Source organism: Maribacter sp. (assembly GCF_039974175.1).
Lineage (GTDB): Bacteria > Bacteroidota > Bacteroidia > Flavobacteriales > Flavobacteriaceae > Maribacter_C.
The window spans coordinates 576,714-634,384 of record NZ_JBDWJN010000003.1 but is presented as its reverse complement, the minus strand read 5'-3'; the positions used below and the strand labels follow the sequence as shown (position 1 = coordinate 634,384).

Below are 57,671 nucleotides of genomic sequence, written 5' to 3'. Positions count from 1 at the left end.
GGAATCACAGTACAACACCGAAAGGGAAAAGATGAAAAGTACAGCATGTACGTTTTCGGAACCGATTTAAAAAAGCAGATTGAATACGACTTTACGGCCCAATCACAAGAAAAGAATTACGCTTTCGAGAATATTGAGGTTTCAAAAGACTTGAAGACAGTGTACTTTATGGGAAAAGCCTTTTTCAAGAAAAAACGTTTTGAGGCGAAAGACCGGCGTTTTCAATATGAGTTGGTTAAAGTAACGAATCAAGGGCATGAAATTCAAGAATTTGCCGATCCGGGTAGGTATCCTGAATCGCTAAAGCCACTGCTATTGGGGAGTGATTTAGTGGTCGTTGGGTTTTATGCAGACAGAAAAGACCAACGCTACAATGGTTTGGTCTATTTCAAGTTGCATCCACAAAGCTTATCCATAGCTTCTAGAAAATACAATCCGTTTTCCAGTCAGTTTATGGAAGACAAGTTTGGACGTGAGGTAGATGCTCAAGTCAAAAACTTGATTTTTAAAGATGTGCATATTACGCCAAAGAACAACATCATTTTTAGTGCAGAGGAATACTTTGTTACCAAAGGCGAAGAGTTTGACGGCAATGGCAGACGCATGATCGAGAAGTTTCATTACAATGATATTGTCTGCGCAAAGTTGACGGCAAACGGTGAAATGGAATGGGCCAGAAACATTAATAAAACAGAAGTCACTAAGGGCGATGCCTCCTATGCCTCGTATTCAATGTATGGCAACGGCGAGGAGATGTATTTCTTTATTAATTCAGGAGAGCACCCTCAGAAGCTGAGTAAGGAGCGTATAATGTTTAAACAAGGGTTTAGTAGAAACCCAAATTTGTTTGTCATCAAGATGGATGCTTCGGGAAACCTATCGCATAAAAAACTGATCGATGACAAAGAGGTTCGCTTGCCCATAATGGTTTCTAGACCCCTCCTTGATATCAAAAATGAGAGCCTTTTGTTTTATGCCAAACGTGGCACCAAAAAACAGTTAGTGCGCGTTTCTGTGGGTGGCGCTGCGAGCACGCCTTCCAAGTAGGCTTTAAACCAGTTGGTATTTCGTAATCTGAGTTTTGATTTAAGCAAATGAATAGATACCGTGAATAGTGCTACACTCACCTATGGGTGAACACCTACTTTTTGTTGAAGGGAATATAATTTTCCCACTCCCAAGGGGTGTATACATCACCAATAGTAATTTCTAACAATTCCTTGAAAATACTTTCTGCGTTGTCGCTATTAGACATGAGCAACACACCCATATGTTTTTCAGGAAACAAAATAGAATAATGCTGAAACCCTTCTCCATGCCCCTCCTTGAAAACTCCTTTGCCAACAGGCGTTTTAAGCAACCCCCAACCCAGTCCATAATTCAAGCCTATTTTTTTGTTTTCGCTTGTAGTTTCTAAGGCTTGTGGTCCAAATTGTTTCTTTGATTTAATTTCAATATTTGGCGAGAACATCAGCTGGGTTATGGGCGAATCTTGAGAGGTTAAAGAGAGTATATGTTCTAAGAATTTTGAATAATCTATTGCCGTTGTTTCCATAGATCCTGCAGCACCTGCCTCATCTTCTGTGTCTTTTTCTATTGTTTCTTGATCTATGGTATGGCCCAAACAGTAGTTGTTTTCAAAACGTTGTTGCCACACATAACTGGTCATATCCATTGCTAGGGGGTGAAAAACAATTTCTTTGGCCATTTCCTCAAGGCCCCTGCCTGTAATTTTTTCAATCACGATTTGAAGCAAGCGAATTCCTTCACCAGAATAACTGTAAACGGTTCCAGGGTCGGAGAAAATTTGAATTTTGCCCTCTGGCTTAAATTCTCCTATTCTACTTATCCATCTCCAGTTTTGAAACCCTGTAGTATGTGATAGGCACATTCTAGCGGTTATTTGTTCGTATCGCTTGTCGTCTTTGAGGTTCTTAAAACTCCTCCATTCTTTTTCAAAATAGAGTTCTGGTATGGGTTTGTCTAAATAGTCTTGTAATGGCTTGTCCAGGTCGATCAATCCATCCTTTACAAGATGTGCAACCAAATATCCGAATAAAGACTTGCTCAAGGAGGCTCCGTAAAAAACCTCATCTATTTTCAGAAGATCTTTTTGGCCGTAATCTGAGTATCCAAAGGCTTTTTGATAGGCTAGGGTGTCTTGATTAAAAATGGATACGGTAAGCCCAGTGACCTTTGCAGTATCAACAAGTTTTTGAATTTTTTGATTTAGTTCTTCTACCGAGATTTTTGACCCATCGAGCCTTGTTACTTGTTCAATTTTTGATTTTGAGCAACTTGTAAAAACGACACTACCAACTAGTAGCGCAAGGAATATGCTTAGGGTACCACTGGGTTTTGTGGAGCTCGCTTTTATAAATGGGAATGCCAAGGGGTAAAAGCATTTATGCGTTTTAATTACCTTAATTATGTTGTACAGCATTATTAATATGCTAAAGGGGATGAGGGCGATAAAAAGAAAAAACCCCCATTTTTCTATAGTTAACAATGCTATAAAGGAAAGTATATAGAGTAGCGACATACTTATCTGAAAATTAATCACTTTGGCACCATGGAGGTCATAGAGCCTATTGTCTTCCCTTTTATGAATCCATAAGAATAGGGGTAGTAGGATATTGGCCAATGGAATAATAAAACCCAAGAACGGGATGCTATGCAACAGCAAAAGCCATTTTTTTTGGATGTTTTCTTCTTTGGGGTTTTCCAAAGGGATAAGGTCACTGACATCGACTTCCAAAGCAGAAGCTAATAATTTTATAGTTTGAAGATGCGGGCTCACATCACCTTTCTCGATGCGCTGAATGGTGCGTACGGTCACCGTCGTTCTTTCTGATAGTTCCTCCTGAGTATATCCTTTTAGCTTACGATGATATAAAAGGTTCTTTGCGATAGATTGAGTTTCCATAATTTTATTTTGGTTGGTACAAAGCTATCGCATAATGCCATTCTTTGTAGCGACATTTGGGTGTCATGTTACTGTCATTTGCCCATTTTACGTACTTTCTACTTTATGGAATTTTCATTTAAACTAAAAGTAAGGTTTTTTAGATAGGAATGCTTCTGCTAGTGATATCTGAAGAAATATGACGTAAAAGAAAGTTCATTTTATACCTTTAGTTGAGCTGCGAATCATAATCCGAAATTACGTTGGAACGCTATTGTTCTTATTTGAACAATCTAAGATAATTAACATCTAAGTGCAATTATAAATAGGAAATATTCCATAAATTTGGAATAAATCCACTAATTGAAACACAAAGACTATATCAAGGGGAGAGGAGCCCAGCAAAATACAGCCAACAAATTCTTTAAGTACAGCTACGAAACCCGAGATGATTTCCTAGAATTCTGTCGTATTGAAGGAGAGGAAGCAGACAATAACAAGACGCAATACCTCCCTATTTTTCCAAAGACGATTGTCAACAAAGTAACGAGTCCTGATTTGGGGATGCAATATTCTATGAACCCCTACCAAGGCTGTGAACACGGTTGTATTTATTGTTATGCCCGAAATACACATGAGTTTTGGGGCTATAGTGCGGGGCTTGATTTTGAACGTAAAATATTGATCAAGAAAGACGCCCCAAAACTACTTGAGGCTAAATTAAAAAGTAAAAAATGGCAGGCCTGTACTATTGTTTTATCAGGAAATACAGACTGTTATCAACCTGCAGAAAAAAAGTTCAAGATTACCCGTGCCTGTTTGGAGGTGTTCTTAAAATATAGACATCCCGTAGGAGTCATTACTAAAAATGCCTTGATTTTAAGAGATTTGGACATTCTAAAAGAATTGGCAGAACATCAATTGGTGGGGGTCAATGTTTCGGTTACTTCACTTTCGGAAAAAACCCGCAGAATTTTGGAACCACGAACGGCCACGATAAAAAAACGCTTGGAAACCATACGGGTATTATCTGAAAATAGCATTCCCGTAAATGCGATGTTAGCACCTATAATTCCTGGCATCAATAGTCATGAAATCATGAACATGGCCAAAGCGGTTTCCGATAACGGAGCCTTGTCTTTTGCTTTTACGGTTGTCAGATTGAATGGTGCTATTGGGCAAATCTTTACCGATTGGATTCACAAAACGCTACCCGACCGGGCGGAAAAGGTATTGCATCAAATTGAGGCATGCCATGGAGGCAACCTAAACGATAGTCGTTTTGGAATACGCGGAAGGGGTGAGGGTAAAATAGCTAAGCAAATACACGATTTGGCGCGTTTGGCTCGGCATATGTATTTTAAAGACAAGGTTTTTCCTAAATTGAATGTAGCGATGCATGATCAGTACAAAACAGGGCAATGGCGATTGTTTTGAAATAATTATCAGGTAGTGTCCATTTTGCTTTTGGTTGTGCGTCTTTAGCTTGTATGAACATTTAAAACAAAATATCATGAGTAATTTTTTATTTCTATTTAGAGGAGGAGACGCTAGGCGACTAGAGCAATCACCTGAGGAGATGCAAGCCCATATGCAAAAGTGGGGTGCATGGATGGGTGGATTAAAGGAAAAAGGACAATTGGTAGATGGTTTACCATTGGCCAAAGAAGGAAAGGTGGTTGAGCAAGCCGGTGATGTGATTACAGATGGCCCATTCGCAGAAGGTGCTGAGGTCGTTGGAGGATATCTAATTGTTTCCGCAGATGATCAAAACGGAGCCGTTGAGATAGCTAAGGGGTGTCCTATTTTTGAGCATGGGGGTAATGTTGAGGTGCGTGAAATAATGTCAATGGACATGTAATTAAGAATTGGAAATGGTTTAGAAGTCCGATGAAAGTATCGGACTTCTTTATATTTATACTATGGAGACAATGGGAAGAGAGCATTTGGTAGAGCACATATTCAGGCATGAATATGGTAAAATAATTGCTTTTTTGACCTATAAATTCGGCCCATCGCATCTTGAAACCATAGAAGATGCTGTTCAAGAAGCGCTTATTAAAGCAATGCAAATATGGGGTTTTAACGAACCGCCAACAAACCCAACAGCCTGGTTGTTACGCGTTGCAAAAAACAAGGTTATTGATTCCTTGAGAAAGCAGAAAAAGATGGTTGATGATGCATCAGTTTCAGACCATGCTCTCTCTAGTTCGGTTCAAGAAGAGGTACGATTGAACACTAGTATTAGTGATAGCCAGTTAAAAATGATTTTTGCATGTTGCCATCCGTCCTTATCTCAAGAATATCAGATTATACTAAGTCTTAAATTGATAGCTGGTTTTGGAAACAAGGAAATTGCCAAGGCTCTTCTTAAAAAGAATGAAACCGTAGCCAAGTCCTTTACCAGGGCCAAGCAACGCTTTAAATCCAATGTAAAAACACTAAATATTCCGGTAGAGTTAGGTTTGAAATCAAGGTTGAACATTGTTCTTAAAGTTATCTATTTGCTTTTTTCAGAAGGATATGCGTCTAGTTCTGGGGAGGTTTTGATAAAAAAGGATATTTGTATTGAAGCCATTCGTTTGGCTACACTGTTGACCAATAACAAATATTGCAATCAACCCGAAGTACATGCGCTTATTGCTTTGATGAACTTTCACGCTTCACGTTTTGATGCGCGAATTGATGAAAATGGTGAGATTGTGGATCTCGAAAATCAGAATAGAACCTTATACGATAGTGAAATGATCAAAAGCGGTATTCAGCACTTGGAACTTTCAAGGGTAAAAATGAATCCTTCTCACTATCATCTGCAGGCGGCCATATCATTTTTCCATTGTAGTGCAAAACGTTTTGAAGAGACAGACTGGGAGAGTATTCTGCAACTGTACGATTTGCAATTAGCCCGACAATATTCGCCGATTATTCAATTAAATAGACTAGTTCCATTTCATAAGGTTCATGGCGCAGAAAAGGCAATGATAGAACTTCAGCACTTTGAGAAAAGTGCTTATTTCATCGACAATGCTTTATTCAATGCCATCAAAGCACAACTTATGCTTGAAATGAAGAATTTTAGCGGTTCAAAAAAAGCACTAAAAAAAGCTATTGAACTTACCCAAAATGCATTGGAACGCAAGCATTTTTATAAAAAACTTGAAGCGCTTCATGCGCAATAAAACCTGGGAGCAATTAGTTGTTTACCCCAACTCCCAGCCTTTGCGATAAGCACCTTTTACCCACTCATTGGCCAAATCCCAATTGGTAACCTTCATGTTGGCACCGTCCCATAAAATTTTACGTCTACCTGGGTATTCAAAAGGATCCCAGTCTCCCGCTTTTTTGCCAGCTTTGAATTTCTTGTATTGGAAGGCCTTGATGGCCAAATTACCCATCAGTACAGCTTCCGTTAATGGACCAGAACGTTTGAAGTCAGAAGAGGTCTCCGTACCATTCAAACAACCTTCAACAAAGTTGTTTTGGTGGCCGTCAGTATCTCCTTCGATTCTTTTTAAATAGGGTTTAGGAGGGTTTAACAATTTCATGGTTTCAGAAGGTAGTAAACGTGCATTTCTAGAATAGACATCACACACCAAAATTCCTCTTGTACCATAGAAAACTGAACCACCGCCACCGGCGCCAATGGTCTCGCCATCTTTAAGTTCGTCTGGTAAATCGGGCATGATACCCCCATCGTACCAGTTTAAGGCAATATCACCGTGTTCCTTTGTATTGAATTTAAGTCGTACTATGGAAGATGACGGGCAAGAAGCGCTATAGTCGGCTTCCACAAAATCACCCACCCAATTCGTGGTGCAGCTAGCTTCTGCCTCAGTAGGATAACCAAGGTCTAAAACACCAAAAGGGGTTTCCATAATGTGGCATCCCATGTCACCAAGAGCCCCTGTTCCGAAATCCCAGAAACCTCTCCATTTAAAAGGCAAATAGGCGGCATTATAATCTCGCATTTCGGCTTTACCAAGCCATAAATCCCAATCCAATCCTTTGGGTACAGGCTGCTTTTCTGTTGGCAACGGAACTCCCTGTGGCCAAACAGGTCTATTTGTCCAACAATCTACTTTATATACCTTTCCGATAACTCCAGATTGTATCCATTCTTTCGCTTCGCGACTTCCATCACTTGACGCCCCTTGATTTCCCATTTGGGTTACGATACCATTTTCTTTGGCAACCTGGGTCATTAAACGGGCTTCATTAATATTATGGGTCAACGGCTTTTCAACATAGGCATGCTTTTTTGCACGCATAAAAGGTAATGCAATGGGGGCGTGCATATGGTCTGGTGTTGCAACCATTATGGCATCAATCTCCTTTAAGTGATTGTCATACACCTTTCTAAAATCTTTATATCTCTTGGCTTTGGGATATTTTTTATAGGCACCCTCGGCCCTTCGGTCATCGACATCACATAGGGTGACATATTTGACTTTTTTGGTAGCATCCATTCCACGCATAACTCCGCCGCCACGTCCTCCAACTCCAAAAGCACCTACATAGAGGGTATCACTTGGCGCTATATGGTCTTTGCCCATTACAAAACTTGGAACAATAGAAAAGGCAGCCGATGCGGCTGCTGACTTTTTGATAAATTTTCTTCTTTGCATGTTGTATAAGGATTGAAATTAGCAGCTAGGAAGATACGGAAAAAACGGAAAAAATAGGCCGACTATTAAGGATGATTCACTACAACGTTTTCGTAAATCTAGCTACGAAAGTCCCTTCCATTCACGGTCAAATTGAGCCAAATAGTCCAACATATAGCGATGTCTATTTTCCGCCAATTTTTTACCTGTTTCTGTATTCATCCGCTCTTTAAGGAGCAGTAGTTTCTCATAAAAATGATTAATGGTGGGAGCGGTTGATTTTTTATACTCGGCTTTGGTCATATTCAATTTTGGAGGTATGTCAGGGTTGTGAAGCTCCCGATTTTTAAATCCCCCATAATTAAAAGCGCGTGCAATTCCGATAGCACCAATAGCATCAAGTCGATCAGCATCTTGAACTACTTGAAGTTCTCGAGAATTAAAGGCTTGTCCTTTTTTTTCTAAACTAGATTTGAATGAAATATTCTCGATAATTTGGACCACATGGTCAATTACATGTTGTTCTATGGCAACCGAAGTCATAAAATCAGCTGCCATTCGAGGACCTACAGTTTCGTCTCCATCGTAAAATTTGGCGTCGGCAATATCATGTAATAAAGCACCCAAGCTGACCACTAGGTCATCTACTTCTTCGTCTTTTGCAATCGATAAAGTATTGTTGAACACCCGTTGTATGTGGAACCAATCATGCCCCCCTTCGGCACCTTCCAAAGTTTTTTTTACAAAGGTTACGGTTGCTGCTATGATTTCTTGGTTGCTCATTTGAATACGGTTACACCAGATGTTACGGCGGCTTCAGTTTTTGCGATAAGATCATCGAGATTTCCTTCTACAGGAAAGGGTTTATGAACTTCAAAAGTGATATGGTTGCCAATACCGTTAGGAAATTTCCCGTATTTCAGCATTTTCCAAGAATTGTTGATGCTAATTGGAATGATTAGGGCCGATGGCGAATGCTTCATTAGAAGTTTAAGTCCTGTTGGTTTAAACGGTTTGGGATGACCGGTTCTGCTTCGGGTACCTTCAGGAAAAATAACAGCCCCGCGTTGATGCTTTTCAATATACTTGCCCAGTTTAGAAATTTCAACAAGAGCCTGTTTGCTATCTTTTCGGTCAATAAGAACAGAACCGCCATGTCTCAAATTATAAGATACACTAGGAATACCCTTACCCAATTCTTTCTTGCTTACAAATTTTGGCTCCTGCTTGCGCATATACCAGATTATTGGCGGTATATCATGCATACTCTGATGATTGGGAACAAGTATCGTTGGTCTATCCGTAGGGATATCATGTGGGTTGTTGAAGGTATACGTAGTGCCTAGAAAATGGGTGCATCGCATCAAACAGAGATTCAATAGGGCCACGCTTGCACGATGCGCATTGTATCCGAAGACATTTAGGCAAACCCATTGAATGGGATGAAAAACCAGCAAGGTCAACCCGAAAAAAATCAGATACAAAACAGACAATGGATAGGCCAACAATTTCTGCATGATGTAAAAATAAGACTTCGAAGAAAAAAGACATAGAACCTAAGACTAAAAAAACCGCTCTTAAGAGCGGTTTAGCTGTTTTTATAGTTCCACCTCCTTTAGAGGTGCTTCGTGGCTTAACAAAATTCGTTGTAGGCCTCGGTCAAGTTTTCTGCAATCAATTCGGCGGGCCGACCTTCAATGTGATGGCGTTCGATCATATGAACCAACTCCCCATCTTTGAACAAGGCCATACTTGGCGAAGAAGGAGGAAAAGGAATCATTAGATTACGAGCGGCATCGACGGCTTCAGTGTCGACACCCGCGAAAACCGTTACCGTTTGATCGGGCTTCTTTTCATTTTGCAAACTCATTTTGGCCGCTGGGCGTGCATTGGCCGCGGCACAGCCACAAACTGAATTTACCACAACAAGGGTGGTACCTTCTTGATTAATGGCGTTGGTGACAGCTTCTGCCGTATATAACTCTTCAAACCCGGCATTTGCCAAGTCATCTCTCATTGGTTTTACTAATTCTGCGGGATACATATGCTAATTTTTTTAATTCAGACTTCAAAGATACGTGTTTTGTCGCATTCTGTTGACTGACCTTAACTTTTCGTTTTAGATCTTAGGAAGAGTCAACACCTTAAACAAGTTGCATTTAGCATGGTAATTAAGCAATCGCTCTTTAGAAAAAAGGCCAAGCAATGCCTTGCCAATGTTGATACTATTCTGGTAAATCTTTGGTCTGCTGCCCTCGGTCTTCCGTCTTTTAATATCTTTGAAAAAAATCAGATTTCAGATGTTTAAATGGGTGGCCGCGGTCATAGGCTTTTATTTGTTTAGATACCCCGGCGCAATTTTAGGCTTTCTGGTAGGTAGTTTTATCGATAGTTCTGCAAAACCTGGCGGCGGAAATGCTAGACGAGTCTTTGGTGATATGACGCGTCAAAAAGTATCACCCGCTGACTTTGAACTAAATCTACTCTCATTATGCTCCATAGTTATAAAGGCCGACGGTACGGTAAGTCAAACCGAAATGGACTATGTACGACAGTATTTTGTGCAAACCTATGGTAAGGAAAAGGCCAACGCAATTTTTAGAACGTTCAATGAAGTCAACAAAAAACACGAGATTTCAGCACAACGCATTTGTGCTTTCTTAAATCAACGAACGCGATATGAAGTCCGGCTGCAGTTGTTACACTTTTTATTTGGAATAGCGCAAGCAGATGGCTCGGTGCGTACTTCCGAAACCAACAAAATTCAAGAGATAGCCGGGTATTTGCGAGTTTCTTTTCGCGATTTTGAAAGTATCAAAGCGATGTTTGTAAAAACCGCAGATACGGCATACAAGATTTTGGAAATTGAAAAGACGGCTACCAACGATCAAATAAAAAAAGCGTATCGTACCATGGCCAAGAAGTATCACCCTGATCGCGTGAATACAGAAAATGAGGCCATAAAAAAGGGTGCTGAGGAAAAATTTAAAGAAGTGCAAAAGGCCTACGAAACAATTCAGAGAGAAAGAGGGCTATAAGCAGTTGCAGGTGTACGGTAGGCGTTGATCTGTTAGACGTTTGCAGCGAGAGCGGTTAAGAGAATAGCTGCTAAAACAGTCGCATGAGCGCCTTGTTGTATTCGGCAGATGCGAATAAGCGATGGGTATGAACCACCAACTGAACACATACGAATAAATGCAAGATTTTTATTTCTACATCAAACTTGGTCTCAACCATGTTCTTGATTTTGGCGCCTATGACCATATTCTCTTTTTGATGGCATTGGCGCTTCCGTTTTCTTTTAAAAGTTGGAAAAAAGTAGTGCTATTAGCTACACTGTTTACAATTGCTCATTGTCTGTCGTTGTTTCTCTCTGTCTATGGAATTTTGGTAATGGATGTTGCCTTGATCGAGTTTTTGATTCCTGTTACCATTCTAGGTACGGCATTGTTCAATCTCATCTATGTAAAATCCGCTGTAGAGAACAGAAGCTTGGGCTTGCATATACTAGCCACAACCTTTTTTGGGTTGATTCATGGTTTCGGTTTTAGCAACTATTTCAATATGCTTATGGCCGAAGAAGAAGAAAAACTAGGAGCCTTGTTGGGTTTCGCAAGCGGAATAGAAATTGCACAGGTCTTGATTGTTTTTGGGGTATTGGGTCTTTCCTATCTAGTGCTTTCCATTTTAAAGGTCAAAGCGCAATTATTTGTAACAATTGCTTCCATTTTAATCTTGCTCATCACAATACCCATGTTGATTGCTACGTTCCCATGGTAAGCTTATGTTAAATTTAACCTATTAAGGTTGTAGGAATTTGGTAAAGCAGGTATCTTAGACCCCTGTTATTCCGTTATATACATGCAGAAAACCAAGCAAGAGAAGTATGATAAGGCCTATCTAAGAATGGCAGAGGAATGGGGCAAATTGTCTTATTGTGAACGCAAACAAGTAGGTGCAATCATCGTAAAGGACCGTATGATCATTTCTGATGGATATAATGGAACCCCAACGGGCTTTGAAAACTTTTGTGAAGATGATGAAGGGTATACGAAATGGTACGTTTTGCACGCAGAGGCAAATGCCATTTCGAAGGTGGCCTCCTCTACACAATCGTGTCAAGGCTCAACCTTATATATAACATTATCGCCTTGTAGAGAGTGCAGTAAATTAATACACCAATCTGGCATAAAACGTGTTGTGTATAAAGAAGCGTACAAAGATGAGTCAGGGTTAGATTTTCTTCGGAAAGCTGGTGTTGAATTAAAACATTTGCCCTGTATTGAAAGTGCTTGACGAATTATATCGGTAAAGATGCAGAAAAAAAACAATTACTTATGGCCTACAATCCTAGCTGCTGCCTTGGCTTTAGGTGTCTTTGTAGGGGGTAAATTCAACTTTAACGACACCCCTGAAAAGCTTTTTACCACCAATTCTAAAAAAGACAAACTCAATCGGCTTATCGATTATATCGACTATGAGTATGTTGACGAAATCAATACCGATAGTATTGTTGATGTTACCGTAAACAACATCCTCGACAAACTCGATCCCCATTCGGTATATATTCCCAAGGAAGAGATGACCCAGGTTTCGGAGAGCATGAAGGGTGATTTTGTGGGAATAGGAATCAATTTTTACCCCTACCGAGATACGATATCCGTTATTCGTACCATCAAGGATGGCCCTAGTTTTTTGAAGGGAATTGAGCCTGGAGACCGCATATTAATGGCGGACAAAGATACCTTGTACGGTAGAAAGTTGCCAAACGAGGTAATTGTTGAAAAACTAAAAGGAAAAGAAGGTACCTCGGTAAAACTAAAGGTGTATCGTAAAAAAGAAGACCGAACCTTCACCGTAAATGTGAAGCGTGATATCGTACCCATCAAGAGTGTACAGTCGTACTTTATGATGACTGACGATATGGGCTACATTAAGGTTAATCGTTTCGCCGAATCTACATTTAGAGAGTTCAAAACGGCCCTTAGTGAACTTCAAACACAAGGAGCAAGAAAGTTAACGCTTGATTTAAGAGATAATCCTGGCGGGTATTTGGGCATTGCAGAACAAATGGCCGATGAGTTTTTAAAGGATGGAAAATTAATTCTTTTCACCAAAAACAAAAAAGGCAAAATCAATAACGTGTATGCCACAGAAAAGGGAAGCTTTGAAGACAAAGAGGTTTATGTGTTGATCAACGAGCGTTCTGCTTCGGCAAGTGAGATTATTGCTGGGGCGCTTCAAGACAATGATTTAGGAACTATTGTAGGTCGACGTTCTTTTGGTAAGGGACTTGTACAGCGTGAAATGGAATTGGGCGATGGTTCGGCCGTTCGCCTAACAGTATCAAGATATTACACCCCCACGGGGCGTAGTATTCAACGTACCTATAAAAATGGTAACAAAGACTACTACCAAAAGTTCACTGATCGGTTTCATACAGGAGAACTTACTTCGGTCGATAGTATAAAAGTCGCTGATTCGCTAAAATTTAAAACACCAAAAGGCAAAGTGGTTTATGGCGGCGGTGGAATCATCCCCGATGTGTTTGTACCTATTGGCACAAACGAAGAGGAAGCACTAGAAAGCCTAGATAGTTCCGGCTGGATTTCCTATTTTGTTTTTGAGCATCTTGATGACGATAGAAATCGCTATGACGACTACAATCAGGCTACGTTTATGGCAGATTTTACAGTAGATGATATTCTTTTTGAACAATTTCTTGATTTTTTGATCAATAGAAAGTTGAGAATGAATTATTATGACTTTGAAGCTGAAATAAAACTGTATTTAAAGGCCGCTTTGGCAGAGCAATTGTTCGGAGCAAACGTACATGCTAAAATCAAAAGTCAAGCCGATGCTATGTTACATCAGGTTTTGGAACTCGATAGTCCGCTAATACAACAAGAAGATGCCGAGGCGATTGAATCTAGAAATTAGATTGCTAATCTTTATTCACCCTGTCTTGTATTTTTTTTGAAGTCATAAAAATCAACAACAAGACAACAGCACATAAAGAAGCTACGATGCCGATAAGTGCTATAATGCTATTACCCTCAAGCGGATTGTCAAAATTTACCAAAGTCACATTATAGGCAATTAGCGCTACGGCAAGCACTATCAGAATTATGCTCAATGTTTTGTTCATTTGAATGACGTTTTAATATGCTAAAAAAGTTGATTGATATTAGTGGCGAATAGCTTTACGGCAATGGCCAATAGAATCACTCCAAATACTTTTCTGATGATTCCTATACCATTGGCGCCTAACACTTTTTCAATTCGACTTGACGACTTTAGCACAAGATATACAAAGATAATATTCACAATAATAGCTACGATAATATTTTCCACTTCATATTCAGCGCGTAGTGATAGTAATGAAGTCATCGTACCTGCCCCTGCAATCATTGGAAATGCCAATGGTACTATCGAAGCGGTCTCGGCGGCATCGTCTTTATAAAGTTGTACCCCTAAGATCATTTCGATGGCCAAAAAGAATATGATAAATGCCCCTGCCACCGCAAAAGAGTTTACATCAATACCAATTAGGTTCAATATTTCCTCTCCAACAAAAAGAAAGGCCACCATCATAATGGCGGCGACAATCGATGCTTTTTCCGATTGAATATGGCCTACTTTGTTGCGTAACCCTATTATTATGGGAATACTTCCCACAATATCGATTACTGCAAAAAGTATCATGCTCGAGGTAGCAATTTGTCTAAGATCAAAATTTAGGTCGAATGACATTCCTTTCAAATTTGCGGCAAATTTACGTTTTAAAGCATAGTTCCAATAGCCATGAACGAAATAAATTGTAGCAGCTGACATCGCTTTAAGATGTATCTTAGTAGGCTTAAAGTAAACCTATGTTTCAGCTTGGAAAAACTATAGTATCTGAAGAAATTATAGAGCATGACTTTGTTTGCAATCTGAACGCCTGCAAAGGCCAATGTTGTATTGATGGTGATGCCGGAGCTCCTTTAGAAGATGCGGAAACCGAAATTTTGGTAGATATTTATGCAGATGTGAAACCCTTTTTACGCGCAGAGGGAATTGCCGCTATTGAAGAACAGGGTGTTTTTGTAAAGGGAGAAGATGGTGAATGGGAGACTCCGCTCATAAACGGAAGCGAATGTGCCTATGTCGTTTTTTCAGAAAATCAGACTGCAAAATGCGGTTTGGAAGAAGCGTATAACCAAGGAGTAACGACTTGGAAGAAACCTGTTTCCTGTCATTTGTATCCTGTTCGAGTAAAAGAGTATACCGAACTTACTGCAGTCAATTACCACAAATGGGAAATATGTGATCCTGCATGCTCGCTTGGTGCCGAACTGAAAGTGCCTATTTATAAATTTGTAAAGGAGGCGTTAATTCGCAAGTTTGGAAACGCATGGTACGAAGAATTAGAACAAGCAGCTGCAGATCATCTTAAACCATAGGAATATGCAACAGTACTTTGGTTCCTTCAGGCGTACCATCGTCTTTGTATAGGTCGAGAATTTGAAGGTTAAAGGAATTCAAATAATCTCTAGAGAAATTCGTCAGACGTTCTTTGGTAATATCTATTCCTACAGATTTTCGCTTGAGTACCTTACTTTGTTTAATTTCTTCAGATGCGATTCGACCTATTCCATTGTCCGTTATACTAATATGTATGTAGTTTTCATCTGAAGCTCTACGTACGTTCAAAAGTATTTTTTTCTCCCCTGTTTTAGAAGAGAGTCCGTGCCAGAGTGCGTTTTCCAAAAAAGGTTGTAAAATCAATGAGGGTATTTTCACGGTATGTGGGTCGATATCATCACTGATTTTTATCTCAAAATCAATTTCATTTGAAAAGCGAATATTTTCAATATTCATATAGAGTTCTACCGTCTCTAGTTCTTCTGCCAGCGGTATTTCTCGTAGCGATGAAGCTTCCAATATTTTTCGCACCAGTTTGGAGAACTTATTGAGATAATGAACCGCATTTTTTTGCTCATTATTAATGATATAGAGTTTGATGGAATTTAGCGAATTGAATAAAAAATGAGGATTCATTTGACTGCGCAACATACTTTGTTCAAGTGTGAGCACCTTCTTTTCATTTTTGAGTTGGTATTGGCGATACAGAATGTAAAAAATGCCCGCCAGCAAGGCCAAAACAATGGCGCTGATAAGCAAGGTTGTATTTTTCTTGCGAAGGTTGAGCCGAACTATTTCGTTTTGCTTGGCTAAAACCTGTATCTCATTGCTCTTTTTTTGAGAATCATAACGGAAAATGACATCGTTTACATAACGTACCGTGCTGGCATTCAATATCTGCTCTTCTAGTTCTCTTGCCTTTGACGTATAGTTAAGTGCTTTTTCATAATTACCGCGTTCGGTGTTTAATTGGGCGAGTAAATTATTCGCCTGTGAAGCTTCCAACTTTAAATTTTTTTTCTCGGCCGTTTTCAGACCTTGTAGCATGTTTTGTTCAGCTTCATCATATTGTTTTAACAAAAATTTTGCCCACCCTAGTTTATTGAATACAGAAGCAATAAGAAATGGATCATCTAGCTTCTGAGCTTTTGGCAATGCATATTCAAGAAGTTCTATGGCTTCAAGCGGTTTATCTTCTTTGATATAGATTTGAGCAATGGCGTTATTGCACAAAACCCGCCCCATATCATTATCTATTTTTTCATTGAAGGCAAGTGAAGTTCGATAATCTTCCAAAGCACCGGTCCAATCTCCTAGTTCCTCTTTGCATTCTCCAATATTCTGATGATTTATTGCCTGCCCAAGCTCATTGCCCAATTCTGTCTCTAGGCGAAGCGATGTTTCAAAATATTCTATGGCTCTGTCATACTGGTTTAACATTTGGTAGAGATTACCAATACAGTTAACCGATACGTTGATCATTCTTTTTATACTACGGGAAGGATTTTCAACCGATTCTGCCAATTCAAGAGCCTTTTGATTATAATCCATTGCAGTACGAATGGAGGAGGTTCTGCGATAGACCACGCCCAAATAGTTGAGACTGGTAACCTTAAATTCAAGGTTATCATTGGCTTCAGCAATTTCCAATGCTTTTTGATGTAGCTTGATGGCTTCTTTAAACAGGGAATGATTTCTATAGTCTCTTCCCAATTCGTTCAAGGCATAAGCTTGCCCGTCAGCGTAATTACCTTCGGTAGAGGCATCGGCAAAATAACGCATTAAAACCGTATCGCGTCGACTACTTCCTAAAACCGAATGTATTTTTGCACGCCCTTCAGGAGCGGCACTGACTAAGCTATCCACGGTCTTTTTGAAAGAGTCGGGAATATCTTGTGAGAACCCCTGAAAATAGAGGCATAGGACTGCGATAATTAAACTACGTTTCATACAAAAAGTAAGTGGCAAGCGCAGGTCAGATTCACTAGTGTCAATTCGGGGATTCATAAAGAAATTTACAACATATCTAGAAAATCTGATTTCTTTTGCCTAGAAACGGGTATTTTGTGATTGGGTTTCAAGATGACGTACCCGTCGGTCTTAAGAAATTCCTTTATTTTGGTAAGGTTGATGATATAGGAATTATGAATTCTAAAGAATGAATCGTCTGGTAAAAGTTCGTTTACTTCCTTTAATTTTTTAGTGAGTACAATTTTTTGACCGTCTGTGAGGTAAATGGTACTGTAATTCCCATCAGATTCGGCATATAAAATTTCATCGCTCTCTAAGAAAACTAGCTTTCCATCTGTATTGAATGTTATTTTCTTGTGAACGGAACTTGAATTGAAGTTCAACAGGATTTTTTCTAATCTATCGGCGGTAAAATTCTTGGCGTTGAATTTCTTTATTTTAGAGATAGTATCTTTTAGATCATCGGTATCGATAGGTTTTAAAAGATAGTCGATAGCCTCATTTTTTAACGCTTTGATGGCGTATTGATTGTAAGCTGTGGTAATGACCACAGGAAAATCCTTGTTTTTCAATTTTTGAATGAATTGAAAACCATCCATAGTGGGCATTTCAATATCTAAAAAAAGACAATCTGGAGTGTTTTTTTCAAGGTGATCTAAGGCTTCCAAGGGGTCTGTAAATGAAGCTGAAACATTAATTTCATCACTAAAATTTGTTAATTCCCAAGATAAACTCTGTAGCGCCTTGATCTCATCATCTACTATTATCGCTTCAATCATAATCAATTCAATTCTAAGTATAGAAAGTTAGTCAAAAATATAGTGAAGCTGTTGGTAATTCAAAAAAGATGTATCAATGGACGCTATTTGAGTATAGTTGGTAAAAAAACACCTAAAAACCGCTTTTACTACGAATTTGAATCTTTTTTCTTACAAAATTGACGATAGATTATCGTTATTTTTCCTTCTAAGCATCTACAAATTATAGCACATTGCAATTTATACACAAAATAGTACCATTGATACATTACCTCTTTTGGTGCTCGCAGACCTACTATACTTTAGACCCTAAGTTTATGACTTTGATTTGGTTTCCTCCGAAAGTTGTTGAGATGCATATAAAGTAATAAATCTAAGGGAAATGAAAAGATGTTTTGTAATGTTCGCTTTTTTTGTTTTGATGCTGTTACTGGCGGCTCTGACCGACAATTCTCGTGAGGTAGTACTGAATGATACAATTGTGCAGAGTGAACTTGCAACAGATAATCAATTGACAAATGAAATAGTATTGGATCACAGCCTAAAAAATTGATTTCGTACCAATAACCAAAATAACAAGCAAATACCACCATGTCACAGATCTTCTCGAAAATAGCTAAGATTGGTCTTTGGGTCCTTGTGCCCACACTGTTTATATCTGGTACGAAACTAGATAATCAGCCTGTGTCATCAATGCTGAACGACGGTGACTATACGATGCAGATTACGGGCAACCTGAATAATCAACTTAGTGGTGAAGTTAATTTTGAGACCGCTATTGAAACCACCTCGAAAGGAATTTCGTTTTCCACCTTGAAATTAAAATTAGATAATAAAGAGCAGGTTTTACCCCATTCTATGGAGTTTTTGATTTCCAAGGAAAATATAACTGCAATATTACCCACAGGAACCTATGAAGTTGCTGAAAATCAAGAAGGCTTTCTGAATTACTTCGATGGAGTGTTTGGTTTCGCCAATATCAATGCGCTTGGAGAATTACCTCTTTTTGCGAAAAGTGGCAAAGTTCAGATTGACTATTTAGATAATACCACGGTTAAAGGAACGCTTAATGTAACTATGAGTAATACGATTGGAAATTCTGTTCAAATACGCGGAAATTTTGTAGCAACAAAATAAGAGCATATTTGTCAGCATGGTAGAATTATATTATAGAATAACATCAGAAATTTTCAATGTAGATATGTGAAATTACCTTGGTTTTATTAGGGTTTTGGCGCGAAATTTCGTATTTTTACTTTCGTTCCCTATCTGACCAACTATTTAATTTTCAACTATTTGCTAAGTTTTAAGCGAGCTTCTTAAGGTAATAATATGAAATAGAAGTTCGAGACAATTTTATGAAACTGCCAATCCATAAGGTACGGTTCTAGGGAATGCGTTCTAAGAAAAAGCGTATTACTCTGTTCTAGTAACAGACCCGTCTAATGAATTGTTGCATACTGGACACCTAACCAACTTGTTGGCTTAAGGTGATTTGCTCGATTATAGGTTTCGGGGGAACTACCTAAATCAGCGCCATTGTAACAAGTATTGATTTAAATACATTGGAAGGGCCGTACGGTTTGGCGGTATCATTTTAAAAAAGAAAATTTATAAAACCCAGAAGATACACTTCTGGGTTTCTTGTTGTTACTCCCCTATTGATTTTGTGTACTTGTAGTTGTCATAGAATATGGCTTTTGAATTACAAAAAATACCATATCAACATATTTCCTTCAGCCCCTTGCATAAAATACGTTCCTGGGGTTTCCCAATCTTTCTTAGCGTATGGTTTTGCGATCTTGTTACATATCGTACATGCCTTGTTACATATGTGGCATCCTACCGCGGTATGCCTATCTACTTTTGTCTTAAGATAAGATGCGTCCTCTTAAAGGCGACAAGAACACTAAGACCTTAGATAATGGAAACAAAAAAAATTGACGGAGCCCATTTGGTATTTGCTGCCATGATAGTTATTGCATTGATTATGATAATTGTTGCTGCCGCCTAAATTTCTTGAAAATTGGAATATTCAAATAGTTAAAATGGTAGTTAGCTGTGTGATTCAATACAATATATACAAGATTCAAAACCAACCTTACAATTTCGTATAGTTGGCTAAGCCTGTTGGTTACCTTTACTTCAATCATTGGCCAACACTTCTCTAAATTTTCCTCCCCTCCCCTTATTAAATTCTCCCGTTAGAAGCAATTTCGAACAAGAAATGTTCTTGGCGCGTTAACCTTCTGTTCTCCATAGTTATGAAGTAGTAATAAATAATAAATATAACTGTAAAACAGAAACCATGAAGACATCAATGATTATTATAACAGCACTTCTATTGAACACCACTTTGTTGGTTGCAGAACCCTTATCCACTTTTGTGAAAGGTATAAGTCCATTCATACTTTTGGCAGTGGAGGCCTTATTAATTTTGGGTTATTTCACCAATGAATGGTTGAGAGATCTGAGCAAAGCCTGTACTATAGATTTCGGTTACCTAGACATCTTTGTAGTTAAGTCAAATAAATAAGAGTATTATGATTGCACTTAGAAACAGCGCCTACAAAAGCGTCGGATTAAAGCTATTAAAAGAATTTATTCAAAATGAACAGTTATCACATGATACCTTTTTTCAATTGGATGAATTGTTGGCAATTACGGCCTATGAGTATCGAAAGGGAAGAGTTTCGAAGGAGGATATTGCCGAAATCAATGCCGGTTTCGGAAGTGAGTTTTTGCAAAACACCCTACATGGTAGAGGTTATTTAAAGCCCAATGGCTACCCAGGAGATTATCTTTTTTTAGACCAAATTTACACGAAACATGTTTCTGAAGACCCGAGGTATGGTATTTGGGATGAATTTGTGCAGCAAAACGGTGCACCCAACGCGGTACGCAATCGCAAAGCATACTATAAGCATCTGGTAAAGACAAAAGCAAACTCCACTCCAAACATGCACGTTCTCAACATCATAAGCGGATCTGGAAGAGAACTAGCAGAGCTCTATGATGCAGGCCAAGCCAAAAATATTCATACAACCTGTGTCGAAATAGATACGGAGGCTATCTCATTTTCAAAAAAGTTAAACAAGGTCAATTTGGAACAAATTACCTATATACACTCGAATATCTTTAGATACCAAACCAAAGAATCGTACGATTTTATATGGTCTGCAGGGCTCTTCGATTACCTGAATGACAAGGCTTTTGTGAAATTGCTGATGCGTTTTAGGGAATGGCAAAAAGAGGGAGGAGAAATAGTTATAGGTAACTATAACGAAGCCCACAATCCCAGCCGAGACTATATGGAAATTTTAGGCGACTGGCACCTCATTCATCGTACAAAAGAACAATTGCTGCAGCTGGCGAGAGCAGCCGGTTTTAAGGATCACCAAATTCATGTTAGCCGTATGCCCGACAACGTGATTTTATACCTGCATATACATAACGCATAGCACTAGCATAGGAAGTTCCCATATCTGTTAAGGTGCCATAGCCCGCTGGTAATGTATGGCTAGTGTTAACTACCCGAGAAACTCATTTTTGATGTTTCTCGGGCTTTTATTTTTTTGGAGGCTTTCTATTACATAAAAAGATTCGGTGTCGATGTTAACCTTTTCAAAGGCGTTTCCATAAAAGGGAAACAAAAGAAAAGGAATAATGAAATCAATAGGCACGTATGTTCTGATTTTAACCACCGCCACCTTGAGCGCGCAATCAATCGATAAAACTGTTGTAGCAAGTGCTGGTAGCACTATGTCAGTATCCGAGCTTACTATCGGGTACACTATTGGTGAATCTATCGTTGGTTTTACCACCAACGAAAATACTATCGATCAAGGTTTCTGGGCGGGGTCATTGCAAGTTGAAAATATTACCGAACAAAAAGACCTTGATGGTATTGTGGTATATCCAAATCCAGTTGTGAACGAGCTTTCGATTTTTACAGATAAAAATGAAGTTTATGGCATCACCCTATTTGCAGTAGATGGTAGTGGGGTGTTAAAGCAAACGGTCGAACCTACTCGACTCGAACATAAAATCGATTTGAGTTATCTCTCAAGAGGAGTATACATACTGCGTCTATTTATAAAGGGTGATACCGAGGAAAAACTATTTAAAATCATTAAAAAATAACAATCCCTTATGGTCCTTCCCTAAGTGAAGGATTTAGGACGGGAATAAACTAGAAATCATGAATAAAAATTACACTTCAATCAGTGTACTTGTGGCGGTCCTATTTTTTGGAGTTCTAAGTGCACAAGAAACACAAAAGAATTTTATCAATTACCAAGGCGTAGCACGTAGTGCAAGTAATGAGATAATGGCAGGGGAAGACATGACTATCGGTATCGCGCTGAAATTCGGAGCGGCGAACAGTAGCGTGGTGTATGAAGAAGGCCATTCAATTACTACCGATGCCAACGGAGTTTTTAGTTTGTTGATTGGTAACGGGAGCGCTACACAGGGTAATTACAACAATTTACCCTGGGGAAGCGCTGCGACCTTCGTTACGGTTTCCATGAATGGAAAGGAGGTAGGTACGACCGAAATGATGGCTGTACCCTATGCTATTAGCTCTGGTAATGCCGACGATCAATCAGCTGCTGAGGTAGCCTATGATAATTCCGTTTCCGGACTTTCGGCAACAACCGCTCAAGAAGCTATTGATGCATTGATCAGTGCGGGTAGTGTTGACGCTGACCCTGACCCTAGAAACGAATTACAGACACTTAGTTTTGATGCGGCCTTGAATAAAATAAGTCTTACCGATGGCGGAGAAATCACAATTCCTAGCGGAGGAACCGATGCCGATGCCGACCCTGAGAACGAATTGCAACTATTGAGTTTTGACTCAGGTACGAATGAGCTGAGTCTTTCAGATGGAAATACAGTGACTATTCCAAGTGGAGGAACAGATGCCGATGCCGATCCAACCAACGAACTACAAGACATTTCTTTGGCAGGTACAGCACTTACGATATCAGATGGTTCTACCATTGATCTGGCTCCAATTGTGCCCCCTGGTGGAACTGACAATCAGGAGCTGACTTTTGATCTTGCAACCAAAATTTTAGCGATTGAAGATGGCAATACCGTTGATTTGAGCAGTCTGTCGTCTGGGGGTTCCGGTAGTTCATTCTGGTCTGAAAACGCTGGAGATATATACTATAATTCTGGAAAAGTAGGTATTGGCACCAACACGCCACAAACTAGTTTGTCAATAGAAACCGACGGGAGCAATTGGAATCTTACCGATACCGAGGGTGATTTTAGAATAGGAGATGCTTCACATCGTTTAAAAATGAGTACTTCAACAGATGGGGCTGGTGCCGGCAATTCGCGAATTAGAGCACAGGGAGGTAGTAATAGACTGCTATTGGGTTCGGGTACGGATGATGTGTTGACTGTAGTTGATCAACAGGTCGGAATAGGCACTTTAGATCCTAGCGCACCCTTGGATGTAGCCGGAAAAAACAATTGGGATCCAAACTCAACTGAAGGCGACCTGCGAATTGGCAATGGCACGTACAGGCTAAAAGTAGGAGTTGCACTTGGCGGTGCAGGGGCAGGTGATACAAGAATTCGAATCGATGGTGGTACCAACCGAATGATGTTAGGGGGAGGTGCAAATGATGTTTTAACGGTAACTGATGCCCAAGTTGGTGTCGGAACAATTACCCCCGGGGCTCGTCTTGATGTACAAGGTGATATTCGGTCTAGTGATTTAGCTGGCACGGGCCAACGTAATGTGATGGCTGATGCAGATGGAAACTTGGTCATTGGAACAAGTGGCGGAGGGGGGTCTTTGTGGTCAGCAAATGGTGCAAATATTAGTTATGATGCGGGCAATGTAGGTATTGGTACAAGCTTACCCAATTCTCCATTGGAGATCGTTAGCGGTAGTGATAGTCCCATATTGGTTCATTCGAGTCGGAGCGATGGTAATGGCTGGATACGATATAACAACGATACGGGTCGTATTGGTTACACAGGCATGTTCAATGGCACCAAAGATATGGAGCTGGGCACATCGGGCGACAATGCTACCGGAAAGGTACATCTGACCATAGGAGGGGCTCCCAAACTTAGTTTGGTACCCGATGGCAATGTGGGAATAGGTACCCAATCACCAACTTCTCCATTAGAGATCGTTAGCGGTAGTGATAGTCCCATATTGGTTCATTCGAGTCGGAGCGATGGTAATGGCTGGATACGATATAACAATGAAACGGGTCGTATTGGTTACACGGGCATGTTCAATGGCACCAAAGATATGGAGTTAGGCACATCGGGAGACAATGCTACCGGAAAGGTACATCTGACCATAGGGGGAGCTCCCAAACTTAGTTTGGTACCCGATGGCAACGTGGGTATAGGTACCCAATCACCTACTTCTCCATTAGAGATTGTTAGCGGTAGTGATAGCCCGATACTGTTAGCGTCTACCCGGTCAGATGGCAATGGTTGGATTCGCTTTAATAATGATACCGGTCGTGTTGGTTACGCCGGCATGTTTAATGGTACTAGAGATATGGAACTGGGTACTTCGGGAAGTAACCCTACGGGAAGGGTACATCTCACCATAGGGGGAACTCCAAAGCTTACAGTGGCACCAAATGGCGATATAATTGTTGATGGCAGCGTAGTGCATAGTTCAGATCGACGACTCAAAAGAGATATTGTAAGCTTGCCTTACGGTATCGAAACAATCATGCAATTATCGCCCAAAGCCTATTATTGGAAAAAAGACAAAATAAACGGCAATAGGTCATTAGGCCTTATCGCTCAAGAAGTGGAGCCCATAATCAAAGAGGTAGTGCATGCAAGTAGTGGAGAAGAACATACGCTGAGTATAAGCTATACAGAATTGGTGCCGGTGCTAATTAAGGCGATTCAAGAACAACAGGCGATCATTACAGAACAATCGAACCAAATTTCAGGCTTTGAGCTACGTCTTGCAAGACTAGAAGCCAAACTACAGTAGCGGTTAGCTTTCCTAATTTTTCAAACCAAAAAGTATATTCCAAATCATACTTTTTGGTTTATTTTTTTTGTTTAACTTCTATGTAAATTTTGTGTTAAGTTTCAATTTTGGCTAAGCTCAGCGTACATCAGTAGCGAACCTAGATTTCAACATACGATGTTAAAAACTTTGTGACTGAATCTTTAAAACACGCATTTTTTATCCCTCTTATTTTTCCATCTTTGTAAGCCCAGCACAGGGGTAATTTTCAGCTCAGCACACTAACTTTTTAAATTTGTAAGAATATGTCCACAGCGATAGAGCCAATCTTGGCAGAAAACGAAGACCGATTTGTTATTTTTCCGATAAAACACCATGATTTATGGGAATGGTACAAAAAATGTGAGGCTTGCTTCTGGACTGCTGAGGAAATTGACCTAAGTGAAGATGTTAACGATTGGAACAATAAATTGAACGATGACGAGCGTTTTTTTGTCAAACATATTTTGGCCTTCTTTGCAGCCTCTGATGGAATTGTAAACGAAAATCTTGCTGAAAATTTTGTTAGTGAAGTGCAGTATGCAGAGGCAAAATTTTTCTATGGATTTCAAATCATGATGGAGAATATCCACTCTGAAACCTACTCTCTTTTAATTGACACCTATGTTAAAGATGAAAAGGAAAAAAATGTCCTTTTCAAAGCCTTAGAAAACTTTCCGGCAATTAAGAAAAAGGCAGATTGGGCTTTGAATTGGATTGAGTCGCCAAGTTTTGCAGAACGCTTAATAGCCTTTGCAGCTGTGGAAGGAATTTTCTTTTCAGGAGCCTTTTGTTCTATTTTCTGGCTAAAGAAAAGGGGTCTCATGCCGGGTCTTACATTTTCTAACGAGTTGATCTCAAGAGATGAAGGAATGCATTGTGATTATGCCGTACACTTACACAATAAGCATTTGATCAATAAGGTTCCGAAAGAGCGAATCACCCAAATTTTGACAAATGCTCTTGATATCGAACGCGAGTTTATTACAGAATCACTTCCAGTAAGTTTGATTGGTATGAACGCCAAGTTAATGACACAATACTTGGAGTTTGTAACGGATCGACTTTTGGTTGAATTGGAATGCGACAAGGTGTACAATGCGACGAATCCATTTGATTTTATGGATATGATTTCCTTGCAGGGCAAAACAAATTTCTTTGAGAAAAGGGTTTCCGAATACCAAAAAGCAGGGGTGTTGAATAAAGAGAAAGATGAAGATGCACAGAAAATCAGTTTCGACGCAGATTTCTAAATAAGTTACCTAAACTGCAAGAGGTTTAATAACGAAGCTTTTTGCCAGTTGACCCTCAAACATAAGAGCAACCTAATTTTTGCCTAGATGATTTGCCTATGCTGAACCGAATTCGGCAAAATCACGTGGGCTTCATTGACCAACAGTATTAACCATTAAAAAACAACAGTAGCCACATGTATGTAGTAAAAAGAGACGGAAGAAAAGAGCTGATCATGTTCGATAAGATCACAGCTCGAGTTCGAAAATTATGCTACGGCCTTAACGGGCTGGTAGATCCCCTAAAAGTCGCAATGCGCGTTATCGAAGGTTTATATGACGGAGTTACCACCTCTGAATTAGACAATTTAGCGGCGGAGATTGCTGCGACGATGACTACAACGCACCCCGACTATGCAAAGTTAGCAGCTCGTATTTCGGTTTCAAATCTACATAAGAACACCAAGAAGTCTTTCTCGGAAACCATGGAAGATTTGTACTTGTATGTAAATCCAAGAACAGGAAAAAAAGCACCATTGCTTTCTGATGAGGTTTTCAAGGTCATTAAAGAGAATTCAGAGAAACTAGATTCCACTATAATTTATAACCGTGATTTTGGCTACGATTATTTCGGTTTTAAAACCTTAGAGCGTTCGTATCTTTTAAAATTGAACGGAAAGATTGCAGAACGCCCACAACATATGTTGATGCGTGTTTCTATCGGTATACATTTAGACGATTTAGATGCGGCTATAGAAACCTATGAGCTGATGTCGAAAAAGTATTTTACGCACGCTACGCCAACACTTTTTAACTCAGGTACTCCAAAACCACAAATGTCTTCTTGCTTTTTATTGGCAATGAAAGATGACAGTATCGACGGTATATATGACACCTTAAAAAGTACTGCTAAGATTTCACAGTCTGCGGGTGGTATAGGTTTGTCTATTCATAACATTCGTGCTACAGGATCATACATTTCAGGTACCAACGGAACCTCAAATGGAATCGTGCCGATGCTTCGTGTTTTCAACGATACTGCTAGATATGTTGATCAGGGCGGTGGAAAGCGTAAAGGCAGTTTTGCCATTTATATGGAGCCATGGCATGCTGATATCTATGAGTTTTTAGATTTGAAAAAGAACCATGGCAAGGAAGAAATGCGCGCACGTGATTTGTTCTATGCAATGTGGATCTCCGATTTGTTCATGAAACGAGTCGAAGGTAATGGAGATTGGACCTTAATGTGTCCGAACGAATGCCCAGGTCTATTTACGAGTCACAGCGAGGAGTTCGAAAAATTATATTTGCAATACGAAGCTGAAGGAAAAGGGCGTAAGACGGTTAAAGCCCGTGAACTTTGGGAAAAAATATTAGAGTCTCAAATCGAGACAGGTACACCATATATGCTGTACAAAGATGCCGCTAACCGTAAGAGTAACCAGAAAAATCTAGGAACCATTCGTTCTTCGAATTTATGTACTGAAATCATGGAGTATACTTCTCCTGATGAGATCGCCGTATGTAATCTGGCATCAATTGCTTTGCCCATGTTCATAAAGAACGGGGAGTTTGATCACAAAGAATTGTTTAAGGTCACCAAACGTGTTACCAAAAACTTGAATAAGGTAATCGATAGAAACTATTATCCTGTAAAAGAGGCTGAAAATTCAAACATGCGACACAGACCTATCGGATTAGGTGTGCAGGGATTAGCCGATGCTTTTATCATGTTGCGTTTGCCTTTTACGAGTGATGCTGCTAAGAAACTAAATCAAGAGATATTTGAAACCTTGTATTTTGCTGCGGTCACTGCTTCTATGGAAGCAGCTCAAGAAGAAGGCACATACTCCTCTTATGAAGGTTCACCAATTTCACAAGGTGATTTCCAACACAATCTTTGGAATATTAAAGACGAGGAATTATCTGGCCGATGGGACTGGGGAAAGCTGCGTAAGCAAGTCAAGAAAAATGGGGTGCGTAACTCCTTATTGGTTGCGCCTATGCCGACGGCATCGACTTCTCAAATACTTGGAAATAATGAATGTTTTGAGCCCTACACTTCTAATATTTATACCAGACGTGTACTTTCGGGTGAATTCATAGTAGTGAACAAACACCTATTGGAAGACCTTGTATCACTTGGCCTATGGAACGAAAATATGAAGCAGGAACTGATGCGTGCCAATGGATCTATTCAGCATATTGAAACTATTCCCGCAGATATAAGAGAGTTGTACAAAACTGTTTGGGAATTAAGTATGAAAGACATTATTGACATGTCTAGACAAAGAGGGTATTTCATTGATCAAAGTCAATCATTGAATTTGTTCATGGAAAATGCCAACTACTCTAAATTGACTTCTATGCATTTCTACGCGTGGAAGAGTGGTTTAAAAACAGGTATGTACTACTTGAGAACAAAAGCCGCAGTAGATGCGATTAAGTTCACCTTAGACAATACAAAGAAGAAGGAAATACCAACAAGTGTAGCTGCCGAAGCGGAAGTTGCAGCAGCTACGCCACCCTCAGCCGCTGAAGCAAGTGCAATACAAGTAGAAACGACACCGGTAGTGGCTACCCAACCAGAAACTGATATTCAGCCCATGTCGCCTGCTGAAATGAAGGAAATGATTGCGCGTGCTAAAGAAGGACAAGCAGATGACGATTGTCTAATGTGCGGATCTTAAACAGCATATTTTAATAGCGTTCTTGCCAAGGAAGTGGGCTGTTGAGCGAGCTTTGAATTAAGTATTAAAACCCGACAATAGTTATTTTAGCTATTGTCGGGTTTTCTTTCTTTAAAGTATAACTAATACAGCAAATTTGTTGGAGGGCTATTAAAAAAAAGCCAAAAAAAATACATCCTAAAAAATTTAAGATGCATATAAGAAACTAAGATGATTACTTATTTTTCAACATAAGGGCGCACGACTCTAGAAAAAGCATACGCTACTACGTAAATAAGTAATATGATATAATATTTGTCCATGCCCGAAACTTCTGTATAAGTTATATACGGTAATTTAACGTAAAAAGATTTCGGAAATTACAAATTTAGACCTAAAAAATCGTTAAATCGTAAAAACACTAGGCTAAATGGCCTACTTGAAGCATAAAACAATTAAAAAAACCGAACTAAAAGCGTGTTTGAGCGAAATACCACTACAACCAAACACTCATTATGGTTTGTCTTAATTGCACCAGGTTGAAGTTCCAATTCAGTCGAATTGCTTTTCCAGTTTTTCTTTGGGCAACAAAGTACGTATATGCTATCTTAGAAAGAAGCATTAAAACGAAGTAGCCTACGATTGCGTAAAGATATGGGGTCGGATTCATGTATCAAGAACGGGCTATGTAAGTGAAATCTTATATCGCTATTGTGTAGTATATCGAAAAGAGTCAATTTTTTCGATGAACTGCATTTGGCCGTGAAATTATCCGATGAACTGCGCTATTAGTTACCGTTTACCGATAGTTTTTCTTTGGAAAGCTTTTGTCATATAAATGAATTATCCTGATGAGTTAGCTTACTTGAAATTATCTTCGTGCTTGTACGCATCAATTACGGCTTGCTCCCCGGCTTTGCCTTCTTTGGAGTTACCGTGTTCCATACCCAAAACGCCGGTAAAGCCTTTTTCATGAATCCATTTAAAGACGTTTTTATAATTGATTTCCCCGGTTGTAGGTTCTTTTCGGCCAGGGTTATCACCAATTTGTATATAGGCGATTTCGTCCCAAGTAAGTCCCATATTATGAATTAAGTGACCTTCGGTTTTTTGCAAATGATAGATGTCATATAATATTTTGCACGATGGGCTATCTACACCCTTGCAAATCATATAGGTCTGATCAGAATTTTGCAAATAAAGATCGGGGGAGTCTGAAAGAGGTTCAAGCACCATTACAAGACCATGGGGTTCGAAAATTTCAGCGCCTCTCTTCAAAGCTTCGATTACGTTAGCGTCTTGAACGCCTATAGGCAGCTTTCTTTCATATCCTCCGGGCACAACGGTCATCCATTTCGCATTGACACGTTTGGCCACCTCTACGGCTCTCTTGCATCCATCTAAAAAAATATCGATAAATTCTTGTTTGCCCGCAGCTAGCGTATTGGCCATATTGCCCCCTTTGTCTACTACAAAAACACCCATGGTCATACCACGCTTTTCCATAGTTTCGGCCATTTTTGACTGTAACGCAACATCGCGTTTCATCATGCCATTATCCTCAAAGGCAGTAAATCCTTGATCAGCCATAAAATTCAACTGATCAATAGGGTCATCGCCTGCATGATGTTTAAACATGCCCAAGTGGGGCGCATATTTCAGATTGAACTGATGTTGTATGGGTTGTGTTGCGTTCGACGCGTATGAAAAAGCCCCACCCAACGAGATTGCTCCGCTAGATAGGGCTGTTTTTTGTATAAAGCTCCTTCTTTTCATGCGAAAGGTTTTAGAGTGACCAAGCTTTTCCTCCACTTAATTCTTGTACATCACCGCATGCAACATAAGCACCCGGTACAGGTAAATAGTTCAATACCTCTTCTCCTATGTACTCCGAGGTTTTATAACCCATTATGGTCATATTTCTCAGGTTACTAGCAAAAGCATTGCAGGCGACATTGTCGTCAAGCACTGCTTCCTTGCCTTCGGCTACAGCCATCATGTAAGTTTCAACCGCTTCCCCGTTTTTCGCTTCTTCTTCTTTGGAAACCTTGAGAGCAGATGCTAATGTTTTTTCAAGTGCTTCCAAACTAATATCAGCAATGTTTTCGTTACCCGAGTCGCTTGCTGCCTTGGTCATAAAACGATCCGTTATCATTTTGATAAATCCCTGTTGCTCTTCCTCGACCACCTCATTAATAAAGCGATCTATAAAAAGATTTACCTGTACCTCCGACGCGGAAGGAGTATCTGTTTTAGGAAGAATGATATCTACCAATTTGGTAAGGACTGCTCCTTGTTGCTTGGTGAAGAAATCTGGGGTCCATTCCATCACGGTTCCACCTTGGCAGCTTTGCATGATGCTCACAAGAGTAGGGGTAGCTACGGTGTATCCCATAGCAAGCCCCATATTTTTAAGTGCTTTTCTTCTATCCATTATATGTTTCCTTTTTTAAGTTCTTTAGCCGCGTGGTTCGCAGCTCTGGCGGTAAACGCCATATATGTCAATGACGGGTTAACACAACTCGCCGAGGTCATAAACGAGCCATCGGTTACATAGACATTGGGCACATCGTGCAAGGCGTTATTACCGTCAAGTACCGAAGTTTTTCTGTTTCGACCCATTCGGGCAGTTCCCATTTCGTGAATACCCAAACCTAATGCAGTTTCTCTGTCGAATGGCTCCACATCTCTCATTCCGGCTTTGGTCAACATATCTACTGCAGATTCCATCATGTCTTTCCGCATGTTCAACTCATTTTCCTTGAAGCCTGCATCGAAGGTCACCGTTGGTAATCCCCATTGATCTAATTGATTATAATCTAAAGTGAAGCGATTGTCCTCATAGGGTAAAACTTCACCAAAGCCACCCATACCGAAGGTCCAACCGCCAGGCTTTAGAATGGCCTCTTTGAGTTCTGCTCCATGTGACAGTTCTGCAATGGTTTCCTCCCAGTTGCCCCTTCCTGCACCACCTTGATAACCAAACCCCCGTTTGTAATCGGTTCTGTTGGTTTTACCACCGAGGTTTCTGAATCGTGGTAAATATATTCCGCCAGGTCTTCTTCCTTTGTAATATTTATCAGCAAAGCCATCAAATTTTCCGGCTGCGCCCACACCCAAATGGTGATCCATAATATTGCGACCTAACTGGTCTGAATCATTCCCCATTCCGTTAGGAAAACGATCCGATTTTGATTGCATTAATATAGAAGTAGAGGCAATTGCTGAAGCGCAAAGGAAAATCACCTTTGCCTTAAACTCAAAAGTTTCTTTAGTAAGGCGGTCGATTACCTTAACTCCTGTTGCTCTTTTTGTATCGGGGTCATAGAGTACTTCGTGCACAATAGAGTCGGGTCGCAGCGTCATATTACCAGTTGCTTCAGCAGCAGGTAAGGTTGATGATAAGCTACTGAAATATGCTCCGAATGGGCAACCGCGAATACAACGGTTTCTATACTGGCATCTGGTTCTTCCGTCTCCATCGAACTGCTTATCACTATTGATATGTGCAACACGACCTGAAGTCATTACGCGCCCATCAAAGTTTTCGGCTATTTTTTCACGAACGTGTTCTTCAACACAATTGAGTTCTAAGGCGGGTTCAAATTGACCGTCTGGCAATTGTGGTAATCCTAACAGCTCACCTGTCACTCCTATATAAGACTCAACTTTGTCATACCAAGGCGCAATATCTTTGTAGCGCACAGGCCAATCTACTCCGTGCCCATCATTTAAATTGGCTTCAAAATCTATTTCGCTCCAGCGATAGCTATGACGCCCCCATTGCAAGGAGCGACCTCCAACATGATAGCCGCGCATCCAATCAAAACGCTGGGTTTCATTATAGGGGTGGTCTAAGTCATTGACAAACCACATATGACTTGCGGCATTGGTAGTATAACCTGTTCTATTTTGTTTTTCTTGTTTGGCAATCATCTCCTGGGATGGCCGACCTGCGTTGGGAAAATCCCAAGGATCCTTATTTGCTGTCTCGTAATCATCACGATGTTTTACCATACGCCCTCGCTCTAAAACTAGGGTCTTCAAACCATTTTCACATAACTCCTTAGCCGCCCAGCCTCCGCTGATTCCCGTACCTACAACAATCGCATCATACGATTCTTGTTCTTCATTGTAATAGAATTTACTCATGCACCGAATTGTTTAGTCGCTAAATTTATTAAATTAAAAATTAATTTTCTACTTTTAAAAACTAATCTTGTTGCTTAAAATAGGGTGTTTTGTGATAATATGTTGCACAATTCGCAATGACATAAAATCTAAAAATCATGAGTAAAATGTTAACCCCTTGATAGTTAAGTGTTCCCATTGAAAACAACAAAAATTTAATCTGGCCATAAAGGCTATAAAATCAACACCAATGAAACGTAGAAATTTTATCCGCAATAGTTCGCAAGCAGGATTCGCGGTATCTCTTTTAGGAATGTACGCCTGTAAAGAAAATAAAAAAACAGAGACTACAAGTACCGAAGCGGCAAGTAGTGTAGAAAAAGTTACAGCGCCTTTTTTTCAGCTTTCGCTTGCGCAATGGTCGATTCATAAAATGATTCGCGAGGATGGTGTTGACCCATACACATTTGCGGAAAAGGCAAAGAACTGGGGTTTTACGGGATTGGAATACGTGAGTCAATTATATAACCCAGAGCTTTCCGATGCGAATTATTCAGATGAGGCGATGGCCGCATTCGTTGAAAAATCAAATACTGAAGCTAAAAAGCATGGTATGGAGAATGTTTTGATCATGATTGACGGGCAGGGTAATCTGGCTGTTAATGATGAAGCAGAACGAAATGAAACGGTAGAAAAACATAAGAAATGGGTTGACGCGGCAGCAGCCATGGGATGTCATGCCATACGGGTAAATCTCAATGGGAGTATGGTTCCCGAAGAATGGCAAGCAAGCGCCATTGACGGACTTACCAAACTTTCAACTTATGCAAAAACCAAGAATATCAATGTCTTGGTAGAGAATCACGGAGGCTTATCATCAAACGGCGCTTTGCATGCAGCCGTAATGAAAGCGGTTGATTTAGACAACTGTGGCACTTTACCTGATTTTGGTAACTTCTGTATTACAAGAAATGAAGACTGGACTTGTAATCTGGAGTATGATAAATATAAAGGCGTTGCCGAACTGATGCCTTACGCAAAGGCAGTTAGTGCCAAATCAAATGACTTTGATGATGAAGGAAACGCAATAGGCATCGATTATGTGAAAATGATGCAGATGGTAAAAGATGCAGGCTATACAGGTTTTATAGGTGTTGAATACGAAGGGAGTATTCTCAATGAAGAAGCAGGAATAAAGGCAACAAAAGATTTAATGTTAAAAGTGGCCAAAGAACTTAGCTAGTATCCAACAAAATAAACTTAATTCAGTACGTGAAAATCTTTTTCAACCAATTATTCGATTACAATTTTTATTGTAATAAGAAGCTTATCGAAACCTGTTCGGCGATAGATAACACGCCGGAAAAGAGTATTGAACTTTTTAGTCACGTTCTGAACGTACATCACAGATGGAACGCCGTATTGAGTGGAAAGGCACCAGAATACGAAGCTAATCAGATTCATAGCATAAGAGAATGGGGTGATATTCATTATGAGAACCAAAGAAGTTCTTTCGAAATTACCACCACTACAGATGACTTTGAGAAACGCATCGACTATGAAAATGACGAGGGTAGATTGTTTACCAACACCGTACAGGATATGCTATTTCATATTATCAATCACTCAACGCATCATCGTGGTCAAATAGCAATAGATTTCAGAAAGAATGGACTCGAACCGCTTCAACTTGATTACGTATTCTATAAACGTTAAATCTATTCGCTATGAATTCTAGAGTGCGAGCACAGCTTTCTGTGATGATGTTCTTAGAATTCTTTATTTGGGGAAGTTGGTTTGTAACCATGGGCATTTATCTTCCAAATTCGCTGAATAGCAGCGGGGTTGAAATTTCTCTTGCTTATTCTACCCAATCTTGGGGAGCGATTCTCGCACCCTTTTTTATAGGATTGATCGCTGATCGCTACTTCAATGCAGAACGTATTCTCGGCGTGCTGCATTTGCTAGGAGGAGTACTGATGTATTTGCTCTATACGGCATCAGATTTTAGTGTTTTCTATCCCTATTTGCTCGCCTACATGATTATGTATATGTCTACCTTGGCTTTGGTAAATTCGGTTTCCTTTAATCAAATGAAAGATCCGGCTAAAGAATTTTCGTTTGTTCGTGTATTTGGAACATTGGGTTGGATAGTCGCTGGTTTGCTGATTAGTTTTTTCGGGTGGGACTCTCAAACTGGAATGACAGATGGAATTCTAAGAAATACCTTTTTAATGGCCGCGATATCATCTGTCGTTTTAGGAATGTTTAGCTTTACTTTGCCCAAGACACCTCCACGAGTTGATCGATCAAAGAAAGTGACCCTTTCTGAAATTCTTGGGTTGGAAGCTCTTAGACTTCTAAAAGATAGGAACTTCTTCACCTTTTTTCTGGCCTCGGTATTGATTTGTATTCCCTTGGCATTTTACTATCAACATACAGGACAGTTTTTAGGGGAGGTCGGACTAGAAAATCCGGCTGGTAAAATGACCGTCGGTCAAATCTCAGAATTGCTATTCATGTTATTACTGCCCTTTTTCTTCAAAAAATTTGGGTTTAAGAACACTATTTTAGTAGCCATGTTTGCTTGGGGGCTTCGCTACCTGCTTTTTGCATATGGAAATGCAGGGGAACTTACATTTCTCTTATTAGGGGGAATTGCCTTGCACGGAATTTGCTATGATTTTTTCTTTGTTTCCGGACAGATTTATACAGATACCAAGGCAGGTTCAACTTACAAAAGCGCTGCTCAAGGATTAATTACGCTGGCGACCTATGGTATAGGAATGTTGATTGGATTTTGGATCGCTGGAAAAATAACAGACAGCTACCTTATTACCGAAGGAGGTCATAGTTGGGAAACCATATGGCTATATCCTGCAGGCTTTTCACTTGTAGTGTTACTTTTGTTTGCTCTTTTGTTCAAAAATGAAAAAATCGACTACGAATCTTAGATATTTTATATATTCATAGGTTTTTAGGAAATACATAACATTAATATTTTAGTTCATGCCAAAGAAAATAAGATTAGGAGTATTAGGAGGAGGGGGAGATTCCCTTATTGGAGTTTTGCACCGCGTTGCAGCTCATATCAATGATAACTATGAAATTGTAGGCGGATGTTTCAATCCAGATTTCAAAGCCAACAAAGCGTTTGCAAGGGAAATAGATGTTCCTTTAAATCGTATTTATACAGACTTCGATACGATGGTGGAAGAAGAGCTGAAACTCCCTGAAAATGAACGCATTCAGGTATGTTCAGTTTTGACCCCGAATTTCTTGCATTTTCCCATGGCGAAAAAACTGTTAGACAATGGCTTTCATGTCATTTGTGAAAAGCCAATGACCACGACTTTAGAAGAGGCTAAAGTTCTGCAAAAAGCCCACAAAAAATCGGGAAAGGTTTTTGCTTTAACGCATACGTACACGGGTTATCCGATGGTACGTCAAATGCGTGAGATGATTAAAAAAGGTGCTTTAGGAAAAATTCACAAGGTAGATGCTAAGTATTACCAGGGGTGGATCAATGAGATAATACACGATAAGAAAAAACGCTCAACAGTTTGGCGTTTAGACCCCAAAAAAGCTGGTATAAGTTCCTGTATGGGAGATATCGGAGTGCATGCCTTTAATATGGTTGAATACACAACAGGGCTCAAGGTGAAATCGTTACTATGCGATTTCAATTATTTGTATAAGGACAATAAGATGGATGTAGATGGCACCGTGCTTATTCGCATGGATGATCATGTAAAAGGCGTTATTCGTGGAAGTCAAGTAGCAACAGGAGATGAGAATGGTTTGGCGATCTCAATATATGGAGCAAAAGCTTCTTTCCATTGGGAACAGGAAAATCCTAATTTCTTGTATATGAAGAGCGACACGCAACCGATGCAGGTATTCAAGCCGGGTCATGCCTATAACACTAAACTCTCTTTGGATGGTACAAAACTTCCGGCAGGTCATCCCGAAGGTATTTTTGATTCTATGGCGAACATCTATTTAGGAGCCGCAAAAGCTATCCGCGGAAAGCGGTATAATGAGGGTGAATTCCCAACCATGGAAGATGGTGTACGTGGTATGAACTTTATCGAGGCGACGGTTGAATCACACAAGAAAAAAAATACTTGGGTGAAAATGATGAAATGACAGTCAAATAGTGCATATTAAAAAGGCCGCGGAAGCGGCTTTTTTATTGCATAATATCTATTTTCTTTAACGCTGAAATACTTTTTCAAACTCCTGACAGACGATGATCATGCTATCACGTGGTACACGATCAAATTCTTCAAGTTCACGGGTATAGTAGTCCCAATGTACTTTTTTCCAATACGCTAATGATTTGTCACCTTCACCTTCTAATAGCGCGTATTTTTCATCAATACTGAAGTAGGGTTTGAGTGTTACTTTGGTGATTTCGATGATACACTGCGCCTTTCCTTCCCAATCGGTAATTATAGCAAAATCTCCTATTTTTGGAAGTGGTTCATTTCGGTATTGAAGCCCTAGCAAAGAATCTGAAGTAGCTTTTTTAATACCTTTCTTAACCAATTTCGCACAGGTATTGGCATCGGCCTCGTTGTCGCAAAAATGATATACTTTTGGGGGTTCGTGAAAGACATCCTCGAGGTGATTTTTTAGATAATCTCCCCACATGTTATTTGCTGAAGCGTTGTCCATGAAAGGTAAACGTATGGTGGTTGGTTAATATTGTTAATTTCTACCTGGTTTTATTGCTAAATATAAGAAGCTTTTTTAGGAAAACTGTCCTAATTTGAATTGTTCTGCTGCATGGTTCGCAGCCCTTGCTGTAAAAGCCATATAGGTTAACGAAGGGTTGACACAGCTCGATGAGGTCATGAAAGCGCCATCGGTTACATAAACATTGGGTACGGCATGAACTTGATTGTGTCTATTGACGATAGAATTTTTCGAACTGTGTCCCATTCTGGCACCACCCATTTCATGTATGGCGCTGCCAGGCCCGTTTCGATTATCATATCCCCTCACATTTTCAAACCCAGCACTTTCAAAGATGGCTATAGCTTCATCGACCATATCTTGACGCATCTTTATTTCGTTCTCTTTGTATTCAACATCAAAATCAAGTAACGGCAACCCCCATTGGTCTTTCTTGGCTTTACTAAGTCGAACAACATTTTCATCATAGGGTAAAACCTCGCCGAAACCGGTCATTCCAATCCTCCAAGTACCCGGTTTTAAAATAGCGTCCTTTAAATTTTTTCCGTGGGAAGCTTCCGCAATCGCCAGCGACCAATCGCTTCTACTTGCTCCTCCTTGATAACCAAAACCTCTTACATATGATGTGCGCTTCGTCTTTTGGTCAAGATTGACAAATCTAGGGATATAGTATCCATTAGGCCTTCTTCCTTTATAATAGTTGTTTAAATACCCCTTTACATCAGCACTGGCTCCCGCCTGAAAGTGGTGATCCATTATGCCTTTGCCCAGAGTGCCCGAATCATTACCCAAGCCATCTGGAAAACGTTCACTTTGAGACTGCAGCAAAATACCTACTGACGCCATAGCCGATGCGCAAAGGAATATTACCTTTGCTTTGAATTCCAATTTTTCATGAGTTTCTGCGTCAATCACCCGAACACCAGTCGCTTTTTTCGAAGCCGCGTCATAAATAACTTCATGAACTATTGAATTGGCTCGAAGTGTCATATTTCCCGTTCGTTCCGCAGCTGGTAGTGTAGAGGAATTACTACTAAAATACCCCCCGAAAGGACAGCCTCTACTACATCTATTTCGATACTGACAAAGTGTTCTACCTTCTTGGTCTGCGACGACACCGGTCAAGTTTGCACTGCGACCAATGGTCAACAAACGGCCGTCATCAAACTCCGTTTTCATTGTTTGCTGAAGGTCTTTTTCTACACAATTCAATTGCATTGGAGGTAAAAATTCCCCATCGGGAAGTTGTTTCAAACCCAGTTTTTCACCATTTACGCCGATGTATTTCTCCACCTTATCATACCAGGGCGAAATGTCACTGTATCGCACTGGCCAGTCGATACCATGACCATCTTTGCGATTGGCCTCAAAATCGATATCACTCCAGCGATACGATTGCCTTCCCCAAGTAATGGAGCGCCCGCCAACGTGATAACCACGCATCCATGCAAACGGCTTGGTTTCTTGATACGGGTGATCCACTGCGTTCACAAAGAAGTGTGCATTGTCTTCACCAGGGGCCCATTTGCGATTTGAAGTATGAAACTTCCGTTTTTCTTTTAATGACAGTTGGCCTCCCAAGGGGAAGTCCCAATTGTCTTTATTCATGGTAGGGTAATCTTCTATATGCTTGACCATGCGACCTCGTTCCAATACCAAGGTTTTCAATCCGTTTTCACAGAGTTCTTTGGCGGCCCAGCCACCGCTGATTCCGGTGCCTACTACAATAGCATCAAAAAGTATATTTTCCATAAAAAAACAGCTTAAGCGAATTTACCGGCTTTGAATGCCTCAGCGGCATGGTTGGCTGCACGGGCGGTAAATGCCATATACGTCAAGGATGGATTAACGCAATTGGATGAGGTCATAAAAGCGCCATCGGTCACATAGACGTTGGGTACGGCATGAATTTGATTGTGTTTGTTTACTATTGAAGTTTTAGGATTATGGCCCATTCTGGCCCCTCCCATTTCATGAATTCCGAGCCCTGGGCCAGAAGGTTCTTCATAAGGTTTTACATCTTTAAAACCTGCGGCCTTGAACATAGCGACAATTTCTTTTTTGATGTCTTTGCGCATATTGAGTTCGTTCTCTTTAAACTCAACATCGAAATCTAATTGAGGCAAGCCCCATTTATCTTTTTCCGTGCTACTCAAAGTAACCCTATTATCATCATGGGGCAAGAACTCCCCAAAACCGGTTACCCCAATTTCCCAATGACCTGGTTTAAGAATTTGTTCTTTCAAAGCTTTGCCATAACCCATTTCGGCAACAGAAGTTGACCAATCGTTTCGACTAGCGGTGCCCTGATAACCAAAACCACGAACATATCCTTCACGCTTGGTTTTTTCATCTAAGTTCACAAATCGCGGAATATAAAAACCGTTTGCTCTTCGCCCTTTGTAGTATTTGTCTAAATGCCCATCTACTTTAGCCGTAGCCCCAAGTTTATAATGATGGTCCATTATGCCTCGCCCTAGTGCATCAGAATCATTACCCATTCCATTGGGGAAACGTTCTGATTTTGATTGCAATAAAATACCAACAGAGGCCATAGCAGAAGCGCATAGGAAAATGACTTTAGCCTTGAATTCTAGTTTTTCATGGGTTTCTGTATCGATAACCCGTACTCCCGTCGCCTTTCTTGTCTTTTCGTCATACATAACTTCGTGCACGATAGAATTGGGGCGAAGCGTCATGTTTCCGGTACGCTCAGCTGCCGGAAGCGTTGACGAGTTGCTGCTAAAATATCCACCAAAAGGACACCCTCTCCAGCAACGGTTCCTGTTTTGACAAACGCCGCGACCTTCAAAAGTTGCGTTCGGGTCAGTGATATGCGCCGTTCTACCAATCGTAATCAAACGCCCGTCATCAAACTTTTCTGCAGTGGCTTTTTTAAATTCTTCCTCAACACAGTTCAAATCCATGGGGGGTTGAAATTTGCCGTCGGGTAATATAGATAAACCCAATGCCTCACCGCTTACACCAATATATGCTTCTACCTTATCGTACCAGGGTGAAATATCTTTATATCGTACCGGCCAGTCGATACCAATACCTTCTTTTTTATTGGCTTCAAAATCAATATCACTCCAGCGATAACTTTGCCGACCCCAGGTCAGTGAACGCCCACCTACTTGATAACCACGAATCCAGTCGAAGCGCTTGGTTTCTACATAAGGATGTTCTAAATCATTGACAAAAAAATGTTTTACATCTTCTTTTGGGGCCCAATTTACCCGCGATTGCACATGGTATTTTTCCTTTTCAGAAGCAGATAATTCTCCTTTTAAAGGATAGTCCCATGGGTCATCGTTCATGGTAGGGTAATCTTCAATATGTTTGACCATACGACCGCGTTCAAGTACTAAAGTTTTTAGTCCGTTTTCACATAATTCCTTGGCGGCCCATCCACCACTTATTCCAGTACCTACCACTATGGCATCGTATTGTTCTTCTTGATTCATGCTAGATTTCTTATGGTTTTCTGATGGTATTCGCTATATTTATAACTTCGCTTGGAAAGAAAATAAAAGGGAACATTTGCCCTCTAAATATAGGGTTAAATTCTTAAATTTTTTAAATCAATAACTTCTAGTAACATACAAGATGAAGACAATCAAAGGACCGGCAGTATTTTTAGCACAATTCGTAGATAGTAAAGCACCATTCAATTCTTTAGACGGCATGTGCAAATGGGCATCTGACCTAGGGTACAAAGGGATACAAATTCCTACCTGGGAAAGCTTTTTAATCGATTTGGATAAAGCCGCTGAAAGTCAAACCTACTGTGATGAGCTAAAAGGTAAAGTCAACTCCTATGGATTGGAAATCACTGAACTTTCTACCCATCTGCAAGGTCAGTTGGTAGCGGTGCACCCAGCTTACGACTTAATGTTCGATAATTTTGCGCCTGACAGCGTAAAGAACAATCCAAAGGCCCGCACTGAATGGGCGGTTGATGTTGTGAAAAAAGCTGCAACAGCAAGTCGTAGATTGGGCATATCGGCTCATGCTACTTTTTCCGGTGCCTTGCTTTGGCACACTTGGCATCCTTGGCCTCAGCGACCAGCAGGCTTGGTAGAAATGGGCTTCGAAGAATTGGCCAAACGCTGGATGCCAATCTTAAACCATTTTGACGAGGAAGGCGTTGATGTTTGCTACGAGATTCACCCAGGTGAGGATTTGCACGATGGCGATACTTTCGAACGCTTTTTGCAAGCAACCGGAAATCATAAGCGGGTAAATATTCTTTACGACCCAAGCCATTTTGTGCTCCAACAGCTTGATTATATTGAATATATCGACCACTATCATGAATTTATTAAATCTTTCCATGTAAAAGATTCAGAGTTTAACCCTACCGGAAAAAAGGGAGCGTTTGGTGGTTATAATGATTGGGGTGATCGCGCAGGCCGGTACCGTTCTTTAGGTGACGGACAGATTGACTTTAAAACCATCTTTTCGAAATTAACACAGTATGGTTGCGATGTATGGGCAGTTATGGAATGGGAGTGTTGTATCAAGAGTCCGGAACAAGGAGCACGAGAAGGGGCTATCTTTATTCAAGACCATATTATAGAGGCAACAGAGAAGACTTTTGACGACTTCGCAGGAGCGGACGTAGACAAAGACATGCTGAGAAAAATACTTGGAACTTAATAAAGTGAGCGGTATTTCGTCGCCGTTAAGAGGAAAGTTCTTTGTAGAATTTTTGTTCTGAATGACAAGAGTTTAAAAACAACCTTAAAATAAGAACTCATGAAAAATGTTTTATTTGCTGCCCTGTTGGTTACAATAACCATCGGATGTAAGGAAAAGGCAAAAGAAGTTGAAGAAAACGCCACAGAAGCTATGGCGGAAACCGAAATGGAAGTTCCGAAAGAAGAATGGAAAGTTCTCTTCGACGGCACTTCATTTGATGGCTGGCACGAATATTTACAGGAAGGCGTTTCGACACACTGGAAGATAGAAGACGGTGCTATGGTTTTTTACCCTCCTAAAGATCGCAAAAAGGGAAAAAGCTATAATTTAATTTCTGAAAACGAGTATACCGATTTTGTACTTTCGATCGAGTGGCGTATTGCAGAAGCAGGAAATAGCGGTATTTTTTGGGGAATTAAAGAACTTCCAGAATTAGGTCAGCCTTATGAAACGGGTCCAGAGATACAAGTGCTCGATAATGACAAACATCCTGACGGTAAAAACGGCACCAGTCATCAGGCAGGTGCGTTGTATGATATGGTTTCTCCATCAGAAGATGTGACCAAACCGATAGGTGAATGGAATTTGTGTGAAATAACTATTAATCACAAAACGAATATGGGCAGCGTTGTGCTCAATGATGTTGAGGTGGTGAACTTTCCCGTGAACAATCCAGAATGGGGAGCGATGGTTTCAAAATCAAAGTTTGCCAATTGGGAACATTTTGCCAAATACACCACAGGCAAGATTGGTGTTCAAGATCATGGTGATGTTGTGGCCTTTAGAAATATTAAAATAAAAGAACTTTAAAACAGAATAGAAAACAGATAAGAACTCAAAGCTTTGGCGCATGTTACGCTATGCTTTTGTAACCAAACACAAGCTTATTCGAAGGTTTGGGTTACCAATAGAAATTGAGAATTTGCTTGTGATCAATAACCTAAAGAATCATGTATAAGATATTTATCATTGGAACGCTAGTGTCCGTTCTAATTTCCTGTCAAGAGAAGATAAAGGAAGAGGCCAATCAAATCATAGAGGAAACTAAAGAAGCCGTCATCGTTCATGAGGAGTATATGAAACCAGAGCCAACAGAGCCTGAGGCAACAGAATATTATGAACCTAAGGTACCCGTCGTAGGCCCCGCTACTGAGGGGAAAATTCCCAGTGACGCGATAGTACTTTTCGATGGAAGTTCATTGGATGGCTGGATGCATACTCAAGATAGTACGGCTGCAAAATGGCATTTGAACAAAGATGGGAGCATGACCGTGGCTGATAGAACTGGAAATATTCGAACCAAGCAAGAATTTGGCGATGTGCAACTGCATATCGAATGGCGTTCTCCTTTGCCCGTTCAGCGCGATGGTCAAAATAGGGGTAATAGTGGTGTTTTCTTAAACGGAATATACGAGATACAGGTCTTAGATAATAATGATAATGACACTTACGTAAACGGACAAGTAGGCGCTATATACAAACAAGGCCCACCTTTGGCCATGGCCTCAGTGCCAACGGGGGAGTGGAACATTTATGATATCATCTACCACGCACCAGAATTCAATACCGATGGTGGCAAAACAAAATCGGCTACCGTGACGGTACTGCATAATGGGGTGCTCATTCAAGATCATACCGAAATAAAAGGTACTACCCCATATATTGGCTGGCCAAAGAATCCGGTACATGGTAAAGGGCCTTTGATGCTTCAAGATCATGGCGATGATAGTCGAGTGAGTTATCGCAATATTTGGGTTAGGGAGTTGTAACCGTGCGACTGCGTTCGGAATGACTTCGTTAGTCTTTTTGCTTCGGTTAAAACGAGTACCTTTGCGAAAATCTAAATAAACTTTATGATTCAATCCATGACCGGTTTCGGGAGGCATGTCATACAGCTTCCATCTAAAAAAATTACCGTTGAACTCAAATCGCTCAACAGTAAGAACTTAGATTTAAATGCGCGCATGCCGTCTGCCTATAGGGAAAAGGAATTAGAGCTGCGAAAAATAATTGCAAGTTCATTGGTTCGTGGGAAAGTAGATTTTGGATTATACTTGGAAACCACCGGAGGAGAAACTTCGGCACAAATCAATGAAGAAGTAGTTCGCACTTACATGAAGCAGTTGGGAGCCATTGCTCAAGGTGATGATTTACGCTTGCTTGAAATGGCACTTCGAATGCCTGACGCCATGAAGACCGAACGGGAAGATATTGATGAAGAAGAGTATAAGGCAATTCAAATGGCTTTAAAAGAAGCTCTTTCAGAAATCAATATATTTCGCTCTGAAGAAGGAAATGTTCTTGAGAAAGACTTTATCGACAGAATCAAGAATCTAGAAGAATTGCTCAACAAAGTGATTGCAATAGATCCTGATCGGCAGCGCGAAGTGCGTGAACGACTAGATAAGGCGGTTACCGATATCAAAGCAGATGTTGATGCGAATCGTTTTGAACAAGAGTTGATTTACTATTTAGAAAAGTATGATATCACCGAAGAGAAAGTTCGCTTGGCAAATCACCTTGATTACTTTGCTAAGACCCTTAAATCTGATGATTCTAATGGAAAAAAATTAGGGTTTATTTCTCAAGAAATCGGTCGGGAAATAAATACGATTGGGTCGAAGGCAAACTATGCCCCAATGCAACAGTTGGTGGTGCAAATGAAAGATGAGCTGGAAAAAATAAAGGAACAAATGTTAAACGTGCTTTAATAGAAGAAGTAGTTTACAGTTACCGTAAACAGATTTTTTGCAGTTGCTAAATACGAATTTTAATATATTTTGAAGTTGAACTTGAACTTGTCACTTGAACTTTTATGAAAGGAGGAAAACTATTAATTTTTTCAGCTCCTTCCGGCAGCGGTAAAACTACGATTGTTCGGCATCTTTTAAAACAACCAGAACTAAATTTGGCTTTTTCAGTTTCTGCTACGTCCAGAGCACCTAGAGGAGAAGAAAAGGAGGGAGAAAACTACTACTTTATTAAGGTTTCTGAATTCAAACAACACATCAAGAATGATGATTTTATAGAATGGGAAGAAGTATATCGTGACAATTTTTACGGAACCCTTAAAAGTGAAGTAGAGCGACTTTGGGCAGAAGGTAAGAATGTAATCTTCGATATCGATGTTGTGGGCGGACTTCGGATAAAGAAAAAATTCCCTAACAAGACCCTAGCTGTTTTTGTAAAACCTCCAAGCGTTGATGAGTTGAAAATAAGACTAAAAAAGCGTAGTACCGAAAGTGATGATAAGATAAACATGCGCATTGCAAAAGCTTCTGTTGAGTTAGCAACGGCACCTCAATTTGATAAGGTCATAAAGAACTATGATTTAGATACGGCCTTGAATGAGGCACATCAGTTGGTGGCCGATTTCGTTGGTGCTGATAAGAAGGACTAGATTCTGTTTATGAAAAAAATAGGTTTATACTTCGGCACATTCAATCCTATTCATATAGGGCATATGGTTATTGCCAATCATATGGTTGAATTCTCCGATTTAGATGAGGTTTGGTTTGTAGTCACGCCTCAGAGTCCGTTTAAGACGAAGAAAACATTGCTAGATAATCACCATAGGTATCAAATGGTATTTGAGGCAACAAAAGACTTTACGAAGTTAAAACCCAGTAAAATAGAGTTTGATTTGCCCCAACCAAATTATACCATAAATACATTGGTGCATTTGGAGGAAACCTATAGCGCGGATTTCAAATTTTGCTTAATTATGGGGGCCGATAATTTGAAGAGTTTCCATAAGTGGAAGAATTACGAGGCTATTTTAGCAAACTATGAGCTCTATGTATATCCTAGAATTTCAGATGGAGCGATAGAAGATCAGTTTAAAAACCACCCGAAGATACATCAGGTAAATGCCCCTATTATGGAAGTTTCATCTACCTTCATACGCAAGAATCATGCTTTAGGTAAAAACATAAGGGCCCTATTGCCAGATACTGTTTGGCACTATATGGATGAAATGAATTTTTATCGCTAGCAGTTATTTTTTCATGTTTATTCGGCGGAATCGAATCTTTTTGTATTCATCTGTTTCATAGATTACGCCTAAGGTATTCTGGTCAAGCTTTACCATATCGGAATAGGCCGACATGCCTTCATGTACTTTGAACAAAGGTTGCCAACTTCGAGATTCATTGCAGCTAAACATTATTACTAAATCCAATCTTTTATCCGCATGTGAGGGCGTCGAGAACAACAACATATTTGGTTCGTCATCCTCTGAAGTGCCCCAATGGAGAAGGGAAGACTGTACAATCGGACTCGGAAATTTATCTGATTCTATAATAGGTCTGGAAAAAGTTTGTCCGCCATCATTACTAAAAGTTTCCCCTCTATTCTTTTTAAAAGAACCTCCATTTTGGTCACGGGTATTGACATAAATTCGCCCGTCAGTTAATTCTGCAATCGTCGTTTCATTCGCCCTTACGACATCAGTTAAATTCTCATCTACTGCACCAATATGCCAAGATTCGCCCTTGTCGTCAGAGTATACTAACGCCATACAATAGGCTTTACTGCCTTTTTCAATACTAATGGCTACCGGAGCAACCAAGCGTCCTTTATGTTCGCCAAATTTGAGTTCAATGCCATGTACAGGCCCAATTGCATGCCAGCGCCAATGTTTCTTTTTTACTTGTCTTGTAATTTCTCTGGGAATTTCCCAGGTTTCACCGTTGTTCTTCGAAGAAGTTACAAAGGCCTTGCGCTCGTCTTTAAGCTCATAATCTGTGTTCAACACATCGTGCTCACTCATAGAGGTGGTATTGAAAAGAAGTACAATTTTGTTCTCCGACGAAACATAAATTGGTGTAGGGTTCTGAACGGCCATAGTGTCTAGGTCGAACAACAATTTTAAAGCCTCCCAGCTTCTGCCTCCATCTATAGAACGCCGATAGACCAGATCAATATCTCCAAAATCACTTGTTGAGTTCTTTCGACCTTCCGCAAAAGCGATTAAAGCACCTCCAGATTTAATCAGGGTGGGAATCCGAAAAGAAAAGTAATCTTGTAGTCCGGAATAAAAGGGAATCGAAGTAGATGTCGAATCTTGAGAAAGGTCTTTGAATATAAGTTTCTCGGTTTGCCCCGTTAGTTTTGCAAACGATAAACAAAAGACGGTCAATATCAGCAAATTGTTCATGACAAGTCAAAAGATGTAACCCCTTAGGGGTGTCTGAAAGTACAATTTTTGACTGATAATATCAATTGCCCTGCTCTATCGTCTCTCGCTTATCTTGATACGCCTCAACAAACTCTTGAATAGGCTTATCATCGATAAATACATTGTCTAAAACTGCGGTACCATCTTTTACATAGACCAAAGCATAACAGGTTTTAGTGGTGTCAACCTGTGCCTCTTGAACAGAAACCTCCGCATCATAGGCCTTATTTTCATTCATGTAGAAGCGATTGAAAGGTAAATCGAAATTGACCTTTCCATTAAAGTTATAGTTGCTTTCCGCCATAAAATAGTCGTCTGGAGTAGGCAATTGGGTTTTACTAACGGTTTTTACTGCGGCAAAACCTTCAGCATCTTTTTTTAGGTATACAAAAACATTCCCTTTATAATTGTTCCAGCTTTGGTCATTTGTTTCAAAAGAATTCATCTCGTAATTCAATACAATAAACTTGCCGCGAAACGGATCGTTGGGGTCAATGGGTTGTGTTTTAAATTTATAGGCCGTACCCGTATCTAGGGCATCTTCTTGTTGATAAACCATTTGTGCAGGAACAAATAGTTGAACGGAAAACAAAAGAAACAATGAGATGATATATATAGATTTATTCATGACTTGCTGTATTTGAGGTTGAATTGATATTGTTTTTGCGTTGCTTTTTTAATAAGAGATAGTTGGCAAAAAAGAATCCGGCACCAACAGAAATAAAAAGAATTCCGCGAAATACAAAATCAAGGTTTGTATCGAAAAATCTACAAACAATTAGAACGGTTATAATCAACAAACCATAGTTTAAAATGCCATAACTACTCTTGTTGATTCCGATTCGTACGGCAAAAAGTCCTAAGCCAGCGACCAAAAAGTTTGTCAAGACAATACCATGAACCGCGCCTAAATCTTTGGTTAGATAAAGAAGACCTATAATCAAAAAGGCATATTGGAACAGATTAAAATCCTTGAGGCGTTTTTTTAAGCGCAAATAGCCGATGACGGCAATTCCTGAAAGAAATAAAAGTGCGGTAATGATTAGTCCCCTAGCATGGAAAGATTCATTGATCGCGTCTTTCCAAAACCATTCAAACGTAAGTATGGTCAAAAGAAAGACGGTGCCTAGCGAACCCATAATGGTATAACCGTTTCTACGGAGCTTTTGCACTTTGAACAAGGGCAGTTGACCAATATTATACAGTAGCCCAAAGAGTGCTATGTACATTAGAAGAACCAGGGTGTCGCCGTTTGTAAAACTGCCTAAAACAATCACTAGACTTAAGGGCAAAATCCAATTCAATATGCCTGCTAGGTTACTTTCAGAATGTCTTTTTTGTAGGCTGATGTAAAACGGTAGAATCCAGGCAAATTGAAGCAAATACCACCAAGGAACATGACTATTATAAAAGTATCCTAAATCGCAGGCGTACCAAGTGGCTAATACTAGGTGTATGATAACTGCTAGATTAGAGCGCATTAAATAGATGAAGGGTGCTGTAATGGCGGTCCAAATCAAAAGAAAAGAACTGAGATTACCCGGAATATTATATATCTGACTGACTAAAGAGATTGTTGCTCCTACCGCTAATATTAAGAAGGTGGCCGAAGATTCGACCCAAGCGGTTTTTTTGTTTTTAAATACCCCATATGCACAGGCCATTTGCCCAATTATCAGTGGTAGAAAGGCGAGAAAGGTCTTTGTGCTTCGCTGCAAATCATCCCAATTGTGTGCAATGATCAGAATAATACCCAAGCCGCTTAGTAAGGCGCCCAATACCCCAAAAATGGTAAAGAGGCGATTGGGTTTAGCTTGCGCTCTCGTATGATAAAAGGCCAAAATCTTTTGAGCCGTATCGGAAGTTATTATGTTAGCCTCCAGAAGCTCTGCCAGTTGTTTTTCAAGTTTTGTGTTCATACTATGGTATTTCGTTGATAACGCATGCTGAATTATGTAATGGCATTCAAGCCATATGATAAACCAACCCGTTCAACTAAGTGAATAGGTTGGTTTTCATAATAGATTTTATTTCTCCTCAAGTTTATCTAAAAACTGAATGTCTCTCGTATTTTTTTGCACTGCTATCGCAGCAAACAGACTTAAGAGAAAAGACATGGCATAAAAACCTTTCTCACTTAGTTCGAGGTCGGCGTTCCATAAGCCGATTACCAAGAGTGTGATGGAAGCTAGAGTCGTAAACCAGCTAATGCCATAGTACATGTCACTGACTTGAATACCCTCTTGCCGGTCTCTTACGCTTTTCTGCACAGAGACTACCGAAAACAGGCCGAATAGGAGAATGGTAAAATAGTACCCTTTCTCGTTCAATTCCATGTAAGCGTTCCAAAGGCCAATACAATAGGAAACCATTCCGATTAAGACTGCCATCCAAGATGCGGATACGAAGGCGGAGGTTGGTCTACCATTGAATTCTTCAACTTTTTTAACTTCTTTTTTCTCGTTGAACATTGAATTTTCCATACTTATTTGATTTAGAAATTTCGATTATTTGAGGTCAAAGTTGCTGAAGTATGCGAAGAAGTTAAATACGAATTTTGTCAATAACTTATGATTAAATATGTGTCAATAGTTCTAAAAAGGCTATATTTATTAATATTTGTCATTAAATTACTTATGTTTTAATGAAAGGAATTATCGCCATTATAAGCACTTTAACGCAAGATGAGAAGCAGGAGTTTCTACTGCAACTAAGAAGAAGAAACCGCAGGACAGATACCAAAAACGAAAAGCTTTTCAAGCTTATTGACGCAGGCAAAACAGATAATATAGACATTGGGCTCTACGGTAAACCGGCACGAAATTCCTTTCATGCCCTTTGCAAAAGGCTACAAGATAATTTGATCGATTTTGTGGCCAGCAAGAGTTTTGCAGGTGAAACTTCGGAAGAATTAGAAACCTTAAAGCTTCTTCTTGCAAGTCGTATTTTCTTTGAGAAAAAGCAATATCGAATAGCATTTAAGACTTTGGAAAATGCCGAAAAATTAGCTCTTCCGCTTGATATGTACTCCATCTTGAATGAGATTTACCATACCAAGATTCAATATGCCCATTTAAATCATAAATGGAATCTTCAGGCGATTATTACCGCTTCCGAATTGAACATGAGGCTGTTTCAACAAGAATTTCAACTCAATCGCGCTTATGCTGTGATAAAAGCACGGTTGAAAGAAGCAACTAGCGCTTCGGTTCAGGAGATTGTTCAAAATACCTTTTCAGAATTCCAAATAGCAATAAATGAAGCGCTCACCTATAAATCGCTATTCCAATTGATGGAGATAACGGCTGCAACGGCTCAATTGGAAAGAGACTTCTACTCTATTTCTCCCTTTATGCTCAATTTATACCATATCGTCAGCAAGAAGAGCGGTATGAAAGACAAGCATCGCTACTATCATTTGAATATCTTGAATTTGTTAGCAGTGACTCAATTTAGGAACAAGAAGTTTACTGCCTCCATGAAGTTTACCCAGGAAATGGAGATTGAAATGCAGGTCAATATTTCGTATCATAAGCGGTTCGAAGAGAAGTTAATAACCTTGAAAGCATTGAACTATAATTATACTGGTGAAAACGAAAAGGCCATTTCACTTTTAAAGCAATTCAAAGGAGACTCCTTTGATATAAAGTTACTAATTGCCATGTGTTTGTTTCAGCAAGACCATTTTTCAGAAGCCTATCAAGTCATCAAAAGCTTCCATCATAGTGACGCCTGGTACGAGAAAAAAATGGGGTGGATTTGGGTAGTAAAAAAGAATCTTATCGACATACTCCTGCTGACTGAGTTGGATAAATTAGATCTGGTAATTTTACGCTTGCATCAGTTTAAAAGAAAATTTTCAAGACAATTAAGGAATAAAGGCGAAGATCGAGTTTTAACTTTTGTACATCTTATAAGTAGATATTACGAAAATCCAAAACAGGTGGAAACTCAAGGATTTAGAGATGAGGTTGAAAATTCATTCGAATGGTTGGGCAAGGAGCAGGAAGATATCTTTGTTATGAGCTTTTACGCCTGGCTAAAGTCTAAAATGGAAAGGGAGAATTTGTATAAAGTAACCCTAGCGCTGGTAGGTCAAAAAAGTACTTAATTTAACTTTTCAATGATTTCTTCTGCCCAAAGCATTGCACCATCCAAATCACTGAAAACACGAATTGGCTTTTTGATAAATATTTGTTCAAGCTGAGCCAGCATCCTTCTTCTCTTATTTGTCGCAACAATGGCAAACCCCTCAAAATTTGGAAAAAGATCATAGAACTCTTTATAACCCACTGGGTCTATAGCATAGGAATGTAACCTATGGGAAATGTAAACAATAGGCTTGTCATTTCCATAAATATCTAAAGCAAGTTGAATGGCTACAAGGGCGGTTTCGAAGGTGGCGATTACCCCCTCATTAAACTCACCTATTACGAAATTTGGGTAATACACAAACCTGCCCACATCTAGACGGTGTTCTGCAATAGGAGTTAGTTTCGTGTGAATAGTGTCCATTTCAACCTTTAAGTTAAGCAATATTATGATGCTATACGGTTAAAAGTCACCTTAGCGTAAGTCGAAATCAAGAATTTTCGTTGAATCGAATTATTTGTTCGATAAGTGTGTTTTTCTGGGGATGAAAATTACTATTCTTGGTTCACATCGAATAAGGTTGTCTGGTATTCAAAGTTTTGCATTTCACCGTCAATTTCAACATTATTTATGGTAATGGTGTATGCAGAATCTTGTGTTAGGGAATTTGTAGATATAGATGGCACCCAGACTATAGTTCTATCGCCAAACTGATTGTTTAGTTCCTCAATTTCTAAGGCTACGGACTGATTGTTGCCGTCTTTCATAGCAATTGTTGTGTTTGTAAAGTCTGCCCCAGCAATCGAGAATGACCATCTTGGGTATGCGATTTGCTTAGGGGCATATCCTTTTGGAGGCCATGCAATGAATTCTGGCGCATCTGCTGGCGGTGTACCGGCATTGCCCAATACCCAAATAGCATTGGTAGCATCGGTGTTTCCAATTCCAATTTCCTGCAATCGTGGCCAAAGCAACCATCTTCGGTGCCCAACTGGGCCATTGGCTGCTCCCGCATCTCGAATATAGGAGTCAATAGCTTCTGCATTTCTAGTTTGTGTTAATAAAGAATTACCCGCGGCATCTCTACCATCTTCAGTATAACACGACCAGGTGTTTGGCGGAAAATGATCTAAGGTTCCATTTGATTTCATCATCAAAGCCGCATCTTGGGCCTTATCACTTTTGGTGTTGTTCTCGGCAACGGTATTATGTAGTCCAACAGCCTTTCTAAAGTACTCAAGACGCATAAAAATCTTGTCAATGGTTGCCTGAGGTACGTCGCCAGACTCACATGACGCTTCATTGCCAGACCATGGCACATCGGCGGAAATACTATTTGAGGCCAGATAATAATCTTCGTATAATTTTTTGGCCGCGGAACGAGCAGTCAGATTTTCTTCTAAGATTTCTTGTTGCTCCTCTTCAGATAGAACAGGGTCTTTGCTACAAGAATTAAAGAGTAGAATAAGGCTGAAAAGCAGAACTGAAAATTTGTAGAGACGCATAGTAGAGCCATTGGGTTATCTCTATAAACGCATCAATCAGCTAATAGGTATAAATTTTTCGATGAACGGTTCTGGAATACGAAAAGTTATTTTTCAGTAGGAGCGGCTTTGGTCAAAACATCTGTTCCTAAGTATTTGTCATCTTTATTGTAATACCAAGCTCTGGTCTTCGGCATTTTGATTCCCGAAATTTCTTCTTCTTCCGATAAGAGAATATATTCCCCATCAGGCTTAGATTCATCACGAAAGAACTGATATACTTCCATGGCATAGGTTGTCGGGTCAAAATAGAAATACCAAATATCACCCCCAACTTCCTTTTCATAAGTGGCTCTTAGCACAAGGTATTCTTTGCCTTTAAAAGTCTTCTTTCGGGTTTTTGGGTCAATAATTGTTCCTGGGTCTTTTAATTTCATAGGAAGCCCGTAGAGGTAGGTATAGTAGTTTTTATACATAGTGGCTCGCTCACAGGTCAACCGATGTGTTTTTATATCTTTTTCAGACAGCGTAGTGCTCCCATTTAGCATAAGTTCACACTCCCCTTTATTCAAGGTTTGTTTCAAAGTGGTACCGTCTTTGGTCGACGAAAGCTGAAAATATTCCTTGGAAAGGTTTAGCACAATAGTACTTACCCGTTTTTTTCCATCGGGAGTGCTCATGGTAACACCTAAATTCCCTTTAAAGGAGCTCCAGGAATTATTTGGGTCATGATATGCTATGGCTTTATCAAGTAGCTGAATTCCAGTCAGTTCTTGACTTAAGGAAGCCATTGGCACAAGTGCCGCTAAAACTATAAAAAAGAACCTTCCCATAGTGTATTTTACTATACCCAAGGTACTTATAATTCTTGATTTTTAGACAACTCCTCGTCTTGTGTATCTACAGTAGCTGGTTCAATCGAGCTATCATGTTCATTGTAATACTGCTCAAGCAAATTCATTGTTGAGGTCATCAAATCCTTTGTTTCTAACAGCAATGAGAAGTATAAAGTTGTGTTTTTTGGACTTGATTCTTCGGTACGAGTCCGTGCTACCTGAGTTTGTATTTTTTCGGAAACCAAATCAAACAATTCTTGCTTTTTACTTAAAACTGCGCCAACTTGTTCAAAAGATCTTTCATCGAAGGCTTTTTGAGTTAGATTCAAAATTTCCTCAAGTTTTTGATCTATTTGTTTAAGCTCTTTTATCTGGTTGTATTTTAATTTTTTGTGATTGTTATTCACATGTTTATGACTCACTTTGCCAATATATTCAAGAGATTGAGCAATATCGGTCAAATATCCAAGAGCAGTTATGTAAAAGTTACTTGCGCCAACGCTGGCCTCATCTAGATTTTTGATGAAATAGAAGATGTGGTCGCGCATATCATCAATTTCGTTAGATAGTTTCGCTCCTTGCTTTTTATTCTTTTTCAATAAATCGAGATTTTGAACAGCAAGACCGTTAATAGAATTAGTATATATTTTGTTCGTTCTTTTTAAGACGTTTGATATGTTGTTAGCACTTTCTTCTATAACTCCTTGAATGGAGCTGCTTTCAGCTTTGTTCAATGTGTCTTCGGCTTTGGTTTCTTTTGATTTCTTGTTGTGTGAAATATAGTTTCTTGCCAAAAGTAGTATTGCGACAAATAGTAATATCGCAATGGCTGCCCCTTTACCAAAGCTTATAAGAGCTAAAATAGATCCAGCTGCAATAAAAGCAATTATAGCAGTACCAAACCACCCGCCGATTACGTTAAGTACGCCCGCCACCCGATATACGGCACTTTCGGCGCCCCAGGCTCTATCTGCCAACGATGTGCCCATGGCAACCATAAAAGTCACATAGGTAGTAGATAATGGGAGTTTATACGAGGTAGCGATTGAAATCAAAATACCTGCAACCATTAAGTTTACGGCCGCCCGAACCATATCAAAAGCAGGCAGCTCATGCACCTTGTTTTTTGATAAGGAGATTACTTGCGGCTCGAATTGTTTTTCGACTTTTGCCTGCCATGAATTAGGGAGCAAAGCTTTCGTTGTCTGTGAAATGGCTATTGCCGATCTCACCAAACCACGAGAGAGGAAGTTGGGTTGGAAGCGCTCTTTAGTGACCTCTTGGCTTGAGAGGTCTATCGAGGTTTTAACCACGGACTTGGCTTTGCTTGAAAACCATAGGGTTACCACCATGATGATGCCTGCAACGAACAGAAGTAGAGTGGGAGTAGGAACTTTTGCAGCTAATATTTCCATGCTAAAATCAGTGGCGCCGACTCCTGATGCTACCCATGCTTCGTAAGACTGCCAAGCAGCAATAGGTACCCCGATGAAATTGACTAGATCATTACCGGCAAAGGCCAGTGCCAGGGCAAAAGTGCCAACTCCGATAATCAATTTATAAATATTGATTTTCGCGAAGTTCATCAAGATATAAGAAAGAAAAGACCAAATCACAACATTTGCACCAGCAATGGCAATCCATTCATTTTCAAGAAAGTCCTTAATGGTAACTCCACCAATAAGCTCAAAACTCTCCCCGGCGAAGGCGGTTCCTTTTATACCTTTCATCAATATAAAATAGGTGATGGCAGCCAAAGCGAACCCGCCAAAAAGAGCGCCAACCCATTTGGCTTTTTTTTCAAAATGATAGGATAACAACAAACGGGAAATCCATTGTACTAGTGCTCCAATGGAAAAAGCCACAAATACCGATAACAAAATACCAAAAATGATTTCACCGGCTTTTGTAGTATTGATATAGTTGACTACGTCGATAAAGTTTCCGCCGTCAGCGCCAATTTTTATTAGCGCCATAGCAACCGCAGCACCCAAAAGTTCGAAAACAATGGAAACTGTTGTCGAAGTAGGCATTCCCAAGGTATTAAAAAAGTCGAGCAATAAAATATCCGTAATCATGACGGCCATGAAAATAAACATGATCTCATTAAAATAAAACTCACCTGGATTGAAAATCCCCTTTCGGGCAACCTCCATCATACCACTTGAAAAGATGGCTCCAAAAGCAATACCTAAACTCGCCACAATCATTATGGTTCTAAATGAAATAGCCTTTGAACCTATCGCAGAATTCAAGAAATTTACCGCATCATTACTAACGCCAACAACCAAATCGGCAATTGCTAAAGCTGCAAGCGCAACAATCATTATAAAGTAAATATTATCCATAATTTCAAGGGTAAATAATTTTGCAAATATCTATAGTCTTCCGACCATCAATGTTATCTAAATGTTATTTTTTAGAAGTGTACTTCTACTTGTAATCTGCCCATCAGTTCATTAGTTCCGCCTTCAACAGAAAGGTAACTTAAGTCTGATTGAACTTTTAACTTATGACCTGCAATATATTTTGAAAGCCCTAAGGTGTATTGGGTTTCAGGATTTCTTCCAGTTATGTCTTGATCTAATTTTATATTGGTGAACCTTCCGGAAACTTCCCAATTACTTGGAAAAAGATATCCGGTTTGTAGATTTATACCATTGCCAACCTGTACTTCATCACCGGTCAGAGAACCATCTGAATTTTTTGCCAAAGGATCGGCTGCATTACGGTGAGCATATTCTCCCATGAAAGAAAATCCTTGGTATTTGAACATCGCATCAATGAAAATTGTGTTGATGTCCGTTTCGTAAAAACCTATGTCGTTTACCATATAAGTACCTAGATTACTCCGTGTCTTTACAGCATTATGATTGTGATCAAATGTTGCGGCCAGCATTAACTTAGGAGTCGGTGTTCTTTTTAAGTCAGCTCCTAGATATGCTGAAAAGTCTCCAAAAGGGAAAAGTTCTAATCGTGCTGTATGTTGATAACCACCAAGGTTGCCAGAAGTGATGTTTCGACCTTCTCCTTGCGATACCGCTAATTTCTCTTTGACATGGAATTTTTCGGATAAGTTGAACTTATGTCGAATTTGAATACCTTGATCTCGATCGATTGTAAATCTGCTATTCAATAAAGATCGATTTACTTGTTGTAAATTACCTGAAGATATAACCCGTTCCATATTACCAGGAAGTTTGGTCTGCCCCATCCAGAATTCAAAATTTCCATAAAAATTCCACATCACTACGGCGTCTAAAAAAAACCTTGGAGAATTACTAGTAAATTCTGATGCTCCTGACATATCACGGTTTGAAAGCGCAAGCTCTATTTTGTACTTTAATTTTGGGGAGTAGGCAAAACCGTCAAATTTTAAACGAGCCCTACGAAGCGAGAAATTTTGTTCAGGATTGGTCAAGCCACCATCCGCTCCTTCATCCCAGGTAGCTACAGTCAAAAATTGCATCCTCGTAGCAATTTTCATTGTAAATGTGCTGTCCTTACCTACTAAATTAAAAAGTCCTTTTCCGAATTTGGGGGCATTGGTTTCTTGTGCAAGGGCAATACATGAGATACCTAAAAATAGGCCAATGGCTAGAAGTTTTGATTTCATTAAAGCGTTAGTTTTTGTCGAGTGCAAAGAACTTGTACCAATGTTAAATTAATGTTTCGCAAATGTTATTTCTAAAAGAACAATTTCAAGGTTATCAACACAAAGCAGCTTTTACGTAAAAATTGTAGCGATTGAGAAAGTAGATGTTGACACCAAATAGGAAGAACAAACTTCCTACAGAAAGGTTTAAAAAAAAAGCTACCTTGGCCAAAGGTAGCTGTGGATTTCAAAAAAACTAGTCGACAAAAACTAATAAGTATAATGAAATCTTTTAAATCTTAAGATGCTACGAATATCGCAGTTCAATATCACCTTAGTGTAATGCCTGTATTAAGGAATCTTTAATTTTAACGACTTTGATTCGTTTAGA

52 protein-coding genes (1 of these 52 only partly in view) are annotated in these 57,671 nt (G+C 39.7%); 28 read left to right on the top strand and 24 right to left on the bottom strand.

Going from position 1 to position 57,671, the window contains the following annotated elements; all coding sequences use genetic code 11:
* On the top strand, positions 1-1,047 hold the 3' portion of the coding sequence (locus ABJN95_RS03855) for a hypothetical protein (RefSeq protein WP_348368680.1). The gene continues 585 nt to the left of window position 1, outside the view; the window shows 1,047 of its 1,632 coding nt (coding positions 586-1,632); the start codon falls outside the window, past its left edge; the stop codon is at positions 1,045-1,047.
* A 94-nt stretch (positions 1,048-1,141) separates the two neighbouring features.
* Here ABJN95_RS03855 and ABJN95_RS03850 read toward each other — a convergent pair whose 3' ends face one another.
* Entirely contained in the window at positions 1,142-2,926 is a 1,785-nt protein-coding gene (locus ABJN95_RS03850) for a serine hydrolase (RefSeq protein WP_348368679.1), read from the bottom strand.
* A 342-nt stretch (positions 2,927-3,268) separates the two neighbouring features.
* On the opposite strand from ABJN95_RS03850, the gene ABJN95_RS03845 reads away from it, so the two are divergent.
* The 3 genes from ABJN95_RS03845 to ABJN95_RS03835 all read left to right on the top strand — a co-directional run bounded on the left by ABJN95_RS03845 (position 3,269) and on the right by ABJN95_RS03835 (position 6,084).
* Entirely contained in the window at positions 3,269-4,342 is a 1,074-nt protein-coding gene (locus ABJN95_RS03845) for a PA0069 family radical SAM protein (RefSeq protein ID WP_348368678.1), read from the top strand.
* A gap of 76 nt (positions 4,343-4,418) precedes the next feature.
* Positions 4,419-4,766, top strand: coding sequence for a YciI family protein (locus ABJN95_RS03840; protein ID WP_348368677.1), 348 nt, complete (start codon positions 4,419-4,421; stop codon positions 4,764-4,766).
* A 61-nt stretch (positions 4,767-4,827) separates the two neighbouring features.
* On the top strand, positions 4,828-6,084 hold the full coding sequence (locus tag ABJN95_RS03835) for a sigma-70 family RNA polymerase sigma factor (protein WP_348368676.1): 1,257 nt from the start codon (positions 4,828-4,830) through the stop codon (positions 6,082-6,084).
* A 21-nt stretch (positions 6,085-6,105) separates the two neighbouring features.
* Here ABJN95_RS03835 and ABJN95_RS03830 read toward each other — a convergent pair whose 3' ends face one another.
* The 4 genes from ABJN95_RS03830 to ABJN95_RS03815 form a co-directional block, all read right to left on the bottom strand.
* The gene (locus ABJN95_RS03830; protein ID WP_348368675.1) at positions 6,106-7,530 is read right to left on the bottom strand and encodes a Gfo/Idh/MocA family oxidoreductase; all 1,425 of its coding nucleotides are present in this window, start codon (positions 7,528-7,530) and stop codon (positions 6,106-6,108) included.
* A 102-nt stretch (positions 7,531-7,632) separates the two neighbouring features.
* Complete coding sequence (locus ABJN95_RS03825) at positions 7,633-8,292, bottom strand: HD domain-containing protein (protein ID WP_348368674.1); 660 nt, start codon at positions 8,290-8,292, stop codon at positions 7,633-7,635.
* Entirely contained in the window at positions 8,289-9,026 is a 738-nt protein-coding gene (locus tag ABJN95_RS03820; RefSeq protein ID WP_348368673.1) for a lysophospholipid acyltransferase family protein, read from the bottom strand. Before ABJN95_RS03820 ends, ABJN95_RS03825 begins: the two co-directional genes overlap by 4 nt.
* A 116-nt stretch (positions 9,027-9,142) precedes the next feature.
* Positions 9,143-9,553, bottom strand: a complete 411-nt coding sequence (locus ABJN95_RS03815; protein ID WP_348368672.1) for a BrxA/BrxB family bacilliredoxin — start codon at positions 9,551-9,553, stop codon at positions 9,143-9,145.
* A gap of 256 nt (positions 9,554-9,809) precedes the next feature.
* Here ABJN95_RS03815 and ABJN95_RS03810 point away from each other — a divergent pair, with 256 nt between their 5' ends.
* The 4 genes from ABJN95_RS03810 (at position 9,810) to ABJN95_RS03795 (ending at position 13,449) form a co-directional block, all read left to right on the top strand.
* Entirely contained in the window at positions 9,810-10,547 is a 738-nt protein-coding gene (locus ABJN95_RS03810) for a TerB family tellurite resistance protein (protein WP_348368671.1), read from the top strand.
* Between the two features lie 157 nt (positions 10,548-10,704).
* The gene (locus ABJN95_RS03805) at positions 10,705-11,289 is read left to right on the top strand and encodes a HupE/UreJ family protein (RefSeq protein ID WP_348368670.1); all 585 of its coding nucleotides are present in this window, start codon (positions 10,705-10,707) and stop codon (positions 11,287-11,289) included.
* An 81-nt stretch (positions 11,290-11,370) separates the two neighbouring features.
* Positions 11,371-11,805 (top strand): dCMP deaminase family protein, encoded by a 435-nt coding sequence (locus tag ABJN95_RS03800; RefSeq protein WP_348368669.1) that lies wholly within the window; start codon positions 11,371-11,373, stop codon positions 11,803-11,805.
* Between the two features lie 18 nt (positions 11,806-11,823).
* Positions 11,824-13,449 (top strand): S41 family peptidase, encoded by a 1,626-nt coding sequence (locus tag ABJN95_RS03795; RefSeq protein WP_348368668.1) that lies wholly within the window; start codon positions 11,824-11,826, stop codon positions 13,447-13,449.
* A 4-nt stretch (positions 13,450-13,453) separates the two neighbouring features.
* On the opposite strand, the gene ABJN95_RS03790 is transcribed toward ABJN95_RS03795, so the two are convergent.
* A complete protein-coding gene (locus tag ABJN95_RS03790; protein WP_348368667.1) occupies positions 13,454-13,657 on the bottom strand; it encodes a hypothetical protein in 204 nt (67 codons plus the stop codon).
* Positions 13,658-13,677: 20 nt separating this feature from the next.
* Entirely contained in the window at positions 13,678-14,262 is a 585-nt protein-coding gene (locus tag ABJN95_RS03785; protein ID WP_348368888.1) for a MarC family protein, read from the bottom strand.
* A 119-nt stretch (positions 14,263-14,381) separates the two neighbouring features.
* Between ABJN95_RS03785 and ABJN95_RS03780 the strand changes: the two genes are divergently transcribed.
* Complete coding sequence (locus ABJN95_RS03780) at positions 14,382-14,954, top strand: DUF3109 family protein (protein WP_348368666.1); 573 nt, start codon at positions 14,382-14,384, stop codon at positions 14,952-14,954.
* Here ABJN95_RS03780 and ABJN95_RS03775 read toward each other — a convergent pair.
* The gene (locus ABJN95_RS03775) at positions 14,944-16,866 is read right to left on the bottom strand and encodes a tetratricopeptide repeat protein (protein WP_348368665.1); all 1,923 of its coding nucleotides are present in this window, start codon (positions 16,864-16,866) and stop codon (positions 14,944-14,946) included. The two genes, ABJN95_RS03780 and ABJN95_RS03775, sit on opposite strands and share 11 nt — an antisense overlap.
* Positions 16,867-16,931: 65 nt before the next feature.
* Positions 16,932-17,666 carry a LytTR family DNA-binding domain-containing protein gene (locus ABJN95_RS03770; protein ID WP_348368664.1) on the bottom strand — a complete coding sequence of 245 codons (735 nt, stop codon included), beginning with the start codon at positions 17,664-17,666 and terminating at the stop codon, positions 16,932-16,934.
* A 361-nt stretch (positions 17,667-18,027) separates the two neighbouring features.
* Between ABJN95_RS03770 and ABJN95_RS03765 the strand changes: the two genes are divergently transcribed.
* From ABJN95_RS03765 to ABJN95_RS03730, 8 genes are all read left to right on the top strand, one after another.
* Positions 18,028-18,198 (top strand): hypothetical protein, encoded by a 171-nt coding sequence (locus ABJN95_RS03765; RefSeq protein ID WP_348368663.1) that lies wholly within the window; start codon positions 18,028-18,030, stop codon positions 18,196-18,198.
* Between the two features lie 38 nt (positions 18,199-18,236).
* Complete coding sequence (locus ABJN95_RS03760) at positions 18,237-18,782, top strand: hypothetical protein (protein WP_348368662.1); 546 nt, start codon at positions 18,237-18,239, stop codon at positions 18,780-18,782.
* Positions 18,783-19,953: 1,171 nt separating this feature from the next.
* On the top strand, positions 19,954-20,181 hold the full coding sequence (locus ABJN95_RS03755; protein ID WP_348368661.1) for a hypothetical protein: 228 nt from the start codon (positions 19,954-19,956) through the stop codon (positions 20,179-20,181).
* A gap of 7 nt (positions 20,182-20,188) precedes the next feature.
* Complete coding sequence (locus ABJN95_RS03750) at positions 20,189-21,106, top strand: class I SAM-dependent methyltransferase (RefSeq protein ID WP_348368660.1); 918 nt, start codon at positions 20,189-20,191, stop codon at positions 21,104-21,106.
* Between the two features lie 205 nt (positions 21,107-21,311).
* Positions 21,312-21,788 (top strand): T9SS type A sorting domain-containing protein, encoded by a 477-nt coding sequence (locus tag ABJN95_RS03745; RefSeq protein ID WP_348368659.1) that lies wholly within the window; start codon positions 21,312-21,314, stop codon positions 21,786-21,788.
* 58 nt (positions 21,789-21,846) lie between these two features.
* Positions 21,847-24,639 carry a tail fiber domain-containing protein gene (locus ABJN95_RS03740; protein WP_348368658.1) on the top strand — a complete coding sequence of 931 codons (2,793 nt, stop codon included), beginning with the start codon at positions 21,847-21,849 and terminating at the stop codon, positions 24,637-24,639.
* A gap of 284 nt (positions 24,640-24,923) precedes the next feature.
* A complete protein-coding gene (locus ABJN95_RS03735; protein WP_348368657.1) occupies positions 24,924-25,910 on the top strand; it encodes a ribonucleotide-diphosphate reductase subunit beta in 987 nt (328 codons plus the stop codon).
* Positions 25,911-26,086: 176 nt separating this feature from the next.
* Positions 26,087-28,579, top strand: a complete 2,493-nt coding sequence (locus tag ABJN95_RS03730) for a ribonucleoside-diphosphate reductase subunit alpha (RefSeq protein WP_348368656.1) — start codon at positions 26,087-26,089, stop codon at positions 28,577-28,579.
* An 840-nt stretch (positions 28,580-29,419) separates the two neighbouring features.
* Here ABJN95_RS03730 and ABJN95_RS03725 read toward each other — a convergent pair.
* From ABJN95_RS03725 to ABJN95_RS03715, 3 genes are read right to left on the bottom strand one after another with little or no spacing between them, the layout of a single operon-like run.
* Positions 29,420-30,334 (bottom strand): TIM barrel protein, encoded by a 915-nt coding sequence (locus tag ABJN95_RS03725; RefSeq protein ID WP_348368655.1) that lies wholly within the window; start codon positions 30,332-30,334, stop codon positions 29,420-29,422.
* A 10-nt stretch (positions 30,335-30,344) separates the two neighbouring features.
* Complete coding sequence (locus ABJN95_RS03720; RefSeq protein WP_348368654.1) at positions 30,345-30,992, bottom strand: gluconate 2-dehydrogenase subunit 3 family protein; 648 nt, start codon at positions 30,990-30,992, stop codon at positions 30,345-30,347.
* On the bottom strand, positions 30,992-32,710 hold the full coding sequence (locus ABJN95_RS03715; protein ID WP_348368653.1) for a GMC family oxidoreductase: 1,719 nt from the start codon (positions 32,708-32,710) through the stop codon (positions 30,992-30,994). Before ABJN95_RS03715 ends, ABJN95_RS03720 begins: the two co-directional genes overlap by 1 nt.
* A 229-nt stretch (positions 32,711-32,939) precedes the next feature.
* Here ABJN95_RS03715 and ABJN95_RS03710 point away from each other — a divergent pair, with 229 nt between their 5' ends.
* The 4 genes from ABJN95_RS03710 to ABJN95_RS03695 are packed head-to-tail and all read left to right on the top strand — an operon-like array spanning position 32,940 to position 36,838.
* Positions 32,940-33,932 (top strand): sugar phosphate isomerase/epimerase family protein, encoded by a 993-nt coding sequence (locus tag ABJN95_RS03710; protein WP_348368652.1) that lies wholly within the window; start codon positions 32,940-32,942, stop codon positions 33,930-33,932.
* A 29-nt stretch (positions 33,933-33,961) separates the two neighbouring features.
* Positions 33,962-34,405, top strand: a complete 444-nt coding sequence (locus tag ABJN95_RS03705; protein ID WP_348368651.1) for a DinB family protein — start codon at positions 33,962-33,964, stop codon at positions 34,403-34,405.
* Positions 34,406-34,416: 11 nt separating this feature from the next.
* Positions 34,417-35,643 (top strand): MFS transporter, encoded by a 1,227-nt coding sequence (locus ABJN95_RS03700; protein WP_348368650.1) that lies wholly within the window; start codon positions 34,417-34,419, stop codon positions 35,641-35,643.
* Positions 35,644-35,698: 55 nt separating this feature from the next.
* On the top strand, positions 35,699-36,838 hold the full coding sequence (locus ABJN95_RS03695; RefSeq protein ID WP_348368649.1) for a Gfo/Idh/MocA family oxidoreductase: 1,140 nt from the start codon (positions 35,699-35,701) through the stop codon (positions 36,836-36,838).
* A gap of 66 nt (positions 36,839-36,904) precedes the next feature.
* On the opposite strand, the gene ABJN95_RS03690 is transcribed toward ABJN95_RS03695, so the two are convergent.
* The 3 genes from ABJN95_RS03690 to ABJN95_RS03680 all read right to left on the bottom strand — a co-directional run bounded on the left by ABJN95_RS03690 (position 36,905) and on the right by ABJN95_RS03680 (position 40,857).
* Positions 36,905-37,369, bottom strand: a complete 465-nt coding sequence (locus ABJN95_RS03690; RefSeq protein ID WP_348368648.1) for an ASCH domain-containing protein — start codon at positions 37,367-37,369, stop codon at positions 36,905-36,907.
* A gap of 75 nt (positions 37,370-37,444) precedes the next feature.
* Positions 37,445-39,142 (bottom strand): GMC family oxidoreductase, encoded by a 1,698-nt coding sequence (locus ABJN95_RS03685; protein ID WP_348368647.1) that lies wholly within the window; start codon positions 39,140-39,142, stop codon positions 37,445-37,447.
* Between the two features lie 11 nt (positions 39,143-39,153).
* Positions 39,154-40,857 carry a GMC family oxidoreductase gene (locus ABJN95_RS03680; protein ID WP_348368646.1) on the bottom strand — a complete coding sequence of 568 codons (1,704 nt, stop codon included), beginning with the start codon at positions 40,855-40,857 and terminating at the stop codon, positions 39,154-39,156.
* Between the two features lie 142 nt (positions 40,858-40,999).
* Between ABJN95_RS03680 and ABJN95_RS03675 the strand changes: the two genes are divergently transcribed.
* The 6 genes from ABJN95_RS03675 to nadD all read left to right on the top strand — a co-directional run bounded on the left by ABJN95_RS03675 (position 41,000) and on the right by nadD (position 46,088).
* Positions 41,000-42,052 carry a sugar phosphate isomerase/epimerase gene (locus ABJN95_RS03675; protein ID WP_348368645.1) on the top strand — a complete coding sequence of 351 codons (1,053 nt, stop codon included), beginning with the start codon at positions 41,000-41,002 and terminating at the stop codon, positions 42,050-42,052.
* 99 nt (positions 42,053-42,151) lie between these two features.
* The gene (locus tag ABJN95_RS03670; protein ID WP_348368644.1) at positions 42,152-42,904 is read left to right on the top strand and encodes a DUF1080 domain-containing protein; all 753 of its coding nucleotides are present in this window, start codon (positions 42,152-42,154) and stop codon (positions 42,902-42,904) included.
* Positions 42,905-43,044: 140 nt separating this feature from the next.
* A complete protein-coding gene (locus tag ABJN95_RS03665; RefSeq protein WP_348368643.1) occupies positions 43,045-43,863 on the top strand; it encodes a DUF1080 domain-containing protein in 819 nt (272 codons plus the stop codon).
* 84 nt (positions 43,864-43,947) lie between these two features.
* A complete protein-coding gene (locus tag ABJN95_RS03660; protein ID WP_348368642.1) occupies positions 43,948-44,805 on the top strand; it encodes a YicC/YloC family endoribonuclease in 858 nt (285 codons plus the stop codon).
* 104 nt (positions 44,806-44,909) lie between these two features.
* On the top strand, positions 44,910-45,494 hold the full coding sequence (gene gmk, locus ABJN95_RS03655) for a guanylate kinase (RefSeq protein WP_348368641.1): 585 nt from the start codon (positions 44,910-44,912) through the stop codon (positions 45,492-45,494).
* A 9-nt stretch (positions 45,495-45,503) separates the two neighbouring features.
* On the top strand, positions 45,504-46,088 hold the full coding sequence (gene nadD, locus ABJN95_RS03650) for a nicotinate (nicotinamide) nucleotide adenylyltransferase (RefSeq protein ID WP_348368640.1): 585 nt from the start codon (positions 45,504-45,506) through the stop codon (positions 46,086-46,088).
* 3 nt (positions 46,089-46,091) lie between these two features.
* Here the strand turns inward: nadD and ABJN95_RS03645 are convergent, their stop codons facing one another.
* The 4 genes from ABJN95_RS03645 to yiaA form a co-directional block, all read right to left on the bottom strand.
* Entirely contained in the window at positions 46,092-47,252 is a 1,161-nt protein-coding gene (locus tag ABJN95_RS03645) for a sialidase family protein (protein ID WP_348368639.1), read from the bottom strand.
* 61 nt (positions 47,253-47,313) lie between these two features.
* The gene (locus tag ABJN95_RS03640) at positions 47,314-47,901 is read right to left on the bottom strand and encodes a GDYXXLXY domain-containing protein (RefSeq protein WP_348368638.1); all 588 of its coding nucleotides are present in this window, start codon (positions 47,899-47,901) and stop codon (positions 47,314-47,316) included.
* Positions 47,894-49,192: a DUF2157 domain-containing protein gene (locus tag ABJN95_RS03635; RefSeq protein ID WP_348368637.1), complete on the bottom strand. Its 1,299-nt coding sequence runs from the start codon at positions 49,190-49,192 to the stop codon at positions 47,894-47,896. Before ABJN95_RS03635 ends, ABJN95_RS03640 begins: the two co-directional genes overlap by 8 nt.
* A gap of 108 nt (positions 49,193-49,300) precedes the next feature.
* Entirely contained in the window at positions 49,301-49,756 is a 456-nt protein-coding gene (yiaA, locus tag ABJN95_RS03630) for an inner membrane protein YiaA (RefSeq protein WP_348368636.1), read from the bottom strand.
* A gap of 161 nt (positions 49,757-49,917) precedes the next feature.
* Between yiaA and ABJN95_RS03625 the strand changes: the two genes are divergently transcribed.
* Positions 49,918-51,384 (top strand): hypothetical protein, encoded by a 1,467-nt coding sequence (locus ABJN95_RS03625; RefSeq protein WP_348368635.1) that lies wholly within the window; start codon positions 49,918-49,920, stop codon positions 51,382-51,384.
* Here ABJN95_RS03625 and ABJN95_RS03620 read toward each other — a convergent pair.
* The 5 genes from ABJN95_RS03620 to ABJN95_RS03600 form a co-directional block, all read right to left on the bottom strand.
* The gene (locus tag ABJN95_RS03620) at positions 51,381-51,788 is read right to left on the bottom strand and encodes a hypothetical protein (RefSeq protein ID WP_348368634.1); all 408 of its coding nucleotides are present in this window, start codon (positions 51,786-51,788) and stop codon (positions 51,381-51,383) included. The genes ABJN95_RS03625 and ABJN95_RS03620 overlap by 4 nt on opposite strands.
* 131 nt (positions 51,789-51,919) lie before the next feature.
* Positions 51,920-52,870 carry a CAP domain-containing protein gene (locus ABJN95_RS03615; protein WP_348368633.1) on the bottom strand — a complete coding sequence of 317 codons (951 nt, stop codon included), beginning with the start codon at positions 52,868-52,870 and terminating at the stop codon, positions 51,920-51,922.
* Between the two features lie 86 nt (positions 52,871-52,956).
* Positions 52,957-53,682: a DUF6503 family protein gene (locus tag ABJN95_RS03610; protein WP_348368632.1), complete on the bottom strand. Its 726-nt coding sequence runs from the start codon at positions 53,680-53,682 to the stop codon at positions 52,957-52,959.
* 26 nt (positions 53,683-53,708) lie between these two features.
* Complete coding sequence (locus ABJN95_RS03605) at positions 53,709-56,033, bottom strand: inorganic phosphate transporter (RefSeq protein WP_348368631.1); 2,325 nt, start codon at positions 56,031-56,033, stop codon at positions 53,709-53,711.
* Positions 56,034-56,104: 71 nt separating this feature from the next.
* Positions 56,105-57,301, bottom strand: coding sequence for a porin (locus ABJN95_RS03600; protein WP_348368630.1), 1,197 nt, complete (start codon positions 57,299-57,301; stop codon positions 56,105-56,107).
* Positions 57,302-57,671 lie beyond the last annotated feature (370 nt).

Coding starts and splice junctions, on each gene's coding strand:
- ABJN95_RS03850 (WP_348368679.1), bottom strand. CDS start 2,926: ATGGAAACTCAATCTATCGCAAAGAACCTTTTATATCATCGTAAGCTA.
- ABJN95_RS03840 (WP_348368677.1), top strand. CDS start 4,419: ATGAGTAATTTTTTATTTCTATTTAGAGGAGGAGACGCTAGGCGACTA.
- ABJN95_RS03835 (WP_348368676.1), top strand. CDS start 4,828: ATGGAGACAATGGGAAGAGAGCATTTGGTAGAGCACATATTCAGGCAT.
- ABJN95_RS03830 (WP_348368675.1), bottom strand. CDS start 7,530: ATGCAAAGAAGAAAATTTATCAAAAAGTCAGCAGCCGCATCGGCTGCC.
- ABJN95_RS03825 (WP_348368674.1), bottom strand. CDS start 8,292: ATGAGCAACCAAGAAATCATAGCAGCAACCGTAACCTTTGTAAAAAAA.
- ABJN95_RS03820 (WP_348368673.1), bottom strand. CDS start 9,026: ATGCAGAAATTGTTGGCCTATCCATTGTCTGTTTTGTATCTGATTTTT.
- ABJN95_RS03815 (WP_348368672.1), bottom strand. CDS start 9,553: ATGTATCCCGCAGAATTAGTAAAACCAATGAGAGATGACTTGGCAAAT.
- ABJN95_RS03810 (WP_348368671.1), top strand. CDS start 9,810: ATGTTTAAATGGGTGGCCGCGGTCATAGGCTTTTATTTGTTTAGATAC.
- ABJN95_RS03805 (WP_348368670.1), top strand. CDS start 10,705: ATGCAAGATTTTTATTTCTACATCAAACTTGGTCTCAACCATGTTCTT.
- ABJN95_RS03800 (WP_348368669.1), top strand. CDS start 11,371: ATGCAGAAAACCAAGCAAGAGAAGTATGATAAGGCCTATCTAAGAATG.
- ABJN95_RS03795 (WP_348368668.1), top strand. CDS start 11,824: ATGCAGAAAAAAAACAATTACTTATGGCCTACAATCCTAGCTGCTGCC.
- ABJN95_RS03790 (WP_348368667.1), bottom strand. CDS start 13,657: ATGAACAAAACATTGAGCATAATTCTGATAGTGCTTGCCGTAGCGCTA.
- ABJN95_RS03785 (WP_348368888.1), bottom strand. CDS start 14,262: ATGTCATTCGACCTAAATTTTGATCTTAGACAAATTGCTACCTCGAGC.
- ABJN95_RS03780 (WP_348368666.1), top strand. CDS start 14,382: ATGTTTCAGCTTGGAAAAACTATAGTATCTGAAGAAATTATAGAGCAT.
- ABJN95_RS03775 (WP_348368665.1), bottom strand. CDS start 16,866: ATGAAACGTAGTTTAATTATCGCAGTCCTATGCCTCTATTTTCAGGGG.
- ABJN95_RS03770 (WP_348368664.1), bottom strand. CDS start 17,666: ATGATTGAAGCGATAATAGTAGATGATGAGATCAAGGCGCTACAGAGT.
- ABJN95_RS03765 (WP_348368663.1), top strand. CDS start 18,028: ATGAAAAGATGTTTTGTAATGTTCGCTTTTTTTGTTTTGATGCTGTTA.
- ABJN95_RS03760 (WP_348368662.1), top strand. CDS start 18,237: ATGTCACAGATCTTCTCGAAAATAGCTAAGATTGGTCTTTGGGTCCTT.
- ABJN95_RS03755 (WP_348368661.1), top strand. CDS start 19,954: ATGAAGACATCAATGATTATTATAACAGCACTTCTATTGAACACCACT.
- ABJN95_RS03750 (WP_348368660.1), top strand. CDS start 20,189: ATGATTGCACTTAGAAACAGCGCCTACAAAAGCGTCGGATTAAAGCTA.
- ABJN95_RS03745 (WP_348368659.1), top strand. CDS start 21,312: ATGAAATCAATAGGCACGTATGTTCTGATTTTAACCACCGCCACCTTG.
- ABJN95_RS03740 (WP_348368658.1), top strand. CDS start 21,847: ATGAATAAAAATTACACTTCAATCAGTGTACTTGTGGCGGTCCTATTT.
- ABJN95_RS03735 (WP_348368657.1), top strand. CDS start 24,924: ATGTCCACAGCGATAGAGCCAATCTTGGCAGAAAACGAAGACCGATTT.
- ABJN95_RS03730 (WP_348368656.1), top strand. CDS start 26,087: ATGTATGTAGTAAAAAGAGACGGAAGAAAAGAGCTGATCATGTTCGAT.
- ABJN95_RS03725 (WP_348368655.1), bottom strand. CDS start 30,334: ATGAAAAGAAGGAGCTTTATACAAAAAACAGCCCTATCTAGCGGAGCA.
- ABJN95_RS03720 (WP_348368654.1), bottom strand. CDS start 30,992: ATGGATAGAAGAAAAGCACTTAAAAATATGGGGCTTGCTATGGGATAC.
- ABJN95_RS03715 (WP_348368653.1), bottom strand. CDS start 32,710: ATGAGTAAATTCTATTACAATGAAGAACAAGAATCGTATGATGCGATT.
- ABJN95_RS03710 (WP_348368652.1), top strand. CDS start 32,940: ATGAAACGTAGAAATTTTATCCGCAATAGTTCGCAAGCAGGATTCGCG.
- ABJN95_RS03700 (WP_348368650.1), top strand. CDS start 34,417: ATGAATTCTAGAGTGCGAGCACAGCTTTCTGTGATGATGTTCTTAGAA.
- ABJN95_RS03695 (WP_348368649.1), top strand. CDS start 35,699: ATGCCAAAGAAAATAAGATTAGGAGTATTAGGAGGAGGGGGAGATTCC.
- ABJN95_RS03690 (WP_348368648.1), bottom strand. CDS start 37,369: ATGGACAACGCTTCAGCAAATAACATGTGGGGAGATTATCTAAAAAAT.
- ABJN95_RS03685 (WP_348368647.1), bottom strand. CDS start 39,142: ATGGAAAATATACTTTTTGATGCTATTGTAGTAGGCACCGGAATCAGC.
- ABJN95_RS03680 (WP_348368646.1), bottom strand. CDS start 40,857: ATGAATCAAGAAGAACAATACGATGCCATAGTGGTAGGTACTGGAATA.
- ABJN95_RS03675 (WP_348368645.1), top strand. CDS start 41,000: ATGAAGACAATCAAAGGACCGGCAGTATTTTTAGCACAATTCGTAGAT.
- ABJN95_RS03670 (WP_348368644.1), top strand. CDS start 42,152: ATGAAAAATGTTTTATTTGCTGCCCTGTTGGTTACAATAACCATCGGA.
- ABJN95_RS03665 (WP_348368643.1), top strand. CDS start 43,045: ATGTATAAGATATTTATCATTGGAACGCTAGTGTCCGTTCTAATTTCC.
- ABJN95_RS03660 (WP_348368642.1), top strand. CDS start 43,948: ATGATTCAATCCATGACCGGTTTCGGGAGGCATGTCATACAGCTTCCA.
- gmk (WP_348368641.1), top strand. CDS start 44,910: ATGAAAGGAGGAAAACTATTAATTTTTTCAGCTCCTTCCGGCAGCGGT.
- nadD (WP_348368640.1), top strand. CDS start 45,504: ATGAAAAAAATAGGTTTATACTTCGGCACATTCAATCCTATTCATATA.
- ABJN95_RS03645 (WP_348368639.1), bottom strand. CDS start 47,252: ATGAACAATTTGCTGATATTGACCGTCTTTTGTTTATCGTTTGCAAAA.
- ABJN95_RS03640 (WP_348368638.1), bottom strand. CDS start 47,901: ATGAATAAATCTATATATATCATCTCATTGTTTCTTTTGTTTTCCGTT.
- ABJN95_RS03635 (WP_348368637.1), bottom strand. CDS start 49,192: ATGAACACAAAACTTGAAAAACAACTGGCAGAGCTTCTGGAGGCTAAC.
- yiaA (WP_348368636.1), bottom strand. CDS start 49,756: ATGGAAAATTCAATGTTCAACGAGAAAAAAGAAGTTAAAAAAGTTGAA.
- ABJN95_RS03625 (WP_348368635.1), top strand. CDS start 49,918: ATGAAAGGAATTATCGCCATTATAAGCACTTTAACGCAAGATGAGAAG.
- ABJN95_RS03620 (WP_348368634.1), bottom strand. CDS start 51,788: ATGGACACTATTCACACGAAACTAACTCCTATTGCAGAACACCGTCTA.
- ABJN95_RS03615 (WP_348368633.1), bottom strand. CDS start 52,870: ATGCGTCTCTACAAATTTTCAGTTCTGCTTTTCAGCCTTATTCTACTC.
- ABJN95_RS03610 (WP_348368632.1), bottom strand. CDS start 53,682: ATGGGAAGGTTCTTTTTTATAGTTTTAGCGGCACTTGTGCCAATGGCT.
- ABJN95_RS03605 (WP_348368631.1), bottom strand. CDS start 56,033: ATGGATAATATTTACTTTATAATGATTGTTGCGCTTGCAGCTTTAGCA.
- ABJN95_RS03600 (WP_348368630.1), bottom strand. CDS start 57,301: ATGAAATCAAAACTTCTAGCCATTGGCCTATTTTTAGGTATCTCATGT.